Here is a 57,671-nt window from a genome sequence, read left to right on the forward strand (position 1 = left end):
TGATAAACAGATTATCTCTCATCGTGAGTTAACATCAGAAGAACCATACAATGAAACATTGCTTAATGGCCTATCGCTTGAACAAGCACTCACAGATAAAGGGAGTTGGGTTTACAGCTCCTTGTCTGATCAAGAAATGTTTTCTTATTCCGTATATATTCCCGGTTGGAATTGGACTTTGGTCGGGTTCGTTCCTGAAAAGGAATTAAGTGATGAAAGCTTAGGAATGTTAAAAATTAACGCCATATTGGCATTGCTAGGCGTGGTGATTATTTCCGTTTTACTCTTTAATGTAATTAATCGTGCAATTAAGCCTTTAAAGAACCTACAGAGGCAAATAGCTAAATTAGGCCAAGGGGATCTTTCACAAACTTTCGTTCAATGCCCTCAAGACAGTCACAATGAAGTTGACCACATTACGATAAGTGTGACCCAAACGGCTGCAAATTTAGCTGGATTAATTGAGTCCTTAAAACAGTCTGTCATCAGCTTAGAAAACCAAGCAATTCTTAGCCAGCAAACATCGAAATTGAACGGTACTGAAGCAAAGTCACTGTTAAACCAAACAGAACAAATTGCGACAGCTATCGAAGAAATGTCTTCATCTATTAAAGATGTCGCACAGAATTCGAGTCAAGTTGCCCAGCAGGCGCAAGAAATTGATAGCGCATCAAATCAAGGACATACACAGTTAACTCAGGCGGTTACAGAACTACAATCCTTGCGTGAACAACTTATTCAAAGTCAAAAAAATATTGAAAGTGTCAACAATGAAAGTCAAGCAATCAGTCAGGTTACAGAAGTCATTAATGGCATTGCAGATCAAACTAATTTACTCGCCTTAAATGCCGCGATTGAAGCAGCTAGAGCGGGAGACCAAGGTCGTGGTTTTGCTGTTGTTGCTGATGAAGTTCGCTCATTAGCACAAAGAACACAACGTTCAATTAGTGAGATAGGTGCGACTATTAACAAATTACAACAGCAAGTAGAACACACAGCCACACAGATGATCCAGTGTCAGCAACTGGGAGAGTCCTCAGCGGTACAAGCTGATACAGTTAATAATCAACTCACGCTGATTAATCATAATATCGGCGAAATGGCTATATTTTCGTCTAGTATAGCCAGTGCCACCAAACAGCAAAGTACAGTGGCAGATGAAGTGTCACGCAGCTTACATACTATTTCTACACTTGCACAAAATAGTGATGAACGGGCAACAAAAGCGGTGAGTGATTCAGAGCAATTAACTAAACTTGCGCACAGTATTAAACAACAAATAGGTGTATTTAACGTGGTTTAACTGAGTGATATTTTAGCAGACCAGTACTCCATCTATTGAGTGCTGGTTAATTATCCTAATCGCTAAATTGAGCGACAATAATTGTCACAACGAAGGTTTGAGACTTGGGTAAAACAAATTTATGCTTAATGTTATTTCACGACAGTAGCTTACGACAAAAAACAAAAATACCCCATTAAGCTGCCAACATATGAGTAAGGATGATGGCAGCTTATTAAACGAACCTAATTATCTAGATTTCAGCTTATGTGGCTAAGCTAGGCAAGATAATTGGCAACAGACCTCTAATCGAGTCGATGTCCTGCTTTACAATATCTTTGTCTATTTCCAGCGTAACAACTTTAGCAACGTTACTGCTCATTTCTTTGCGTAAGTTACCAAGAAAATGAGGAGCAGCCACAACAATCAACTGGCTAAATTTGTGTGCATTATATTCAGCCTCAAGGTATCGACAGATCTCCCGAGCAAATTCGACAGCCTCATTCTTTTTAGGCTCAGTTTTCCCCCCAACAGAATGGTGACTATTGATGGCACCTCCAGCCTGACGGCCTGGTAGATCTGAGGTTAGTTTCTGTTCATGTTGCCGTGCTTCGGGATGGATCATGCTCTTAATCTCAATTAACGTAGATTTTGCTGTTTCTGCGTAAAATAGACGTGCATATGCGCTATCCGCGACTAAAATCCAACTGCTCATTATATGTCTCCCGTTAAGTGCATTATTAACAAATTGCCATGTTTAAAAAACAGACAACTAAGGTTAATTAATTATAGACAATATTTCTGTTAACACTTCGGAATTGAGCTGTATTTTCTTGTATCTTTAAATAAAAATCTTACTTAGCAGCGGCGTGTTTATTACATATTGGGGGACTTTTTAAAAGGCGGCAATTGAACATAAAATTGGCTTTGTTAACAGCCACTAAGTAACGAGATAATGAGTGCTAGTTTGAGTCATAAGTTAAAACCGGTCGGTTTTAGTTTTGTAAACAAGATGAATCGCCAATAAAAAACCGCTTTATTACTAAAGCGGTTTTTTCATATCAAACGATATAACGTTTATAGTTCGTTGTTACGATCCATATTTTCAGTATTCTCAAGCCATAACGCGTTGATGATACCGAATGAACACGCTAACAATACCCCTAAAATCCACGCAAAATACCACATAGACGTTGCTCCTTAATTTAGTAAAGTGAGCTTTTGTTGTTTTCAACAAACTCACGATTTAAGCGGCCGTACATCTTGTAGTAAGTCCAAATGGTGTAACTTAATACTGTGGGTACGAAGATAATAGCGGCAACTGTCATCACTTTAAGTGACATTTGACTGGCTGTAGCATCCCACATTGTTAAGCTGACATTAGGTTCTAATGATGAAGGCATAACAAATGGGAACATTGCTGCTCCACAGGTCAAAATGACACAAGCAACCGCTAGCGAACTGAAAAAGAACGCAAATCCACTACGATTTAATCGACTGGCAAAAATCACTAATATTGGCATTAATAACCCTAATACCGGGAATAGCATGGTAAGAGGATATTTATCATAGTTAGTTAACCAAGCGCCCGCTTCAACCGCTACAGTCTTAGTGGTTGGATTTGACGGACCAGCAAGGTCAAGGGCTGAGGTAATAACATAACCATCAATACCGTTTACAAGCCAAACACCAGCTGCACCAAATAGAACCACTAATAAACCACCACAAACTTGCGATACTTTAGCACTTCTAACCCGCAGCTCTCCGTCGGTCTTCATTTGTAACCATGTAGAACCTTGCATTATCACCATAGTGACACTCACAAGACCGGCTAATAAACCAAACGGATTCAATAAACCCAACAGACCGCCATGATAAGTAGCACGTAGATATTCATCAAAGTTAAATGGTACGCCTTGAAGCAGGTTACCAAATGCCACACCAATGATTAACGGTGGTACAAAACTGCCGACAAATAATGCTCTATCCCATGACTTACGCCATCTTGGATCTTCAATTTTAGAGCGATAATCAAAACCGACTGGACGTAAAAACAATGCAAATAGCACTAGCATCATTGCCACATAAAAGCCTGAAAACGATACCGCGTAGACCATAGGCCAAGCAGCAAATAATGCGCCACCAGCCGTCACTAGCCATACTTGGTTACCGTCCCAATGTGGTGCGATAGTGTTAATCATAATACGGCGTTCAGTATCATCTTTACCAATAACGGGTAACAATATACCTACGCCCATATCAAAGCCATCTGTCACGGTGAAACCAATAAACAGCACGCCGATTAACGCCCACCAAATAAATCTTAATACTTCATAATCAAACATAATCAGGTCCTCAGATTAAGCATCTTGGTTTTCGAAATGATAACGACCGGTCTTTAAGCTGCTTGGACCAAGACGAGCAAACTTATACATCAAGTAAGCTTCTATCACCAACAGGATGGTATAGAACACCGTAATCGAAATAATACTGAACCAAAGATCCGCCGTCGTTAAACTAGACGCCGACATGAATGTTGGCAGCACTTCAGAAATGGTCCAAGGTTGGCGACCAAACTCTGACACAAACCAACCAGCTTCAATGGCTACCCATGGAAGTGGCAAACTGTAAAGAGCAGCACGAAGTACCCACTTTTTCTCGGCGATTTGATGACGAGTGCTTTGCCAGAAGGCCGCAGCAAACACCAATAGCATTATCACCCCAGAACCAACCATTAAGCGGAAACTCCAGAACATAGGCGCCACAGTAGGAATTGAGTCATAAGACGCTGCAATAATTTGCTCTTCAGTCGCATCAACCACTTTGTCGGTATAACGCTTAAGCAAGAAACCATAACCTAGGTCGATTTTGGTCGCTTCAAATTGCTCTCTAACTTCAACCGATTTATCACCAGCACGTAATTTTTCAAGTAGAGCATACGCAACCATACCGTTACGAATTCGTACTTCGTGATCTTTAATAAGATCCTTAATACCGGTCACTTCTCCATCTAAAGAACGAGTGGCAATAATGCCCATCGCATATGGGATCTTAACGGCGTAATCCGTGTGCATAGTTTCTTGGTTAGGGAAACCAAATGCCGTAAAGGCTGCTGGTGCTGGCTCTGTGTGCCATTCAGCTTCAATTGCCGCTAATTTAACACGTTGCACTTCACCTACTTCATAACCTGATTCATCGCCTAACACGATGACCGATAAAATAGATGCCATACCAAAGCTTGCGGCAATAGCGAATGAGCGACGAGCAAAAGGTAAATCTCGGCCTTTCAATATGTAGTATGAGCTAATAGCTAATACAAACATCGCACCAGCTACATAACCAGAGGCGACGGTATGAACAAACTTAACTTGCGCAACGGGGTTAAATACCACTTCGGCAAAATTGGTCATTTCCATACGCATGGTTTCATAGTTAAACACAGAACCCACCGGGTTTTGCATCCAACCATTGGCGATCAAAATCCATAAAGCTGACATATTAGAGCCAAGGGCAACGAGCCATGTGACGGCTAAATGTTGGCGCTTACTGAAGCGATCCCAACCAAAAAAGAACATCCCGACTAACGTAGACTCAAGGAAGAATGCCATTAAGCCTTCAATCGCCAGGGGCGCACCAAAAATGTCACCTACGTAATGAGAATAGTAGGACCAGTTAGTACCAAACTGGAACTCCATCGCTAAACCCGTTGTCACGCCTAAGGCAAAGTTTATCCCAAACAACTTACCCCAAAATTTAGTCATGTCTTTATAAACTTGCTTATTGGTCATCACATACAGTGATTCCATAATCGCAAGAATAAAGGCTAAACCTAGGGTGAGTGGAACAAATAAAAAATGATACATGGCTGTCAGCGCAAATTGAAAACGCGATAGCTCAACGACCTCTTCGATAATCATTGGCGACTCCTTACTTCAGTACAACCAAATACGACACAGCAACATACCGTTGCCATAATGATGATGTTATACCTGAAAACGGTCATATTGAAGCAGTGGACAACTCACCAAAGAGTGAAAAATGATAAATTAACCTGTTTGCCTATGTTTTCAAGCCCAATCCTAAACGCCCTATATCTTACGGCATATTCACTTTGTAGATCATATTTTTTAGTCAATTATGTGACCAGCATTAGATTTGGTGCATGGAGAATGTTTTATTACAGATAATCAGCCCATTAGCGTAAAGCATGTCGATTATTTCAGCAGATATTAGCTGTCAGGTTGATCACAATCATAAATGAACTTGCGATATTCAGAGTGATAACATTTGAACACGAATTTGCAACCCTCTTGAGGTATTGACAAAAAACGCATAATTGCTAGGCATAAACAGCAAGCTGGCCTAATTTTAGATAAAAAGCTCAACTCACACAGATTGTTAATATAAAGTAGCAAAATACACAAAAAATTAATATTAGATAAATATTTCTATAATTTACATTTAAAGTAAAAAGAAATAAATTGTTATTTTTCAATGCCATACAAAATCATAACTATTAATTATCTTAAAACAAAACATTCAATCATTAAATAAACTAATGTCAAACATCATTTTTCCTCGTTTGAATGCACATTAGTTCAATTGTATAATTTGCGCACAGTTAAGAACACGAACACGAGTTGTGCAATCAGTCGTTGTCTTAATTCCAGTGACCTAACCTAGAGAGAATGTGCTATGACTCAATTATTCGAACATGTTGCCAACCTATACATACGTGTTTTTACTGAAATGTTTACTGCTAAAGAAGTGAAATAAGCGAGCACACTTTTTTATTTATACCGTGTTTAGTGGATGTTTTTGTTAGCGCAGAGATCATATTAAGCGGTAATCGTTATTATCCAATGATAACGAATCAGAAAACCCCATAGAGTAAATCTATGGGGTTTTTCTTTTTCACCACAACATAAAGTCAGTTGCGGTAAACAAATTGAAACCAATAAAAAAGGCGACTCAACGGAGTCGCCTTTCGCTTTAGTTACATTAAGTAATTTAACTAAATCAAGTGATTTTGCTAAACTAAGTGCATGATTTGCTATTAACCAATCTTCACTCGTGCATTACGGAACATACGCATCCATGGGCTATCTTCACCCCAATTATCTGGATGCCATGAATTAGCAACAGTTCTAAATACTCGTTCAGGATGCGGCATCATAATGGTTACGCGACCATCAGTGGTACAAATACCCGTTAAGCCATTAGCAGAACCATTTGGGTTTTCTGGGTACTGGGTCGCAATTTGACCATGACCATCAACATAGCGCAGTGCAATAGTGCCTGATGCTTCTGCATTTGCTAACGCTTGAGCATTGGCAAATTCAACTAAGCCTTCACCATGCGATACTGCGATAGGCATACGAGAACCGACCATGCCTTCAAAAAATACCGATGGATTTTGTTGCACTTCAACCAAACTGAATCGAGCTTCAAAACGCTCAGAACGGTTACGCACAAAACGTGGCCAATGCTCACTTCCTGGAATAATTTCTTTCAGGTTAGATAACATCTGACAACCATTACACACGCCAAGGGCGATGCTTGAATCACGTTCGAAGAAACGGCTAAACTCGTCGCGAGCACGATCATTAAACAAAATCGATTTAGCCCAACCTTCACCAGCGCCTAACACGTCACCGTAAGAGAAGCCGCCACATGCCACTAGGCCTTGGAATTCTTCTAAACTAATTCGACCAGATAAAATGTCCGACATGTGCACGTCGCGACTTTCAAAACCGGCACGGTCAAAAGCGGCTGCCATTTCAACATGAGAGTTAACGCCTTGCTCACGTAAAATAGCCATTTTAGGTGCGACACCTTTAAGGATATAAGGTGCGGCGACATCTTCACTTGGATTAAAGCCTAATTTAACCGTTAAACCTGGCGCATCAGCTTGTTGTTTAAGCTCATATTCTTCACGCGCACATTCCGGATTGTCACGTAGCGCTTGCATGCGATAGGTTGTTTCTGACCATAAGGTACGCAGTGCAGTACGGCTGTCAGCAAATATGACTCGCTCGCCGTCATTAATGCTAATTTTGTCTGCCGTTTGCAAACCACCGATGTGATGACACGTTACGCCTTTAGCTTCAAATTGCGCGGCAATGGCTTTAGCATCAATAGCACTGACTTGAATTACAGCACCAATTTCTTCGTTAAATAAACGTTCTAAATCAGTACCACTCAAGCTGGCTAAATCAATTGTTAACCCGGTATTACCAGCAAAAGCCATTTCCACGAGAGTGGTAAATAAACCGCCATCACTACGATCGTGATAAGCCATAACCGCTTGATCGGCTACGAGTTGCTGCATCACTTCAAAAAAGCCAGCTAAGTTAGCGGTTTTATCCAATGTTGGTGCAATGTCACCTAACTCACTGTAAACCTGCGCTAAACAAGAACCGCCTAAACGGTTTTGGCCATTGCTTAGGTCCAGCATTAATAAAGCACTGTCACCTTTATCACTGCGAAGCTGTGGCGTTACCGTTTTACGAATGTCTTGTACTACACCAAAGGCAGTGATGACTAACGACATAGGCGATGTGACGGTTTTCTGAGTGCCGTTATCTTCCCATGCGGTTTTCATCGACATGGAGTCTTTGCCAACAGGAATTGTTATACCAAGTTCAGGACAAAGGTCTTCACCAATCGCTTTAACGGCTTGGTATAAACCGGCATCTTCACCAGGATGACCCGCTGGAGACATCCAGTTAGCAGAAAGCTTAATACGCTTGAACGAGCCAATGTCAGTACCAGCAATGTTCATAATCGATTCGGCAACCGCCATGCGGGCTGAGGCGTCAAAGTCGAGTAAAGCTAACGGAGTACGCTCACCCATCGACATCGCTTCACCGCAGTAACTGTCATAACTTGAGGCGGTTACCGCGCAGTCGGCAACTGGAACCTGCCATGGACCCACCATTTGATCGCGATTCACTAAACCAGTAACGGAGCGATCACCAATGGTGATAAGGAAGGTTTTGTCTGCCACTGTTGGCAAGGTTAAAATGCGCTTAACAGCATCTTTTAGCTCAATTTTAGTTTGATCTAACGCTGGCGATACTGCTTTGGCAGTTACCACATCACGGCTCATCTTAGGCGCTTTACCCAATAAAACTTCAAGCGGTAAATCAATCGGCTTGTTGTTAAAATGGCTGTCGGCAAGCGTTAAATGCATCTCTGCTGTCGCTTCACCAACCACGGAAAATGGCGCGCGTTCACGGGCACAAATATCAGCAAACTGTTGCAAGTTCTCTGGTGCAACCGATAATACATAACGTTCTTGTGATTCATTACACCAAATTTCAAGCGGGCTCATGCCTGGCTCGTCAGAGGGAACATTACGTAAATTGAATACCCCGCCGCGATCAGCATCATTCACTAACTCAGGGAATGCATTAGATAATCCGCCTGCGCCCACATCGTGAATAAATTGAATTGGGTTGGTGTCACCTAATTGCCAACAGCGATCGATAACTTCCTGACAACGACGTTCCATTTCTGGGTTTTCACGTTGTACAGAAGCAAAATCTAAATCTTCGCTAGATTGACCAGATGCCATTGAAGATGCAGCACCACCGCCTAAGCCAATGTTCATTGCCGGTCCGCCAAGCACAATGAGCTTAGCACCAATGGTAATTTCGCCTTTTTGAACATGATCTTCACGGATATTGCCTAAGCCACCAGCAATCATAATCGGCTTATGATAGCCGCGTACTTCAACACCATTATGGCTAGACACTAATTGCTCGTAGGTGCGGAAATAACCGGTAATGGCAGGACGACCAAATTCGTTGTTAAATGCTGCGCCGCCAAGTGGGCCTTCGAGCATAATTTCTAACGGTGTGACAATACGATCTGGCTTACCGTAATCCCCTTCCCATGGTTGTACAAAACCAGGAATTTTTAAGTTAGAAACAGTAAAGCCAGACAAACCCGCTTTAGGTTTAGAACCTCGGCCAGTAGCACCCTCATCGCGAATTTCACCACCTGAGCCAGTAGCCGCACCAGGATATGGACTAATTGCAGTAGGATGATTGTGCGTTTCGACTTTCATCAATATATGCATTGGCTCGGTGTGATAGTTGTAAATACCATCGGGATCAGGGAAAAAACGTCCCGCAACAGAACCTGTCATCACCGCAGCATTATCTTTGTAAGCTGATAACACGTAATCAGGTGTCACTTCAAAGGTGTTTTTAATCATTTTGAACAATGACTTTGGCTGTACTTCACCATCGATTGTCCAATCTGCATTGAAAATTTTGTGGCGACAATGTTCCGAGTTTGCTTGAGCAAACATCATTAATTCGATGTCGTTAGGGTTACGCTTTAAACGAACAAAATTTTCAATTAAATAGTCAATTTCATCATCGGCAAGGGCCAAGCCTAGCTTAATGTTGGCCACTTCTAATGCGCGGCGGCCTTCAGCAAGAATATTCACACTGCTAAATTTTGCCGGTTCTGTACGAGCAAATAATACTTCAGCAGCTTCAAACGCTGGCAGCATCACTTCGACCATACGGTCATGTAATAACCCTTGCAGTAGTTTTTGTTGTTCTGCGGTTAATACTGACGCTTCAACATAATAAGCAATACCACGTTCAAGACGGCTAACTTTGCCTAAACCACAGTTATGAGCAATGTCGGTTGCTTTAGAAGACCAAGGAGAAATAGTGCCAGGACGAGGAGTAACAAACAGTAAAGTGCCTTGTGGAGCATGAGACTCAATAGCTGGGCCATAAGTAAGAATAGTTTCTAACTGTAGACGTTCATTATCATCTAGTGGTTCACTCAAACTGGCTAAATGTACATATTCAGCATAAATTTGAGAAACAGGAAGCGCTGCGTTTTCGCAAGCCTCCATGAGTTTTTGAACTCTAAATGCAGATAGTGCTGGGGCTCCGCGAATGATTTCCATCACGTCTATTCACCTTTATAATATAGGAGGATCAGAATTGGCGCTATTATAGGGAATTGCACACTACAAATCACCTTCAAGCACCGGTGAAAACAGTGTTTCCTGATAGGGAAAATATCCCACTCAAGTAATGCTAAAGTGAATAACATGATCACTTTACCTTTTAACAAAAAACAACCATAAAATGCTGCTTACTTGCTCAACTATAGGCGTTTAGGAAAACTCCTGATAAAGTAAGCCAAAAATAAGCTAACTCCCCTACATATTTAAAGGCTATTCAACCGGTATTTCATTCGTTTTTACACATCACTCTGGTGACATTAACGAAACAACTTAAGATAACCAATTAATAAATATGATCAAAACCTTATTCATAATATTACTTTGCGGGATTCTCTCTGCCTGTCAACCTGTTGATATTCAAGATGTTGATATTGCCGCTCCTGCACCTAAGCGTACCGTATTAAAGGTAGGGACCTTATATGGCCCACAGATTTATCTGAATTCAGAACAGGGTGAAAGCGGATTCGATTTTGAAATGGCGCAGCGCTTTGCTGACTATTTAGCCGTCCCTTTAGAGATGATCCCGTATACCAATCGCAAGCAATTATTTGCGGCATTAAAAGAAAACAAGATTGATATTATTGCGGCCGGTATCGCTAAAACCCCCAACCGCAGTCAACAATTCAAGCTCGGACCAACATTATATAAAGTCAACCAAGTACTGGTATATAAGGAAGGCACTCCGGAACCCAAAGACATTAGCACTCTGTCGGGTGAGATTACCGTCATGGCTAACTCATCTTCGGTCAATACCTTAACCAAATTACAAAAAGACTATCCTGAGTTGATGTGGAATCAAGTCAACGACAAAGACAATGAAGAACTGTTTGCACTAATAGCCAACGGTGAACTGAACTACACCATTTCAGATTCAAATAGTTTATTGATCAATCAACGTTTTTTACCCGAACTGCGCGCGGGAATGATTTTAGAAGAAAAAGTCGAAGTGGTGTGGCTATTACCGCCTAATAACAGCGATCGTTTAATGAGTAAGTTGTTGGCTTTTTGGCATAAAGAAAGGCGTGCGGGTACGCTGGAGCATTTAAACGAGAAGTATTTTGGCCACGTAAAACGTTTTGATTACGTTGATACTCGCGCCTTTATCCGCGCAATTGATAATATTCTTCCCGAATATCGCAGTTTTTTCGAGGAGTATTCTGGAGAGTTAGATTGGCGTAAATTAGCGGCCGCCAGTTATCAAGAATCACACTGGAATCCGAGTGCTCGCTCACCTACCGGGGTGAGAGGTATGATGATGCTAACCCAGCCTACAGCAGCTTACGTCGGTGTAGATGATCGTCTAGATGCAGAACAAAGCATACGTGGTGGCGCATTTTATTTAAAAGACATGATGGAGAGACTGCCAGACACCATTTCTGAAGCTCAACGGATCTGGTTCGCACTGGCGTCTTATAATATCGGTTTAGGCCATGTTGAAGATGCGCGCCGATTAACAGAATCAATGGGAATGGATCCAAGCGCATGGCGTGATGTCAAAAAAGTATTACCTTTGCTGCAACAATCTAAATATTATAAACAAACTCGCTATGGTTATGCTCGTGGTAGTGAAGCTGTCCATTATGTTGACAGTATTCGTCGTTACTACGACACCTTAGTTTGGATCGATAATCAAACCAAAACAATGGAGATTATCGAAGAGAAAGAACAAGTTGAAGTGATTGCAGAAGAAGTGCCAGCCAAAAGTCACGTATCGGCGCAATAATTATTATGCGTGAGAGTTTATCGTCATAAAGCTGACCGATAATCGTCACGAATATAAGGTACTATGGTGCTGAATTTATCGTTAGAAAGCATTCTGCTAAAGTATGTTGTTTATCAGTAACCTCGGTGAGGTTAGCCAATATTAAGGGATCACGGTATGAGAAGAAGAGCTATAAGCAATACCATGTCACGTCGTCGTGTCATGCTTAAAGTACATAAAAGCCGCATTCAAAATCGTCAACGAGCTCATTTTTTATTGGTTCAAACTGAAAATTAATCTTTCGTTAACCACATAAAAACAAGTCACTCAATCAGTCTATTTTTTAGCTAACTGTTTGAGTGCTTTTTTTTCTGCTCTACGTCGCTGAAAAAATGCACTTAATTGCGCGCCGCATTCTGCTGCCAACACACCTGAACTGACTTCAAGCTGATGATTAAATACAGGATGTTGCAATAAATTAATCACACTACCCGCCGCGCCAGTTTTTAAATCATCCGCACCATACACAACCCGCGCAATACGGCTGTGCACCATGGCACCCGCGCACATAGTGCAGGGCTCTAACGTGACATATAAGGTTGTGTCGAGCATACGATAATTCTCTAACACCTTGCCTGCTTGACGAATACATTCCATCTCGGCGTGAGCGGTTGGGTCGTGATTTACAATACTTAAATTACAACCACTGGCAATTAACACATCGTCTTTAACCAATACGGCACCCACAGGCACTTCGCCTTTTAGCTCGGCTTGCTCGGCAAGTTGCATCGCTAAACGCATCCACTTTTCATCAATGGCGCGCTGAAGCTGATTCGATTTATCATTGTGCGCATTAGAAAGTGGGCAAGTATCGGTGGAAACGTGTGTTTTTGGGGTCTCTGTCACTCTATAAAACCTAGGTAATTGTCATACATGGCTATTCTAGCAAATAAAAAAGACGCCGCAGCGTCTTTTTTAAATCAAACTAGGTGTCACGCTACAGCGTTATTCCCATTCAATTGTTGCAGGCGGCTTACCTGAAATATCATAAACCACACGAGAAATACCATCGACTTCATTGATAATACGGTTAGAAACGCGGCCTAAGAAATCATACGGCAAATGTGCCCAATGTGCGGTCATAAAGTCGATAGTTTCTACCGCACGTAGCGATACAACCCAATCATACTTACGACCATCACCCATCACACCTACCGAACGAACGGGTAAGAAAACGGTAAAGGCTTGGCTCACTTTATTATACAAATCAGCTTTGTGTAGCTCTTCAATAAAGATAGCGTCTGCACTGCGCAGTAAATCACAATATTCTTTTTTCACTTCGCCAAGTACACGAACACCTAAACCTGGTCCTGGGAACGGATGACGATAAAGCATGTTGTAAGGCAGGCCTAACTCTAAACCAATTTTACGCACTTCATCTTTAAATAACTCACGTAATGGTTCAACTAAACCCATCTTCATATCGGCAGGTAAACCGCCAACATTGTGGTGCGACTTAATCACATGTGCTTTACCGGTTGCACTGCCCGCTGATTCAATCACATCAGGATAAATAGTGCCTTGGGCTAGCCATTTAGCATTCGCGCATTTTTTTGATTCTTCATCAAAAATTTCGACAAAAACACGACCAATGATTTTACGCTTCGCTTCAGGTTCTGCTTCGCCAGCCATTGCATCTAAGAAACGGTTTTCAGCATCAACGTGAACAATATTGAGTCCAAAATGATCGCCAAACATTTCTAATACTTGCTCGGCTTCGTTCAAACGCAGTAAACCGTTATCAACAAATACACACGTTAGTTTATCGCCAATCGCCCGATGTAATAGCATCGCCACAACCGATGAATCTACCCCGCCAGATAACCCCAGAATAACTTCGTCATCACCAATTTGCTTTTTTAAACGCTCAATAGCATCTTCAATAATTGATGATGGCTTCCAATTGGCTTTACAGCCACAAATGTCTAACGCGAAATGCTCTAGCATACGCTGACCTTGGCGAGTGTGAGTCACTTCAGGGTGGAACTGTACGCCGTAAAAACCTTTCTCTTCATTGGCCATAGCGGCAAACGGACAAGTTGCCGTTTTCGCTACCGTCACAAAACCTTCAGGGATAGCAGACACTTTATCACCGTGGCTCATCCACACATCGAGCAAAGGTTTGCCTTCTGCGCTTACTGCATCTTCAATGCTTTTAAACAAAGCAGATGTGGTTTGTAATTCAATTTGTGCGTAACCAAACTCACCTTCACCCACGCCTTGAATCACTTTGCCACCAAGTTGTTCTGACATGGTTTGCATGCCGTAACAAATACCCAATACCGGTACACCAGCAGTAAACACATACTCTGGGGCACGTGGTGAATTGTCTGCGGTGACACTTTCAGGGCCACCAGCCAAAATAATACCATTTGGGGCAAACTCACGAATTTGCGCTTCGCTCACATCCCACGCCCATAACTCACAATACACACCAATTTCACGGATACGACGCGCAATAAGTTGAGTGTACTGAGAACCAAAATCGAGGATTAGAATCTTATGATCGTGAATATTACTCATGAATAACCTTTACATATTAATTAAGTGTAATAACTCGCATCCAATTGATGCGGGCAAATTAACGCTAATAAAACAAGGGCGACATAACGTCGCCCTTACAGTAATTATGAACGATAGTTTGGTGCTTCTTTGGTAATGGTCACGTCATGAACGTGTGACTCGCCCATACCTGCTGAAGTCACTCTTACAAACTGTGCTTTTTCATTTAACTCTTTAATCGTGGCACAACCGGTTAAGCCCATGCATGAACGCAAGCCGCCCATGTGTTGGTGAATGATCTCTTTCAACTTACCTTTGTACGGCACGCGACCTTCAACACCTTCAGGTACTAATTTGTCTGCTGCGTTGTCACTTTGGAAGTAACGGTCAGATGAACCTTGAGTTTGGCCCATAGCACCCAGAGATCCCATACCACGGTATGATTTATAAGCACGACCTTGGTAAAGTTCAGTTTCACCTGGCGCTTCTTCAGTACCAGCAAACATAGAACCCGCCATGATGCATGATGCACCTGCAGCTAATGCTTTAGCTAAGTCGCCAGAAAAACGAATACCGCCATCAGCAATAACAGGAATGCCTAACGCGAGTACGGCTTCAGCAGCATCAGATACCGCAGTAATTTGCGGCACACCAACACCCGTTACAATACGAGTAGTACAAATTGAACCAGGGCCGATACCGACTTTAACGGCGTTAACGCCCGCTTCAACCAGCGCAAGTGCGCCAGATGCGGTGGCAACGTTGCCGCCAACAATTTGTAAATCAGGGTATTTGGCTCTAGTGTCACGAATGCGCTGTAATACGCCTTCAGAGTGACCATGTGATGAGTCAATCAATAACACGTCAACACCGGCTTTTACGAGCGCGTCAACACGTTCTTCATTGCCAGGACCAGCACCGACGGCTGCGCCAACACGTAAACGACCTAATTCGTCTTTACATGCGTTTGGTTTGCGTTCAGCTTTTTCGAAATCTTTAACGGTGACTAAGCCTTTAAGTTTAAAGTTTTTATCAACCACTAAGACTTTTTCAATACGATGAGAATGCATTAGTTTTTGCACTTCATCTAACTTAGTACCTTCAGTTACTGTGACTAGACGATCTTTTGGGGTCATCATGTCGGCAACGGTTTTGCTCCAATCAGTCACAAAACGCACATCACGGCCTGTAATAATACCCACAAGTTCGTGTGCATCATTCACTACAGGGTAACCAGCAAAACCATTATGTTCAGTTAATAAACGTAAATCAGTTAAGCTTGTGGTAGGCGTAACAGTAACGGGGTCTTGAACAATACCGGCTTCATAACTTTTAACTTTACGGACTTCTTCAGCTTGTTGCTCAATACTCATGTTTTTATGAATGAATCCTAAACCACCTTCTTGCGCCATCGCGATCGCAAGACGAGATTCAGTCACAGTGTCCATGGCAGCTGACACAAGTGGAATATTTAATTCGATTTTAGTCGTTAAACGAGTTTTAAGAACTGCGGTATTAGGGAGTACGGTCGAGTGGGCAGGAACCAACAACACATCATCAAAGGTTAGTGCATCTTTCAGTAAACGTAGCATGGCAACATCTCCCTAGTAAGTAGGATTTGAGGTGAAATATTGCGGCGAGATTATACCTTGCATATTGCAGTTGGTAAATGGAAAATAGATTTTTATTAACGTTAGAATGAGAACTCTCATGAGTGCCACAAAAAACAATGTTTATAGTGTTTCGCAATTAAATAGCGAAGTGAGGCATATTCTTGAAGGACAAATTGGCAAAATTTGGCTAAATGGTGAAATATCAAACTTTTCGGCTCCAAGTTCAGGGCATTGGTATCTCACGTTAAAAGACGCTCATTCACAAGTTCGCTGTGCCATGTTTAAGGGCCGTAATCAATCTGTGCGCTTTAAACCCGTCAATGGTCAACAAGTGTTGATTAAAGGCGCCATCAGTGTTTACGAGCCTCGTGGCGATTATCAGCTGCTACTAGAGTCAATGCTGCCAGCAGGTGACGGACTACTCGCACAGGAATTTGAAGCGTTAAAACTAAAATTGGCCGCTGAAGGCTTATTTGCACTAGAAACCAAACGCCCTATTCCAACCAATATCCAACGAATTGGTGTCATCACATCGGCAACGGGGGCAGCGTTGCGAGATATCTTGCATGTATTGGCACGCCGAGATCCATCAATCGAAGTAGTTGTGTACCCAACTCAAGTTCAAGGTGCTACAGCCAGTCAATTAATCTGCCAAGCAATTGTCACCGCCAATCAACGCATGGAAGTTGATGTGCTGTTGCTTACCCGTGGTGGCGGTTCGTTAGAAGATTTATGGTGCTTCAACAGCGAACATTTAGCCCATGCGATTTACAACAGTGCACTGCCTGTTGTTAGCGCAGTTGGCCATGAAATAGATACCACTATCAGTGATTATGTAGCCGATGTACGCGCCCCAACGCCGTCAGCCGGTGCAGAATTATTATCAAAAGACAAAGGCAATAAAGCAGAAAAGTTGGCGCTATTATTATCGCGTTTGCAGCAAGGGATGAAGCATTACCAATTGCAGCAATATGGACGATTAACTCAGTTATCTCATCAGCTTCAACGCCATGAGCCGCAACATAAACTGCAGCAATTTGAACAGCGATTTGACGAAATTCAAATGCGCTTAGAAAATGCCTTACAGCATAAACTCAGTCGCTTAACCTTACGCCACCAGCAATTACATAATCGTTTGCAACAACGTTCACCAATTAATACTCTAACCTTAGAAAAACAGCGGCTTGGGTATTTAATTGAACGCTTTAACGACGCCAGTAAAGACTATTTTAAACAGGCTGAATCACGAGTTTCACAAGCCGCCCATAAACTTGACACTGTCAGCCCACTGGCAACCTTAAGCCGGGGTTATTCAATCACAAGTACCAATGAGCATGTTATCGAAAATGCCAATCAATTAAGCAATGGTGATGTTATTCATACTCGGTTAAAGCAAGGAAGTGTCACCTCCACCGTGACAGATGTTTCAACTAAATAACAAGCATGGTTTCGATGATAGAAATGTGGCAAAAGGACGTAACGTGAAACAGATAGATTATCGATTATGTATGCTTGTTATTTAGATCACTTACCATCCATATACCAATTATCTGTGCCAAATACATGTAGTCATCTAGATTATTGTTCACTAACTCCGTTATCGGTTAAGCAAAAAAAGCCATCTTTCGATGGCTTTTTTATTTAAAGGTCAACAAGCATCGCTTGTTAACCACACTCACGGCTAAAACTACTTACCCATTGGTGTTAATACAATTTCTACACGACGGTTTTGCGAACGACCTTGTTCGGTAGAGTTGCTGGCAATTGGGCTTGACTCGCCCATACCAGTAGAAGACACACGTGAACCGCTGACTTTCTGGCTCGTCATATACTGCGCAACTTCACTCGCTCGAACTTGTGACAAACGCAGGTTATAAGAATCAGAACCTGAACTGTCGGTATAACCAATCACATTTAAACGAGTGTCATCATATTCTTTGGCAACTAATACAACGCTGTTTAATACTGATTTAGCGCGTGAGCTTAGTACAGTTTGATCAACCGCAAAGGTCACTTCATTAGGCATGTTCAATACAATATTGTCACCGTTGCGCGTCACACTCACGCCAGTTGATTTTAACTGTTTACGCAATTCTGCTTCCTGCACATCCATGTAATAACCAATACCACCACCAAGAGCCGCACCAGATGCTGCACCAATTAATGCACCTTTACCGCGATCGCTTTTGCTTGATGAAAGCACACCAATGGCAGCGCCAGAAAGGCCACCGATAATAGCGCCATTTGTCGCTTTAGCATTTTCTGATTCGCCCGTATAAGGATTAGGTAACTGGCAACCTGACAACAACAGTGCCGAACCAATTAATGAACTGCATAACAACGATGCATTTAACTTTACTAACATACATACTCCTAACTACTTATCCCAGATGGATAAGTAAAAACTGACAAAATCAAAAATAACCATTCTAACGTAGATCTAAGGTGCATAAGCATTAATCTTACGTTATTTTTTATTAATCAAACGTCTACGAAACCCAATAACACTGGCCAGTAAGCCTATACTTAACCAAGATAAGGCCCCGCCTGAATGTTCAGTTTCAATATAAATCTCTTCCACATAAACCGCATCACGGTCGCTACTTTCAAGTGGCAGCGCGTACAAGGCATTGGACTCATCACTACTTATTGTCGCGACCGGATCGGCATAACCTAGCTCATATAGATCGATCAATACATCATAATGATCGGCTTGATAACCACTGGCTAACGTTGTTAGCACTTCGTAATCATCATTGCTAGAGTCTGCGTGGAGGGTGAATACGTCGGTTGAGTAATAATGGATCCACGGTCCACCGTCTTGACTTAAATATAATTCGGCAAATACATCAGCCTGAATGTCGCCCGCGCTGCTGGTAATATCTGCATCAAAGGTCACACTAAAGGTTTGATAAAAACCATCATAATCATAATCATCAAATAAACTTGAATCGGCACCATAGAAGGAAAAATCGTAATACACGACCTGGTTTTGCTGCGCCAACGCTCGTTGCTGCTGGTTTTCCGTCGTTGCGGCAGCTTTTTGATTTTTTGCCATCACTTGTTCACGAGTGACTTTTTTATTCAGTGTTGCAACGTTACTTTGCAACTTAGCTTGCTCATGTAAAGCGCTCACCCTAGCCTGCTTGTCAGCTTCAGTTTCTGGCGTTTGCGGATTAATGACTCTTGCTTGGCTATATGTACCAAAAGCTTGTTCAGAGATCCGTTCGGCGCCTTGTACTGTTGGCGAACTTAACCAGAGTGCACTGGCAACACATAAACTTACGCCCCATTTTAACTGGGTATTAATAGTCGATAGATTGGCTGTCTTGGCAGTAGTATGTTTCATGTTAGTTCCTCACAGTCTTGATATTGAGGCCATTTAACCCTAATCAAAATGAACGTAAGCTGAACATAGCAACAAGGCTGACTTCCGTTAGCGCTACCCGTTAGTGACGCTGCTATAAATCAATACCGCAAAAACTGACCATAGGCGTAAGTCATTCAGTTAATGTTCATCTGCTACCCCTTATACTGCCAACTCAAATCATCGACACATTTGTATTTACCGATATCTTCCGGGCGTTTATGTTTCGCTTACGGCTATTTACCCAATATGATTAAGTAGATGTTTCTATATAGAAAGGGATCTTTTACACTGGCAATAATGAGGTTATTAGGGAACACAATATGCAGCGAATGCTCAACGTAAATGCCACCATGTTAGGCCTGATGTTAGCGCTACTGTCACTAACGTGCTCAGTGCCGTCCTATGCCGCTGCATTACATTCATCTGCTGGTGCTCAGTTATCCCCTGGCCCAAATAATAATCGTCAAAACAATAATCAGCAGAACAGCAATCTGGTAGTTAATAGCGCCCAGCAAGCAGTACAAATGGCTCAGCGGAGTTATTCGGGTAAAGTATTAAAAGTGCAGTCAGCTAACGTCAATGGACATCCTGGTTATCGGATTAAATTACTCACCAATGATGGTGTTATTTTTTATGTGTTAGTCGATGCCACCAATGGCTCGGTTAAAAGGAACTAGCCCATGAGATTATTACTGGTCGAAGACGATTTAGCCCTACAAGCAAACATAAAACAGCACCTTATTGATGCGCAATATACAGTTGATGTTGCCAGCGATGGTGAAGAAGGCTTATTTCAAGCTCAAGAATATCAATACGATGTCGCCATTATCGACGTGGGTTTACCTAAGCTTGATGGTTTGTCATTAATCAGTAAACTACGTGGACAAGACATTAGCTACCCGATCATTATTTTAACCGCTCGAGACAGTTGGCAAGATAAAGTGGTTGGTTTAGATGCTGGCGCTGATGATTACTTAAGTAAGCCGTTTCAGCTAGAAGAACTTGTCGCGCGAATTAATGCATTAATTCGCCGCTCCGCAGGTAAAGCCAGTCCAGTGATTCAAAATGGTCCCTTTAGTATCAATACCCGTAGTTTAGAAATTAAAAAGAGCCTGCAAATAATTAACCTTAGTGGTTCTGAGTACAAACTATTTGAATACCTGATGCTGCACCCTGGGTCGGTACATTCAAAAAGCAGTTTAATTGAACATATTTATGACCAGGATTTTGATTTAGATTCCAACGTAATTGAAGTATTTATCCGTCGGTTACGTAAAAAACTCGACCCCGACAATCAATATCAATTAATTGAAACACTGCGTGGTCAAGGTTATCGACTACGACAGTTAGCCCCAGATGCGTAAACTACTCAGCTCGCTTAAAGTCCGCATTGTGGTCAGTGCGTTATTACTGATTTTGGTGTTATTGCCTATTATCGGTATAACCGTTAATAATGCCTTCGAAACCCAAATAAATGTTGCTGCAAAAAACCAGTTGAAAGCCTATGTTTACTCTGTTTTAGCCATGGCTGAAGTAGAAGATAACCAATTACAAATGCCGTCTCATTTACTTGAAAACCAATTCAATGTGATTGGTTCAGGTCTTTATGCATTAATCACCACTAAAGATAACCAACTACTGTGGACTTCAAACTCATTTCTCGGCCTCAACACGCCGATTAACTTACCCAAACCCGCAACCGGTAGAAGTACCTTCGACTCGATATTGATTAATGACAAACCGCAGTTGATATACAGTTTTAGCGTGAGTTTTGCCACCAGCGAACAGCCTTTTACCATGACGCTGCACATTATAAAAAACCAACAAGAATACCTACAACAAATCCAAAAGTTTTCTAACACCTTATGGACTTGGTTGTTGGTGTTAACTGCTTTATTGGTTATCGTACAGCTCAGCTGGTTGTTATGGACACTAAAACCATTAGGTCAATTTAGCCAAGAACTCAGTGCTGTAGAACAAGGCACATCAAAGCAACTCAGTACTCGCTACCCTGTGGAATTGCAAAAAGTAGCGCAACAGTTAAACACCTTATTGCAAACTGAACAAAGTCAGCGCAAACGCTACCGCAATGCTTTAGCCGATTTAGCCCACAGTTTAAAAACACCTTTAGCGGTAATCCAAACTCAAGCGGATCTAAGTGAAGCCTCGATGGAACAAATTAATCGTATAAACCAAATTATTGCTTACCAACTAAAGCGGGCACAAAGCGCAGCGGGTAGTGCTTGGCATTTAGGGGTGAATGTTGACAGTATTGCCGTTAAATTAGTCAGAACCTTAAGTAAGATATACCAACATCAAAACCTCACCATTGAGTATCACCCCAACAAACAAGCGCGCTTTAAAGGCGATGAAGCAGACTTAACAGAAATGCTTGGCAATGTGCTCGACAATGCTTGTAAGGCTGCTAAAACAAAGGTGATATTAACCCTTACGCAGCAAGGAAATCAGCTGTGCATAACAATTGAAGATGATGGTGAAGGTATCCCTAAAGATAAACAGCAGCATATTTTTGAACGGGGGATCCGTGCAGACACTTACACTCAAGGTCACGGGATAGGACTGGCAATAGTCAGAGATCTTGTCGACAGTTATCACGGTAAACTTACCGTTGATCAATCGGCATCATTGGGTGGCGCCAAATTTGAGTTTTTTTTCCAACAGTAAACGCCTACCTCAGGTTGTCGTTATATATTATTTGTTTAATTTATCTAGCTTACTCCTCTCGTTTATTTCTCTCGCATAGTTCTAGCGTATTAATTTCAGTTATTAGCTTTCAGCTTATGTTCATCTTCGGCTCGTTATGATGAACATAACAGTCATCAATGACGCTGGAGATAACATGAAAAAAGCCATTCACGTACCCGCTCAGGCATTACTCGCCTTAGCCTTGGTCTGTATGCCATTAACAAATGTACAAGCGGCGCAACCAACTAATTCATACACTTATAATGCAGCAGATGATGTGGTGAGTGATGCTGAGTTGGCACAAATGCTCGCGCCAATAGCGCTATATCCAGACAGTTTATTAACCCACATATTAATAGCGTCAACGTATCCATTAGAAATTGTCCAAGCAAAACGCTGGTTAGCAAACCAAGGTAACCGCGACACCAACAAAATTATGACCGAGGTAGAGTCGCAAGACTGGGACCCAAGCGTGAAAGCATTGGTAGCATTTCCCAATGTATTAGAGCGTTTAAATGATGATTTAGCGTGGACTCAAAGCGTAGGCGATGCATTTTTGCAAGACGAAGGTCGCATGCTAGACACTATTCAATCGTTAAGGCAACAAGCTGACGAAGCCAACAACTTAGCCGACCTTGAGCAAGTTAAAGTGTCACGAGTCGAGCGCCGGATTATTATTGAATCAGTTCGCCCAGAAATTGTTTACGTGCCTTACTACGACAGCCGTATCGTTTATGGCAATTGGCGCTGGAATCGTTATCCCCCCGTTTATTGGCATGCACCTGCTTACGTACATTATCGCCCTAACCACAGCGCGATATACTGGGACAGCGGAGTACGCATTAGCTTTAATTTCTTTTTTAGTGGTTTTCATTGGCATGACCGCCGCGTGATTGCGGTGCCAGTACATCAAAACTACCGTTACTACACACCACGGAAAATTAGTTACAGCCATGGAGCCCAACATTGGCAACATAAACCTAAGCATCGCAAGGGTGTGGCTTACCACAGCCAAGTGATCAGCAAACGTTATAACGGCCATTATGAAAAGCGTAACAAGCAAGTAAGCTATTCACGTGAACCTAAACGCCAGCACGCCAATGAACCTCGTCATTACTCAACCAAGGTCAATGAGCAGCGTAAAGAAGTAAGCCATGGCAACAAGCATGACAAGCGTAGCGAAAAATCGACAGTAAGAAGCGTAGGCCGTAATGAGCCGATAGAGCACAGAAGTAACCAGCTAAAACGCGATCTAAGCCAACAACGTCAACCTGTAGCACAGGTAAAGTCGTTTGAGCGTAAAGGCGAGCCGATGAAGTCAAATTACAGTCGCCAGCGCGATGTGGCCCAAACTAGGCCTAAATATGAGGCAAAACCGGTGGCAAATATAACAAGCAAGCCGCGCACTCAAGAATTACAACAAGCACAGCGTAACACTCGAGTTGAAAAGTTGCGTGAGTCGCACGTTAACGCGATGCGCAATCCACAACAGCAAGTGAAACAAATTCGTAGGAGTGAACCGCAAAAGCAGCAAGTTCGCGAAACAACTCGATCGACTCCTCAGCAAGTTTCGCGCTCAATGAGTCAGCAACGTGATAATTCATCATCACGCCGTACAAGCCAATCAAGAGACGCAGGGCCTTCAAGAGACAAACAGTCAAGAGAAAAGCCTTCAAGAGAAAGACAGTAAACAGTCAAAAAAATCAGCGAGCTAAAGCACTAAACAACACGAGTAGACCTTGCCTCTCGTGTTGTTTTTTTTATATATAAAATCAATAAAGTTATCAGTTCGCACACTAAATCTGAGCATGAGGTAAGACGATACAAACATTTAAGCCATGAGGTTCTACTTTGCTAAAAGTCAATTCACCATGATGTAAACTGATAATATGCTGGCAAATCGACAAGCCTAAACCGGCACCGTGTGAAGCGTTTTCATCAACTCGATAAAAGCGATTTTTGGCTAAGCTAATTTCTTCATCAGACATTCCCTTGCCTTGATCAAGTACACAAATCATCGTCTGCTGCTCGTCCTGAATAACCGTAATGGTAATTAATGATTCTATAGGGCTATATTTGCAGGCATTTTCGATAATATTTTTCAGTACCAATTCAATGTAAAACGGATCGGCATTGATGGTCATATCTTTAGGAACAACGATATACCACTCGTAATCGGCAATGATGTGTACAAGCTGATTTATCACATTCTCAATAACATCTTGCAGCTTACAATCGGTTTTATTTAACGCCTCAATGGCATCAACGCGTGATAATAACAACAGCTGCTCTACAGTATGGCTAATGCGGTTTACGCCCTCGCCTATGGCTTCTATATACGGCAAAGTTGTCTGCTGGATCTCTGGTGTTTGGCTAGACAATACATCGCTTAAGCCGTCGCTGTGTAACTTAATAATCGCTAATGGCGTTTTAAGTTCATGGGCTGCATCGGCACTAAAGCGACGTTCACGGATCATCGTCTCGCTAATGCGCAGCAAATAGCTATTAAGGGCTTTTTGTGTTGACGCTAACTCTGTCGGTAAAGTGAAATTGATAGGGGTTAGGTCTTGGGCTGAGCGGTTAGCTAGGTGACGTTCTAATAATTTAACTGGTTTAAATAAGAAGTAAGTCAGCACTAACATAAAAAATACCATAATGGGGGTAATCATTAATGGCGAGCGCCAGGTGTTGCTGATGATTAATGAGACTAATTCTTGCCGAACATCATCACGTTGCGCAGTCACAATCCATACTTGATGCGGCGATGAGAAAAAGCTGTATACATGCCATAACTCATCATCGATTCGATGAATATCATAACCTTGAGTGAAATTGGTTAATTGTTGTTCGCCAGTGCTATCAGAGTACGCGAGTAACTGTCCCGAGCTGGACAGTAATTGAAATGATAATTTATGCTCATAAGACAAAGTGACAGGATTCGATTGTTCTGCAAAGGTTTCTATCTTTGAATCCGCAACATGAAACAAGATCGGCTGAGAGATAAGTTGAGTCAATTGGTCTTCGGTCAATTGATCTACATAGAATTGTTCCAGCATTTTGGCAGTTTGAACCATCTGCGCATCAAACAATTCTTCGACTTCATGCATAGCATCGCGGGTACTGAGTATGCTCGAAAAAGTTACCGTGAGAACAATCCCTACCAGCATAATCAAACTTAATAATAATCGTAATGAAAACATAATATCCTTATTGTATTAAGTGTAATTAACCCGCAGCTTGGCTGCCCACCATTAATTTCATCTAACCTATTTAACGGCTAAAAAGACTATACCGTTTCAGTTAATATATAGCCTATACCACGCACGGTTTTGATCAATTCAGTGGCGGTTTTTTTACGTAAATGATGAATATGCACTTCAATAGAGTTGCTGCCAACTTCATCCCAGCCATAAGTTAACTGTTCAAGTTGATTACGGGTTAACACGCGGCCTGCTGATTGAGCAAATTCGAGTAATAATTGATATTCACGACGTGAAAGCGACACTAACTCATCGCGAAAATGAACTTCACAGCGGGCAAAATCAATGTTGAGTGCACCGTAACTGAATTGGTTATTATCTAGGCCATGCTGACGTCGAATAATCGCTTTAAGCCTAGCGATTAATTCCCTCACATCAAAAGGCTTACTTAAATAATCATCTGCACCAATATCTAAACACATTAAGCGAGTGTCAAAATCTGTATTTGCGGTCAACACAATTATAGGTAACGAGATACCATTTTTACGCCACTGTTTTAATAAGTCAGCACCATTGCCATCGGGTAAACTTAAATCGAGAATAATGGCGCTAAAATCTTCATTTTCTAAAGCGATTTGAGCTTGATTATATGACGCTAAATGATCGACCTGAATACCTGATTTAGCTAAGCTCATCACTATGCCTTGCGCTAACAGCTTATTATCTTCTACTAATAACACTCGCATTCAGTACCCTTATTCATTAACGAAATACCTTAAAATCGACACCTTGTTGCTGTAAAAAATCTTCAGCATCAGCTCCTTTTAGCATCGACATTGTGGCCAACATTCCAGCCATAACACAATTGGGCGCCAGCACAGTGACAGATAATGGCGCTTGTTCTACAGGGTATCCCGTTTGAGGATTAATAATATGCCCATAACGTTTACCGTCTACCTCAATATAACGCCGAGTCGTGCCACTAGTGGCTAACGCCCCTTGGCGAATGGTTAACAGAGCTGCAGCGTTATCAAGCTTATTCGGGTTTTCAATCCCAACCTGCCAACCGTCACTTTTGGTGATAGGGCAAGCAATGTCGCCCCCAAAGTTGATTAATACCGATTGATTTGGCCAACGATTCGCTAATATTTGTGCAGTGCGATCCACCGCATATTCCTTACCGATACCGCCAAAGTCGACACTCATGTCTGCAGGCATGCAAACGGTCTTATCAGTCAGTGCAATGCGATCAAAACCCACCTTAAGCAAAGCGGCATCAATATCAGTTTGTAACGGCACTCGATGGTTACCATCAAAGCGCCATAACGCCATTAAAGGACAGGCACTGATATCAAAAGCTGATTCACTTAATTGAAAACACTGTTGAGCAAACTGTAATAAATGAGCTGTTTCGGCATCGACCGAGGTTGCTTTACCTTGGGCATGATTTAACTGCCACACCACGTTACCTTCAATAAAACGGCTAAATTTATGTTCTATACGCTTTGCTTCGTCGTAAGCAATAGTCAGCATTTGCCTCGCAGTATGCTCATCATCAATCGCCATTAATAATTCACATGGGCTAGCCATAGCGTTAAATGAACCTAAAAAGCCCCAAGGACGAGGCTGTAAGCTCATCACTTTTGGGGCTTTTGACATTGTTTTGAGTGATTCAAGCAAATTAAATGACTCTGTTTATTGATGATACGTTCATCTTAAAACGAATAACTCACTTGAGCTACTATCGCCTTCACCGCTGGGAATAAATCGTAGTTTTGTAGCTGACCAGGTATCTCTGTGCCATTATTTTCAGGATTTTGCTGGTAATATTCAATACGATAACTTAGTTCATGGCCACCCGATAAACGCTGACCAAATTTAAGCCCTATGGTGTAAGCCGTCATATCACCAATGCGATAATCTGCGCTGGCATACTCAGGTATTGCATCGCCACTCATTAAGAATGGTTGATAAAACTCAGCGGCTTGCTGCTGGTAATAACGCAAGTGTAATTGTCCGTACATACTTGGGCTAAAATAGTAGCGATAATGGGTCTCTAAAGTATGCGATTGAATTTCCCAATCATCAGTGCTGTAACGATATGAAAAATCAACTACACCTGAATCCAGCGCGCCTTTAGTAAGTAAAAACACACTGTGCTTAAGGCGTGAATCTGGACGATTTTCGTAACGGTAAGCTTGTGTTTGACCGTTAACATCGACCTCACTAAGGATCTTGTACGGGTCAGTCATGTAGCCTGACACACTTGATAAACCATAGTTAGCTTGCATCAACCAATTACGATTAATAATCTGAGTCACGCCAAACATAATATCGCTTGTTTGTTTAGTATCATCGTCCGCTAAACGAGTTTGATCGAAGGCTGCTTGATAATCGGCATCGTTGGCATAATTACCACGAAATACCATTTCTGACATTGCCACTGGGCGGCCGCCAACAGGATCTACTACATCATTGGTAAAAGCACCCGACAATGACAACGTTGTGTTATTTTTATTAAAACTACGCTCAAGACCACCATTAATACCCATTGAAAGATAATCAAACTCTTTCGAACCATACACGCCAATATTACCAGTCCAATCTTGATTAAGCACTTCTTGCCAATTAGCGCTTAGCTGAACACGAGTATCATGAAAGGTATCGTCCAGCGGGGTATCACCAGTAGCAACAGTGTATTGGCCATCACCCGATGGACGCGTGAAAGTCTGACTGTCACTTTGGGCCACTGCACCAGAAGCTGATGCACCAGTTAAACTGTCGACCACAATTTTAAGGTCCAATAACGAACTATCACCAAAGGCTTTTTGTACATTACCAATCGCTTCTGCGGCTTGAACACGGTCTTGCTCACCATAATACATAATGGCAGCATCGACCTTCCAATCATCAGTGGCAGGAATAGGTTCTGCAGCACTGGCCTGTTGGCTCAACAAACTACAGCTTGCCAATGCCAACGCACTGGCAATACTTTGCTTAGATGTTAGTTGCATCCACAACCTCCGCCCGCTAATGAGCGACCACCACTGGTGCCTTCTTTGCTAAAGTAAATATGATCATCTAACGCGAGATCGAGTTTTTCACTGTTCAAAGCCATATCAGCACGGGCTAATTGATCTTTTCCCCAAGGTTGCACACCTAAGCTCGAACAGCCAACCAAACTACTGACAATGGCTAATGCCACGGCAGCTTTGGCAAATGGTTGATAAAATGCTTTTGTCATCAATTTACTCCTGTAACAACATTTGGATTTCTTGCTCGTAGGCGGGAATGTTTTCAGTAAAAAAACCCATGTGAGTTTGCACTAATTCACCTTTACGATTGAACAAAAAGCTACTTGGCATACCCTGTAAGTCAAAGGCTTGAGCAATATCACCTTCAGGATCAAAACGAAGATTAAATGTTGCTGGCAGCTTGCTCAAAAACTCATGGGCTAAGGCGGTATCAACATCAAGATTAATCGCTACAACCTCTAAACCTTGCTGTTGATATTTAGCCTGAATTGCATTCATCCACGGAAATGATTTACGGCACGGAGCACACCAAGATGCCCAAAAATCAACATAAACCACTTTGCCAGCAAACTGTTGCAGACTGACACTTGCGCCTTGTTGATCTAACACATGATGTTCTAATGAGGGAGCGGCTTGAGCTTGGGCATTAACACCTAACCCAATAGCCAAACTCAACGCGATAAACTTAATGTTACGAAAATGACAAAATAACCCAATTGACATCATATTTTCACCTAATGAACCGATAGCAAACAACATAGGCCACCAATCTTAAGATTTACTTAAGCATTGTAAAGATATCGTAAAGACCATTTATGCCATTCAAAAAAATGAAACTAACATTAGCCGCCAATCATTTTCGACACGATGCCTTTATCGTTGCCTGACTCCGCCACTAAAATCCCTGCTAAATGTAAACTAATAAAAGGGATGAAATACCACAATGCCAACTTATGAATCGTTTCAGCCTGCTGTTCTATTGCTTCAGGACCAAACTTGAGTAACAAACCTGTTATTACCGATAACGCTACGCCGGCATAAAAGACCCAATACACCCATGCCTGAAACTTTTGCTTTGTGGTAGCTTGGCGTGAAAAAGGTGACGGATAATGCAGACCAAATTTAGCCATATAAACAAACCGAGCGAATACAAATACCCCAACCGCATAGCCAAAATAAATATGCCACTGGAACATAACGCCACGAATACCTTTGGCAATGCTCACCGCTTGTTTATCGGTAATAATGACATCTATTTTCGCTAAGCCTTGATGAATTATGGCGGCCATATGGTTTTTCTCCATCCACCCAAGCCTTAGTAATACAGTTAATAACATCACCATCATAGTCAATGCCAATCCCCAATGAATAAGACGATGGAGTCGTGGATAAGTAGTCTGTGTTTGCATAAAAACCTCGGTAGGATTGCGATGATGGGGGCCATTATCACGCCGGAATCTTAACAATCACTTATGGATAACAAAAATCGGAAAATAATCTAAAACATGACACTATGGCAATAAAATAACTTTGAACGGACTCACACATGACTCATTTACTACACAAAACTCGACAAACAGCATTATTCCTTGCAGGTATAGGCACGTCATTAGGCGGGCTTTATACCTTATTCCCACAATGGGCTGTCGAAAACCTTAACCAGTTAGCTTATCACTCCAGTGACACGATATTTATTCAGCATTGGGGATTTATGGTGCTAATGGTAGGGGGAGTTTTTTTATTGCGATGGTGCGTTCAACTTGGATAAAACCGCTGTTTTGTATTGCGCTAATTGAAAAGCTATTTTTTGTTAGCTTGGTATTGAGCAATGCCAATCAAGCTTTTGTCGATGGGTTTTGGTTATCAATGGTAATGGACTGTATCATTTGTGCTTATATCGCCGCATATTTATGGTTCTGCCGAACCACTGGTGATTAACTTTTTAAGTTAGACAAACTTAATTTAGTCGACACTATCTGGCGGTGCCGCAACATCGCATTTTTTACAATTAAGGATCATTCCTAATTGTTGTTGCCGACCTTCGATTGTCGTCACCCAAAGGCGAACAGTCCAAGGCGGACTATGGCGTACATGCTGAAAGTGACCACAGCCTAATTCTGCAACCCAATGCTGTTCTTCATCCAAATGATAACCGATAATTTTTTGCTGCATCCTAGTTCACCCAATCTTAAATGTCTTAGATCACCATAGAATGAAAATTTTCTGCTGAAACAATAATACCAATAGCAATTCAAATAACACGAGCACGGTTTACACCTACAAAAAAGCCTGAACAAGTCAGGCTTTTTGAGCGATAAATAACGTAGTTCAATACTAAGTTATTCCAATACTAAGTTATTCCAATACTATATTACTTAGTACGATCGCGAATGTGGCTCATTGCACGCTTACGACGACGCTCTTGACCTACGGTCAATTTCTCGGTTCTACCTTCAAACGGGTTAGCACCTTCATGGAAACGTAACTGAATTGGCGTACCAACTACTTTTAATGAACGACGGAAGTAGTTCATCATGTAGCGCTTGTACGAATCAGGTAGCTTCTTAACTTGGTTACCATGAATAACTACGATTGGTGGGTTATAACCGCCAGCGTGAGCATATTTAAGCTTCACACGACGACCATTCACCAATGGTGGTTGATGATCATCTTGCGACATTTGCATAACACGAGTAAGCATTGATGTGCTTACACGACGTGTAGCACTGTCGTAGGCTTCTTCAATTGACTCATATAAATGGCCAACGCCAGTGCCATGTAATGCCGAAATAAAGTGAATACGGGCGAAATCGATAAAGCCTAAACGGCGATCAAGTTCGCTTTTAACACGGTCTTTGACTTTTTGATCAATACCGTCCCACTTGTTTATCGCAATAACCAATGCACGACCTGCGTTTAAGGTAAAACCTAATAAACCAAGATCTTGTTCTGCAATCCCTTCGCGTGCATCGATAACCAACAATACTACGTTAGCATCTTCAACCGCTTTCAAGGTTTTAATTACCGAGAATTTCTCAATAACTTCATTTACTTTACTGCGACGACGAACACCAGCAGTATCAATTAATACGTACTCTCTACCTTCGCGTGACATTGGAATGTAAATACTGTCACGAGTGGTGCCTGGCTCGTCATAAACAACAACACGTTCTTCGCCGAGGATACGGTTAATCAGTGTTGATTTACCCACGTTAGGCTTACCAATAATAGCGAGCTTAATCGGTAAGTTTTGCAGGCGTTCTTGTTCGGCTTCAGCTTCTTCTTCAGTGTATTCACGTTCAACTTGCTCGCCTTCTTCGTCGAGTTCGCGAACAATACCCATAGCTTCGGCATAAGGCGTTAGTGCGTAGTCAATCATGTTGGTCACACCACGGCCTTGCGCGGCAGCCATTTGATAGACTTCACCTAAACCTAGAGACCAAAATTCACCACAAGCAGAATCGGCATCAATACCGTCAACTTTGTTGGCAACCACAAAAGTGACTTTATCGCGGCTACGTAAATGCTGAGCAATCGCTAAATCGGCAGCCGTCATACCAGCACGAGCATCGGTCATAAATAATACGACATCAGCTTCTTCAATCGCGGCCAATGACTGTTCAGCCATTTTGGTTTCGATCCCCTCTTCGCTGCCATCAATACCGCCAGTATCAACAACGATAAACTCGTAGCCAGCTAAAAAAGCACGGCCGTATTTACGGTCACGTGTTAAACCTGGGAAATCAGCGACTAACGCATCACGAGTACGAGTAAGACGGTTAAATAATGTCGATTTGCCGACATTCGGTCGCCCTACAAGGGCCACAACAGGGATCATGATTTTGCCTCTAAAAAACTTTTCAATAAAAAGCCCCCGGAACGCTTCCAGGGGCTCTAGTAAGGACATTATACCTTAATTAACGCAAAAATAGTGCTATGACTTATTCCGCATTAGTTTCAGTATCTTCCTCTACATTTATTTGTTCTTCTTTGTTCAACATAACAATAGCGACTTTGCCACTACGACCTTGAACATAGATTTTGTCACCCACAACTAAAGGTTGGGCATATAATCCATTACTATCAACTTGAACTCGGCCAACTATATCACCGCTATTACGGTCAATAAAATGTAAGTAACCTTCAAAGTCGCCGACAACAATATAGTTATCAATTACTGCTGGTGCTGTTAACTCACGGTTTTTAAGGACTGAAGTGCTCCATAACTCTAAACCATTACGGCGATCGACTGAGTAAATTCGGCTATGATCATCGACCAAATACAGACTAATACCTGCAGCAGCTAAATCATTAAAGCTTGAATATTTACGCGACCAAACAACACGACCACTACGAAGTTCCATAGACACTAAGTTACCATTGTAACTAGCAACATACAGATTTTCGCCCAGTACTAATGGCGTCATATCAATATCAGCCATCCGGGTGAACTCATTTGCGCCGGTTGGACTAAAGACGGGTTGTTCCCAAGCAGCCTGACCATTACTTTTAACGACAACAGCCACCTTACCGTCTGCTGTACCTAAAAAGAAACCGCCCGCTTCATATGCTGCAGAACCAGTACCACGTAAAGTCAGGTTTGGCAGTTGCATTTCATAGGTCCATAACTTTTTACCGTTATCGATATTAAATGCTTCAAATGCGCCTTTACTGGTATTTACCGCAACAACATCTTCTGCCACTGTCGGCGCCGATAATAACTCGCCATTTGCTTGCGCAGACCACACAACGTCACCGGTTGCTTCGTCAAGCGCAACCAATAAACCCGTTTCGCCACCAACAAAGACTTTATTACGTGCAGCTGTAACACCTGCTGCTAAACGAAGCCCCTTGGTTTTAGTTTCAAGCTTCTCTTCAAAGACGTCATTGAAGTCTTGCTTCCAAAGCTCATCACCGGTTGTTTCATCAAAAGCAACCACAATACCGCTGCGATCGGCGACAAACACCTTGCCGTAACGAACGGTAGGACGAAGTTGCGAGTAATAATCGCCTACACCGTCACCGACACTGGTATCCCAAGTGACCTCAGGAAAAACGGTTGCTTGTATATCAACTAATTCACTCACAGGCTCTTCTTCAACATCACTTGAAGAACAAGCAGACATAAGAGCAACACTTAACCCAACGGCAAGTAGATTTTTACACCACGACTTCATCGGCTAAATTCCTTATGCCTTGTTTAGATTGTCTAATTTCATGGTCAACGCTGGACTGGCTAACGCACCACCATTATCCACTGCTGCTTGATAAGCTGATTTGGCTTTATCCAAATCACCTTGACGCACTAAAAAGTCGCCTTTTAATTCTTCACGTTGTGAAGCAAATGCTTTATCAGTCACTTGTTCTAACGTCGCTAACGCCATACCTAAATTGTTTTGCTCAGCTTGGATACGCGCTAAACGGATCATCGCTACCATGCCTAAACCAGAACCAGGTTGCGCAGCAATCACTTTAGTAAATGATGCTTCTGCTTTGGCTAAATCACCCGCTTCAACAGCTGATTTTGCAACCATTAATTCTAGTAGCGCTTGATAACCTTGCTGATCATGTTCTGATGTAAAGTTTTCAGCCTGAACCAATAACGCAGCAGGATTAGCCGACTGTGTCACGATGGACTGGAATGACTCTGAAGCTTCTTCAGCCGCAGTCACTTTCATGTCAGAATAAGTATTCCAACCATATAGACCACCAAGGCCTACTACGGCACCAACGACAATCGAGGTACCATAATCTTTCCAGAACTGCTTGATAGCATCTACTTGTTGTTCTTCTGTGCTATAAATTTCCACTTGCACTTCCCCTTTAAAATCTGTTCTTAAATCAGTTCTGCAATTTTAGCTACGAGTTCACTACGCGTAACCAATTGTTGTTCATTGTTTGTTCTTAACGGCTTAATGGCAACTTGATTGTTGGCTATTTCGTTTTCACCAATAATCAACGCAAATTGGGCACCGCTTTTATCAGCGCGTTTCATTTGCTTTTTAAAGTTACCACCACCGCAATGGCTCATGACTTTAAGCGTTGGCAACTGTTGACGCAACTCTTGAGCTACTTTAATGGCTTCAACGACACAATTTTCACCCATTGCAGTGACATAAACGTCCACTTCAGGGGCAATATCACTTGTTAACTCAAGCGTTTCAAGCAAAAGCACAATACGCTCAAGTCCCATAGCAAAGCCAACCGCAGGTGTGTCTTTACCACCAAGTTGGCCGACTAAACCATCGTAGCGTCCACCTGCTAATACTGTACCTTGAGAGCCCAAACTAGTGGTAACCCATTCAAATACAGTGCGGTTATAATAATCTAAACCACGGACTAAACGCGGATTGATGGTGTATTGGATGCCAACAGCGTCTAAGAGTTCACACAAAGTTGAAAAATGTGTCTTAGAGTCTTCACCAAGGTAATCCATCAATGCTGGTGCATCGCCTAAAATGGCTTGCACTTGCGGATCTTTACTGTCTAACACTCGCAATGGATTTGAATACATGCGACGTTGACTATCTTCATCCAACTTATCTTTGTGCTGCTCTAGAAATGCGATTAAGGCATCACGGTAAGCAGCGCGCTCTGTGGGGTCGCCGAGCGTATTAAGCTCTAGTGCAACGTGTTCTTTAATGCCGAGTAAATCCCATAAACGGGCAGATAACATTAATACTTCAGCATCAATGTCGGCGCTGCCAATACCATACACTTCAACACCAAACTGGTGGAATTGACGGTAACGACCTTTTTGCGGACGCTCATGACGAAACATGGGACCCATATACCATAAACGTTGTTCTTGGTTATACAGCAGACCATGTTCGTTACCAGCACGAACGGTTGAAGCCGTACCTTCTGGGCGTAAGGTTAAACTGTCACTGTTACGGTCTTCAAAAGTGTACATTTCCTTTTCAACAATATCGGTCACTTCACCAATAGAGCGCTTGAAAAGATCAGTACTTTCTACGATGGGAGTGCGAATTTCGCTATAACCAAATGCACTAACTGATGAACGCAATACTGCTTCGACTTTTTGCCATAAAGGACTTTGCGTAGGCAGAATATCGTTCATTCCGCGAATTGCTTGGATTTGCTTTGCCACTGTTAACGTGTCCAATTCTTGAATTAGCTTGCGCTAATAAAATGTAAATATACCCTCAACATCGACAATACTTAGATTGCCATGCACAGGATTAATGATTATTCAGTTTTGTCGGTGATAGCGATGCGGTTGGCCATCATGCTCGCTTTAGCACGGATCTTGGCTTCTAAACCATCGATGATTTTATTGTTATCAAAGCGCTCTTTTTGACGCACTCCGTCATCATAATAACCGCTCTTAGCATGGCCGCCAGTCAAGCCAATATCAGACACTAACGCTTCGCCTGGACCATTGACTACGCAACCAATAATTGACACATCCATTGCAGTGGTAATGTCTTCAAGACGACGTTCAAGTTCATTGACGGTACTAATCACATCAAACTCTTGGCGCGAACAAGAAGGACAAGCAATAAAGTTAATGCCACGGCTACGAATACGTAGCGACTTTAAAATATCAAAACCAACTTTAATTTCTTCAACCGGATCAGCCGCTAACGAAATACGTAAAGTATCACCAATGCCTTCAGCTAATAACATGCCTAAACCGACAGCTGATTTAACTGAACCTGCACGCATGCCGCCGGCTTCGGTAATACCAAGATGTAACGGTTGACGAATTTGTTTAGCCAGCAGACGGTATGATGCGACAGCAAGGAAAACATCTGACGCTTTAACGCTGACTTTAAATTGATCAAAGTTCAAACGGTCCAAAATATCCACATGACGCATCGCTGATTCAAATAATGCTTCAGGCGTTGGTTCACGATATTTGTCCATTAAGTCTTTTTCAAGCGAGCCACCATTCACTCCGATACGGATGGGAATGTTTTTATCGCGCGCGCACTCAACCACACTACGAATGCGTTCTTCATTACCAATATTACCTGGGTTAATACGCAGGCAATCTGCACCGTATTCAGCGACTTTAAGCGCGATACGATAATCGAAATGAATATCGGCCACTAATGGCACATTGACAGACTGTTTGATAATTTTAAACGCTTCAGCATCATCCATGGTCGGCACTGAAACACGTACAATATCAGCGCCCACTTTTTCTAATGCTCGAATTTGAGCTACGGTGGCGGCAACATCGGTAGTTTTAGTATTCGTCATCGATTGGACAGCAATCGGCGCACCATCACCAATAGGCACATTGCCTACATAAATTCGGGTAGATGGTCTGCGAATAATTGGGGATTCGTTATACATGCAAATATGCTCTACTGCTGTTGCTAAAGCATTATGACGCTTTAGGCAGGGTTAATCTTGCAACTCGACCGTTGGCAAACTCAGCTAAACTGACGTTATTGCCATCGAGGCTGATGCTGGCTACTTGAGGCGCACCCAAAATCACTTTAAAAGGTTTTATTCCGCGAACTTCAATTCGTTGTGCCGCATTTTTCACGCCATCAACCATCACTTTGCCATTAGCATCGGTTACGTTAACCCAGCAGTCACCGGTGAGCTCAATGGTTAACACGCTCTCGGCACCTGCTAAACTAGTTTCTGCTGTTGATGAAGATACAATATTAGTACTTTCAACAACACTGCTAGCAGGTAATGACTGTGAAGCAGTCGCTGCATCTTGGGCCGTTTGAATCAGTTTGTCCTCGGCTTCTATTGCTGCCTGATTAGCCACATCTGTTGCACTAACATTGCCTTCGTTATCTAAACCATTACCACTGGATTGTACAGAGCCACTTCTAATGATCTGTTGCGGTTCAGGCATATTGCTTTCAGCTGCAATTTCTTCAACAGTAGGCTGTGATAAATCAATATTGGTTAGTAACGATGATTTTTGTACCCACCACAGCACTAACATGGCAATCAATACAGCAACAATAAGGTAGGTCACTAAATTAAGACGACTATTACGAGCTTGATGAGTCGTCTTACGTGAAAAACTTTGCATTGCAGGCGCAACAATTTCAGGCAACTGATGGCTTAAACATTGTTGAATTTGGTTAATATCGGCATTCACAACACGGGCATAATTTTTAATATAACCTCTAACGTATGTGGTAGAGGCAATATTAACAAATATGTCGTTTTCAAGATCATTGATAATCTTGGGACGTAAATGCAATTGGGTTGCTACGGTCTCAAGTGAAAGTCCCTTTGCTTCGCGAGCCGCTTTTAAAATGGCGCCAGCAGTAACAACATCCTTTAACAATGGCGCTTTTTCTGCGTCTTGTTCTACTTCGAATTCTTTAGTCATTAATTCAAGTTAGCTCTATAATTTTTGGCTTGTGGAGATGCAGGAAACTTCGCAATGAGTAAAATGCCAAATCGTTTTACGGCCTCTATATCATTTGCCGCCCGCTCAATCTTAATCCCTAAGGCTAAACTTTCTGCTGATTCGCTAGCAACTCGATGGTATCTTGCGAGTTGTTCGCGCGCATTGCCGTAGTCAGCATCTTCCATGGCTAACTCGGTTAACTCTAATAACGTTACTTTACGTCTTTGATCATACTTTAACGCCATATTAAAATACTGTCGCGCTTTTTCTTTATCACCGGCTTTACGGCTGCATACGCCTAAGTTTTCATAACTCGATGCGGTACGGGTATATTTAGGTGTTTCAATCGCCGCAAGAAACATTTTCTCAGACTCAGCAAAATTATTTTGCTGACATAAAAACACCCCAAAATTATTCCGTGCATCACCAGTAACATCACTCAAGCTAATGGCTTTTTTATATGACTCTTCTGTTCGCTCTATATCACCAACAGTTTGATAATAATAAGCCATTGCCATATGAACTTCACTGATATTCGGCGCATATTCAACAGCTTTATTTAAATTATACTTGGCTTGTTCGCTATTACCACGATTTAGATAAGTTAACCCAAGTTGCATTCGTTCTCTAGCGGCCCCCTGCTTATCAAACCGACGCTCTGCTACAGGGGTATCAGTACCGCTGTAAGTGCGCTCAGTCACACAAGCAGTGACAGATAAAGCCACTAATGTAATTAGACCAACCTTTTGCATTCCGTGCTTCATTTATAAGCCTATTATCTATGCAAACAACGAGTTATTCCATTGTGACTGAAATCTGATTCTGTTGCATTTGTTTTTTTGCTAAACGCTTTGTTCTATCACGAATATCACCGGCTAATTGGCCACAAGCAGCATCAATATCATCACCACGGGTTTTACGAACAATCACCGTTAGGCCATGTTCCATCAACACTTTAGAAAAACGATCTATGCGTGAGTTAGATGAACGACCGTAAGGAGAACCAGGATACGGGTTAAACGGGATTAAGTTAATCTTACATGGAGTATCTTTCATTAGTATCGCGAGTTCATGCGCTTGGTCTGTGCTGTCATTAATATGATCAAGCATGACATATTCAACCGTCACGCGGCCGCGATTTGCATTAGACTTTTCTAAATAGCGACGAATGCCCGCTAAAAATTCTTGTAATGGATATTTTTTATTAACTGGAACCAACACATCGCGCAGTTCATCATTAGGTGCATGAATACTTACCGCTAATGCGACGTCAATGGCGTCACCTAATTTATCAAGTGCAGGTACTACACCAGAAGTTGATAACGTCACTCGACGTTTAGATAAACTAAAACCAAAATCATCTAGCATAATATCCATCGCAGGGATCACGTTAGCAAGGTTAAGCAAAGGCTCACCCATACCCATCATCACTACGTTAGAAATTGGTCGATCGCCAGTATCTTTGTGGAAACCTAAAAATTGCGATACACGCCAAACTTGGCCAATAATTTCAGATACAGTTAAGTTACGATTAAAACCTTGTTGGCCCGTTGAGCAGAAAGTACATTCTAAAGCACAGCCGACTTGTGATGACACACACAAGGTCGCACGGTCTTCTTCAGGAATGTATACGGTTTCAACTTCTTGGCCTTGGCCAACATTGATAGCAAATTTAATAGTGCCATCATTCGACTTTTGAAAACTCGCAATTTCAGGCGCAACAATTTCACACTTAGCTGCAAGCTTGGTACGCAACACTTTGTTTATGTTGTTCATTTCTTCAAAGTCAGTAACACCAAAGTGATAAACCCACTTCATTAACTGATCGGCACGAAACGGTTTTTCGCCCATTTCACTGAACAACGCCCGTAGTCCTTTACGATCAAGATCTAATAAATTGATTTTCTTTACACTCATTCGCCTAACCTCAAAACACCAAAACCTGTAACAGGGCGGCGAATTATACAGTTAGCATCACGTTTTAGCCAGTATATCTGCATCTAGTGATATGTTAGTATTACTGTAGGCTATATGGCCTTCTACGAGGAAGTTTTTACCCACACTATGTTAACCCTTTTATTGATTGTTTCTTTTGCTATTTTGATTTCCTTTTTGTGTAGTATTTTTGAAGCCGTTCTCTTATCTGTTACTCCAAGTTATATCGCAACCCTGAAAGAAACTAACCCCTTTATTGCTGCGCAACTCGATAAGCAAAAGCAAAATATTGACTCTCCTTTAGTGTCTATCCTAACGCTAAATACCATCTCACATACCATGGGGGCTTCTGTTGCAGGCGCACAGGCGGCTATTGTGTTTGGTAGTCATATGCTCGGAGTATTCTCTGCGGTTCTGACTTTTTTAATTTTGTTCCTCTCAGAAATCATTCCTAAAACATTAGGGGCTAATCATTGGCGTAAATTGGCGCCATCGGTATCGGTTTGCTTATTCTGGATGGAAAAAATAACTATGCCTTTAATTTGGATGTCTCAAAAGGTTACCAATCTCTTAGGCAAAGGTAATAACGGTCAATACATTCGTCAAGAACTCAGCGCAATGAGTAAAATGGGTAAAGACAGTGGTGAGCTAAGTGAGCAAGAATCACAGATTTTAACCCAAATGTTATCGATGAAAGACATGCACGTCAGCGACATAATGACCCCCCGCACTGTGATATTTAAATTATCGACTCACATCACTCATGCGCAATTTACCGACCAATATTTGTCGAGTCCGTTTACTCGTTTTCCGATTTACCAAGGTGACCGAGACAATGTGATTGGTTATGTTAATCGTAATGACATTATTCTTCAGTCTCGCCAAACACCAGATACCGAAATTGGTACTCATTTAAAAACGCTACTTGCTGCCCCCTCCTCAGTAAGAGTATTGCCACTGTTTCAATTAATGATAAAACGTAATGCTAAAATGGCATTAGTGGTTGATGAATATGGCTCAAGTGAAGGGATAGTGACAATTGAAGACATCATCGAAACCTTAATTGGTTTAGAAATCGTTGATTCAAAGGATTTAGCTCCCAATATGCAAGCTCTGGCACGTAAGCTGTGGCAACGACGTATCAAGAATAAAGGTTTGGTTATATACGATGATAATTAACTTGGTTAATTAAGCCACTTGTATACGAATACATAATCAAAAAAATCAATTGTTAACACTCTTTTTATCGCATTTTTTAATACAAACTGTATTGGCTATATTCAGCTAATTTGTACCATCACTTTCGTAATTTGAGCTGCAATATAAAGATCACAAAAACGCGCAGCGATAACATGTTTACCTAAATTAGTATAAGATAGCGACATTAAATTGAGGGAAAAAATGTCACATATTTATCGTTTATCTATAGCTCATATTAATGACACTCATTCTAACTTCGAACCTAGTCCAGTCCAATTTAGCCTGACAGCCCAGCAACACACTTATACACTTGAGGGCCATTCAGGTGGCTATGCGCGTTTAGGTTACCAAATAGAACAGGCAAGGCAGCAAGCCGCGGCCGAACTAACTCCATTTCTATTTTTACATGGCGGCGATAGCTTTCAGGGCACTTTATATTTCAGGGAGTTTCAAGGTGCGGCTAATGCACACCTCCTTAACTTACTCAAACCTGATGCTATGGTATTGGGTAATCACGAAATCGATGCAGGTAACAGCCCTGTACAAGCCTTTTTGAACCGTATCGATTTTCCGGTATTAGCCGGCAATATGGATTTAAGCGCAGAAGATAGACATAAAACAGGTCGATTATACGGCCACCCAATGTTGTACGACTTTGATGACAGCACCAGAACAGCAAAAGTACTGATAAAGCCATTTCACGATACCCAGATGGCTATTATTGGTATTACCTTAGACCAAATGTATTTAATAGCTAGGCCGGACCCCGATACTCATTTTGTTAATGCTATCGACACCACCCGTAAAACAGTTCAAAAACTGAAACAACAAGGTATTAACCATATTATTGTACTAAGCCACCTAGGTTTAGACCAAGACCAAGAACTTGCTGCCAGTGTCGACGGCATAAGCCTAATTGTCGGCGGACATTCTCATACACTTCAAGGTAGTATGAGTAACATTGGCTTAAGCGATATTCCTTACGCCGAAACGATAAACTCAACGCCTATTTTGCATGCCGGAAAATATGCAGAAACACTGGGTCTTGCCCAAATCAATTTTGATTCAAATGGCAAAGTAACCGAGCTTATCGGTAATAATTATTTTATGCTTGATGACAATATTCAAGTCAGCACCAAAGACGGACAGCCTGCCGATAGCGCTATTGCAGCTGATTTAATCGAGCAGTTGTTCACCCATCCAAGTATTAAAGACGCTCAGCATGATGATGCTATTCATCAGGTCATTCATAGCCAATACCGCCCATCATTAGATGCGCTAGAAAACCAAATACTGGCTCATATACCTCGAAACTTTGTTCACACTAGGTTACCCAGCAAACAGCTCCCTCATGGCAGCGAAATAGCCCCTTGGGTGAGTCGTAGCATGTATAAAGCGGCTAAATACATTGAGCCAAATATCGATTTTGCACTGCATAATGCTGGGGGGGTGAGGCAATCGCTCAATAAAGGTCAGTTATCACTTGCTGATGTTGTTGGCCGCATTCTGCCATTCGAATTACCCCTAACGCTGTATCAAATTATGGGTAAACACATTATTGAAGCATTAGAATCGTCCATCAATAGCGCGACCAATAATGGCATTGTTGGTACCGGAGCGGGCAGTTTCCCCTATCCTTATGGATTGCGCTACTTCTATGATGGTAAGCGAATTAAAGGCCAGCGGATCACCCAGATTGATATCTACAAGCAGGATCAATGGCAAACTCTTGAATCCAATAAATTGTATATTGGTGTATCAAGTGCTTATACCGCTGCGGGTAAGGAAGGATATGATGCACTATTGCATGCTCACTGGCAGCAACCGATGAGCAATCAAACACTCCCTGAAGCTTTTATCGATTTTGTTAGCCAGCATGGACATCTCATTACGGGACAACTATTTGCAAATGTACATTATATTAGCCACCGCGACTAAACGATGGCTTCATGTATCTAGATGACAATACCCAACAGAGAATACCTAACAGCTGATAGAAGACAATAATTCGCGGTAGATCACAGACCAGAATGAGTAGAAATGGTTAAATGATACAAACGTTGAATTAATATCCTCATTAACTATCATTTTTTGGGCAAAATAGGAATACATACATGAAAGCTAAATTAATTGCATTTGCTGCCGCTGCCACTTTGGCTATGGGTGTTTCTTCTGTATGGGCGCAAGGTGCTTTGCATCAAGGTGAAGTACTCGACACCATGAATGGCGGCGGTTATACCTATGTTCAACTTAAAGAAGCTGATAAAACATATTGGGCTGCGGGTCCGCAAACTGAAGTGACTAAAGGCGATAAAGTAGAAGTGTCTGAACAAATGTGGATGAGCGACTTTAAAAGCTCAAGCCTAAACAGAACATTTGATAAAATCATGTTTGTTGGCAATATTAATAAAAAATAGTACGTTTTATCGTAAAAAGCTTACATAATTGACCAATCTTATCGATTGGTCTTTTTTATGAAAAACTCAATAAATCAACCTCATCAAATCGTTGATTTTTCTGCATCATATGCAACTCAAATAAGTGAGTTATACCATACTGCGGTACAAGGTATTATTCATCCAAGATACCCAAGCATAAAACTCAACGCATGGTCATCAGCACCGCGCTCTACTAAATTTTGGCAACTACGATACAAACGAAATAAAGCCTGGTTAGCACTTGATAACCAACAGGTCATCGGCTTCATTAGTCTAGAAACTCATTTTAAGCACCAAGGTTATATTGACTGCTTATACGTTCACCCCGACTATCAGCAGCAAGGCATCGCCAGCGCACTCTATAAACACTTACAACATTGGGCTCTTCAGCAACAATATCCTTACCTCAGTGTTGATGCATCATACTTATCTAAACCGTTGTTTGAAGCTATGGGGTTTGTTTTGCAACAGACAAGCTACCAACAAAAATGTGGCCAAACGTTTACCGGCTTTTACATGAAAAAACGGTTAATAGACTAGATACTAGGGCGGATTTCGTTATCGCTTGTCACCGCTTGTTACCAGCTTCATAGCTTACTACCTAGCTTCACCGCTTTAACAGAGGTTGTAGCATTTCTTCCAATCCATTGAGCTTCACTTCATACATTAATGCTAATTGCTCACCAAGTTTGCCTTCAGGAAAACCTTTAGAGTGAAACCAAACTAAATAAGGTTCAGGTAACTGCAGTAATTTACGACCAGCATATTTACCAAATGGCATGGTTTGATTAATCGCTTCTAACAATTGCTGCTCATTCATCATTTATGGCTCCACGCCTTTGTGTCTTTATTAGGTTAATGTAATACCAATTTGATTAGCTATTTTATCAGTTCAAAGCCTTTTTCAAAACCGCTTTAGGATTCGAAAAATGAACTGATAATACGCACGTTTGACATAACAGGGCGTCAAAAAGTACAGCTAAGTGGAATGCATAATGAGTTGGTACTGCGTTAATTGATGCGAATTTAATTAATCAGAGGTTAACTAATCAGAGGTTAACTACTGATTAATCAACCCATTCAGAGTAACTCAGGCTGAATTAATTACTGTTTATTTTTAAATCCACAAAATACCCAGTTCGAACGCGATTGCAACTGACTATTTAGGACAATAATCAGACCACTGGTTTGCGTAAAATAACCGATTGAATCAGATTTAAGCTTAAAACAACTCATTTTGCGGCATCCTTTACTATACCAATTAGCTATATAGAAGTTGGCTTATAGCCATTTAATGCATATAGAACATGTATTCAGTTTTATCTCTATTGAAAACAATCCCTAAAACAACAATGTTCTTTGCACATAACAGCTGCAAGTCATTATTAAATGTAATCTTTCACTAACATTGACGGATGCTAACTTCTGTTGTCAATTTTCTGCCTTAATGTTCAAAACAGTCAAATAACCGCCTCGAAGACATTAATAAAAAACTGTCAAAAATCAGCTAATTGACTAAATCTATATCCATTATTACAGTGTGATATCAATTACATTTAACGGTGTAAGATAGTTATATTGAGAGGGTAACGTCCATGATCATATTAGTTGGTGGTGAAAAAGGGGGTAGTGGTAAAAGCTGCCTTGCGCAAAATATTGCAGTCTTCCTGACCAATGAAGTTCAAGCTAGCGTGATTATGGTCGACTGCGATCCGCAAAGAACCACGTCAGACTGGATCCAAGCTCGGAACAACAACCCCAAATTACCAGCCATAAACTGCGTGCAGCTGTATGGAAAAATCCGTAATGATTTACTCAGCTTAGAGCAGCATTATGATTATGTTGTTGTCGATTGTGGTGGCCAAGATAATCTAGCGCTTAGAGCAACCATGTCAGTGGCATCCTATGTGTTAATGCCATTGCGCCCAAAACGCAGAGATTTAAAAACCGTCAGCCATATGGACGATATCGTTTCCACTTGTTTAATGATAAACCCGAAAATGAAAGCATCATTTGTGATCACTCAATGCCCAAGTTTACCTAACCAGGCAAGCAGAATTACTGAAGCAAAAGATGTCTGTCGTACTTATGACATTAATGTATTAGATGCCGTTAACTACTGTCGTAATATTTACGACGACAGTGAAGAATCAGGCTTATCTGTATTTGAGTTAGAACCCCAAGGTAAAGCGGCTGATGAAATGCGCAGTATTGCCTGTGAATTACTCGATATTACTGATGCAAAGCAACTTATTGAACAGCGCAATACTGCATCGAACGTGACCACGATGAGAGGAAATTATGGGACTAGCCGATCTCAAGAAAAACGCTTCGTTATGTAAAAGCACCAATAACATTGCAGTATCAATTGATGACTTTATTGCAGCGGCCGATTTATACGCTGCAGGTCAAGATCGTCCTCAACATGAGGAAAAGCAAACGTTAATGACAAGCGATGCAGATAAGCAAAACAATATAATCGATTTTTTACAGCGTAAATATCCACAGCATGTAAAGCCAATAAAATCGGTCAATAAAAGTAAACAGCAACCTTATAGACGTTGTACCTATACCTTAAGTGAAACGGCAATAAGCCAGCTTACATTATTAAGTCAGCAGGGAGGAATAGCAAAATCAAAACTTATCAGGCAGTTGATTTCACAATATTTTAGTCTATCTCCACAACAACAAAAACGGTTAGATGTTAGCTTTACAGACCAATAGTTAACTTTGCAGACTGATAGTGAATTGAACATAATTTTTACCAAACACAACGACAACCACTTTATCCCCGCCCTTTCACTGGCAGTAAATATAAGACTAATATTTGCTAGCCAGTGCTTTTATTTATCCAAAACTCCAACCTACACGCTAGGCAAACTACGTTTTCACTTATCACTCTCATTGCTATTTAGTTTTTCCTAAAGCTTGAATTTACTCACAAACTGCCCCATTAAATACTCATGGAATGAAAAAGCCAGCGAATGAAATAAACAAGTCATATTAAACATTGCAAGCTCAGATAATACATAAGCTTAAAATATCAATCTTGGCGCCCTCTTCGACTACCAGGACACTTCTATGATCGCGATTGTAATATTGCTCGTTATATCAATAACAGCTGTGGCATGGATTGTCAGTAGCCAATGGCGTCTCAACCGTCAACGTAACATTATCACCAGCAAACCATTCCCCACTCAATGGCGTCATATATTAAAAAAGCGTTTTCCTTATTTCAAAGCCATGCCGACGGATTTGCAACTTCAACTCAAAAAGCATATTCAGATATTCATTAATGAGAAACAATTTGTCGGTTGTGACGGGTTCGAAATCAACGACGAAGTAAAAGTAACAATTGCAGCCCAAGCTTGTTTGTTATTACTCAATCGTAAAACTAACTATTACCCAAAACTGAAACAAATTTTAGTCTATCCAAGCGCGTTTATCGTTAAGAAAAACCGCACGGATCTCGCGGGAGTACAATCAAGCCAACGTAATGTGTTGCTGGGAGAATCTTGGGAATATGGTAAAGTCGTATTGTCATGGAACAGCACTATAGAAGGCGCAGCCGACCCGTTTGATGGTAGCAATGTTGTGATACACGAATTCGCTCACCAGCTTGATCAAGAAGATGGAACGGCTAATGGTGCACCACCACTGCGCGATATTACTTCGTATCGCTCATGGTCTAGCACATTAGGGCAAGAATTTAAGCAACTTCAGTATTGCGCTCAACAACATATCCCGTCATTATTTAACTATTACGGCGCGACCAATCCGGCGGAGTTTTTTGCTGTGATAAGTGAAACGTTTTTTGAACGACCCGTGGAGTTTTACCAACAGCATCAACAATTGTATAAAGAATTAAGCCAGTTTTATCAGCTAGACCCAATAAATTGGCATTAGAAAAGTATTAAAACGCATAATAATAATTTACTAAATAAACAGGAATACTATGCAATCAATCATTCACCGACTCGGTTTTATCGCCGTGTTAATGACGACAGTGGCTGCCTTCGATTTACATGCAACTGAAGCCGAAGAATCAACACTTGAACAGAGCCAAACTGAGCCAAAAAACAAACAAGTTAGTCAGCAAGTGAGCTCCGAAAGCGAAGCGATTATAAAAGACATTAGTCAAAAAAATGAGTTAATTGATAGCCAAGGCTTATCAGAAAAAGACAGCCAAGAAGTCAGCGCTTTGTTAAATCTATTACATGAAAGTGCAGCTGCTGCTGACTGGACCACTTATTTTAGCCTTTATCATCCACAAGCGGTGTTTATTGGTACCGATGATTCAGAGCGTTGGAATATGGTTGAGTTTGAACATTATGCCAAACCCACTAAAGGCTGGCGTTACGATTTAAAGTCGCGTCACTTATTACAAATTGACGATACGATTGTATTTGACGAGCAGCTCTATAGCCCAGCATATGGCGTAAGCCGGGGTACAGGTGCGTTGGTACAAACCTCTGAAGGATGGAAAATAGCGCAATACCATTTGAGTTTTCCAATTCCAAACGATAAAGCCAAACGAATTACCAGCTTAATCATGCAATAGCAGTTAAACAATATGGTGGCCATTGTCGAGTATGATGACCACCATAATAGTGAATAGTTAGCTATTCTCTAGACCGATTGTATTGAATGGGAAATATTCAATACCCATCCTATGTCATCGACACCCCAAAACACACATTAGCGAGCTCACTAAAGTGAGTGAAACTGTCGAAATCCTCTTGCTCAAAACGACGTCCAGTACCCTGCCTATCGGCATAAAATAATCCCAACACTTTCTGTCCAACAAAGAGCGGCGCTAATAAAAAGCCATTTTGAGAAAAGCGTTCAACGAGTACATCATCAATTTGAACTTTGCATTCTTTGGTGGTGGGTGCATTTACCCACACACTCTTTTTTTGCCCAATACATTGAGTAAAAACGGATCGAGGGTCGTCTAGTTCAATCACAAAGGCTTGTTTTAATAATTCAGCGCCATCACCCATCATCACCCTTGGTTGTAATAATTTACGACTTGGGGATAGTAACAATACACCACACCTATCTAAACCAACGCCGGTTAACATTCCTTCCAATGTGGTGTGCATTATTTGATTAAAATCAGTTTTAACCACGGCATAATGGGTTAATTGTCTCAATTTACTTAACTGATAACCTTGATTGGTTTGCCTTATCTCAGAGAGCTCAATAGGAGCGTCGACATGCTCTAATACGTCTGCGGTATTAGGTAAATAAGACACTATGGCTTTGGCACCATATTCAATGGCTAATTTATGGGTTATTTCGCTGCAATCAATAAACTTTTCAGTAAATTCATCCACACTGATGTCTAACATTTCTGCGGCTTGAGATAGGCGTTTGTGCAGCTCTTCAGCGTTAACTTTAGGCTGTGACACGATTTCTGATAACTTATCGGCTAAAAAAATACAACGGATCTCAGGCATGCGCTCGTCTGGCTGTGCTAAAGACTTAATCAGTACTTCACCTAAGCCCCAGCTTCTGGCAATGCTTTGGGTCAGCTGGGTAAAAGAGGTACCTAGTTCAGTTCGAATTAATGAGTTTTGTTCAATTTTATCGTCAGTCGCTAACAACTTTTTATCAAGCTGTTCGGTTAATTCACCGCCCATGCTCCAAAAAGCACTTTCACCTATTCGATACAATAACGAGGCAATAAACACCTCTTCACGTAGCGATTCTCCACGGTCGCTCATCATCATTCTAGCGAGCATCGCCGCCTGAAAAGATTGCGCCATCAGTTTTAATAAACGTTGATAGACACTTTCGCTCAGGTGCTTATTTTCAAGTAAACTGGTGAGTAGTTTTGCGGTAATGCATATGTTGCGAATTGTATCAAAACCTAATACAACCGCTGCACGGCTTACGGTCGAAACAGGATTAATACCTTTATTGTAAGTGGCGCTGTTTGCCACTCGCAAAATACGCGAGGTGAGTGCATTGTCGTGCATGACACTTCGACCTAACAAAGATAACGAAGACACATCGTCTTTTGCCAACTTTTCTAAATCACGCACTGTTGAACATAATGCAGGCATTTCTTGATCACTAATCCGCTTGGTCCAGTAATCAGCCCCTTTTTGTTGAGTCATCGCCTTCAAAAATTAACCTAAATATAACAAACATTGTTTTTAGTATACTCAATTTCATCACGGTGTCTTGTAGATATTGCTATTCGCTTAAGCTAGCTCACGTATCAAAGTAAAACAATAATACTCATATCCCTGCGCCCACTGATTAGTGAATTAATCACACTGATGCTAGCACAACGAATAAATGACATGTTATATCGCTATTAGATCACTTTATTCAGGAATTGCAATTTTTGAGCAAGTGTCGTTCGAGATAAGCGGGGTTCATTTGGGTGCAAAAGTGACATCTACATAAACGATAAATATTGGGCAAAAAAAACGGCTCACAAGAGCCGCAATCACAATAATGTGGTTGGAAAAAACTTACGGGTAGGAAGTATCCAAACAATCAGGTTCAACAACTAAGCATTGACTTATAAACCATTATATTTGGATAAAAATCCCGTACGACCTGTAGGTGAGCCGTACGGGGTTACAACAGTCACAAAGTGACCAAACTTGTAAAACGGTTGGGACTAACGATTAAAACTGTTCTTCTTCAGTAGAGCCCGTTAGCGCTGTTACTGACGATTTACCGCCTTGAATACACGTAGTCACTTGGTCAAAGTAACCTGTACCCACTTCTTGCTGGTGCGATACGAAGGTATAACCTTTCTTAGCCGCAGCAAATTCAAGCTCTTGTACTTTTTCAACATAATGCTTCATGCCTTCACCACGTGCGTAGTCATAGGCTAAATCGAACATGTTGTACCACATGTTATGAATGCCCGCTAACGTGATGAACTGGTACTTGTAGCCCATGTTAGACAACTCTTGCTGGAACTTAGCAATCGTAACGTCATCCAAGTTCTTCTTCCAGTTGAACGAAGGTGAACAGTTATAAGCAAGTAGTTGGTCTGGATACTGTGCATGAATGGCATCAGCAAATTTCTTCGCTTCTTCAAGACAAGGTTTAGCTGTTTCACACCAAATTAAATCAGCATAAGGAGCATAAGCAAGACCACGTGAAATAGCTTGGTCTAAACCAGCTCTAACGCGGTAGAAACCTTCGTTAGTACGTTCACCAGTAACAAACTCACGGTCATATTCATCACAATCTGAAGTCATCAAATCAGCAGCATTAGCATCTGTACGTGCAATAACCAAGGTATCAACACCACTGACATCTGCCGCTAAACGTGCAGCAACTAACTTTTGCACCGCTTCTTGAGTTGGTACGAGGACTTTACCGCCCATGTGACCACACTTCTTAACAGACGCTAATTGGTCTTCAAAGTGAACACCTGCAGCACCAGCATCAATCATCGACTTCATTAGTTCAAATGCATTCAATACACCACCAAAACCGGCTTCTGCATCAGCAACGATAGGTAGGAAATAGTCAGTGTAATTGTCATCACCTGGATTTACTTCTTTGCCCCATTGAATCTGGTCAGCACGGCGAAATGAGTTATTAATACGGCTCACAACTGCAGGTACTGAGTTTGCTGGGTAAAGTGATTGGTCTGGATACATAGTGCCCGCTAAGTTAGCGTCAGCAGCAACTTGCCAGCCTGATAAGTAAATCGCTTCTATTCCCGCTTTTGCTTGTTGTACAGCTTGACCACCAGTAAGTGCGCCCAGTGAGTTTACGTAGCCTTTTTTAGCGCCGCCGTTAACCAGTTCCCACAATTTTGCAGCACCCATTTTAGCAATGGTATTTTCTGGCACAACAGAGCCACGTAATGCGACAACTTCTTCAGCAGTAAAAGGACGCTTAACCGATTTCCAACGTGGATTTTCATCCCAATTTTTCTTAATTGAATCAACCTGTTGCTGACGAGTTGGTTGTGTAGTCATAGTGTCGCCCCTTCCTGTATGAGGGTAGCAAAGTGAATCATTCAACTTTGCCTAATTCAGTAGTGTTGTAATTAATATCGTTATCCGACATTACGCCGTTAACAGTTCATATCCTGGTAATGTTAAGAAATCGACTAGCTCATCAGAGGTAGTAATTTGTTCAAATAATTCTGCCGCTTTGGCGAACTCACCTGCATTAAAACGCTCCGCGCCAAGTTCCTTTTTCACGTTGGCCATTTCCTCTTTCAACATGTCTTTAAACAATGCTTTAGTGACCAATTTGCCGTTGGATAAACTTTTGCCATGCTGGATCCATTGCCAAATAGAAGTGCGCGATATTTCTGCTGTGGCGGCATCTTCCATCAAACCGTAAATCGGTACGCAACCATTTCCCTGGATCCACGCTTCGATGTACTGCAAAGCAATTCGAATATTCAACCGCATGCCCGCTTCAGTTCGCTCGCCTTGACAAGGCTCAAGTAATTCACTGGCTAAAATGGGTGCATCGACATCACGCGTAATGTGTAATTGATTGGTTCTATCGCCACCGATGTAATCATTGAAAATTTTCATCGCTGTGTCGGCTAAACCCGGATGAGCAACCCAAGTACCATCATGACCATTGCGAGCTTCTAACTCCTTATCGCCACGTACTTTTTGTAATACCAGTTCGTTAGTTGCTTCATCTTTGGCAGGAATAAATGCTGCCATTCCGCCCATGGCTAATGCGCCACGTTTATGGCAAGTTTTAATTAATAAGCGTGAATAGGCACTTAAAAATTTAGTATCCATAGTTACCGCTTGACGGTCGGGTAGCACACGATCAGGATAGTTCTTTAAGGTTTTGATGTAGCTGAAGATATAATCCCAACGGCCACAATTCAGCGCGACAATGTTTGAACGAAGTTCATAAAGAATCTCCTCCATTTCAAATACCGCAGGTAATGTTTCAATTAAACAAGTACATTTAATGGTGCCAGGCTGTAAGCAAAAACGTTCTTCTACAAAGGCAAAAATTTTCGCCCACCAACGCGCTTCTATATGGCTTTCTAACTTAGGAATATAAAAGTAAGGTCCAGATTTTTTAGCTAAAAGTTGACGATAATTATGGTAAAAGTACATAGCAAAATCGACTAAACCGCCAGGAATGGGTTTGCCTTTGTATTCAATGTGCTTTTCAATAAGATGCAAACCACGTACACGAGCAATTAACACTGCAGGATCCGGATTTAACGAATAATGCTTACCTGTTTCAGGGACAGTTAGTTCAATATCACCGCGCACGGCATCACGAAGGTTAATTTGTCCTTCGACAATTTTTTGCCAACTCGGTGCTAATGAATCCTCAAAGTCGGCCATAAACACTTTTACATTAGCGTTTAAAGCATTGATGATCATCTTACGATCAACAGGGCCGGTAATTTCAACACGTCTATCAGTGAGATCGTCAGGCATTCCACGGATAGTCCAATCACCATCACGAATTGCACGAGTTTCAGGTAAAAAATCAAGTAACTCACCATTATCAATACGGGCTTGTTTTTGCTTACGCTTAGCTAATAGCTCGGGTACTTCATCAACAAATTTTGCACATAACGAATCAAGGAAAGCCACGGCGCCAAGGTTAAAAACTTCTTCTTGGCCATTAACAGTAGGCCCAATAAACGTGAGATCAGTTTTAACCGAATCATCAGCATTTGCTGTGGACTTACTGTATTGAGCAACTAACTGTTCTGCCGTCATAATAATGGCTCCCTAAATGCTGTCTGTTTTGATATTGATTGTCATGCTTCACTGTGTAGTGATGTTATCTACTGTCTATTTATCCCGCCTGTCTGTACCAAATCATCGCTGTACTTATTAGCGTTCAAATAAACCATTTCTAATAACATTTAACTGAAGCTGACTGTTTACCAAAAACTTTCAAATGTCTATTTCGTACTAAAAACTAACCAAAAACGTTTGTAATTGCAACAGTCTGCTCCTTACCAAAACGACTCGAAAAACAGTGCCTCCGATCACATAAAATGGTCTTACCAACACGAATTAATCACTACAAACCTCTGTTACCTATAACGTTTATATAATAGAGCTTATACTTTAAAGTTGCCATGTGAAATTCATCTTACCAATTGACCAGCAAATGATAATGGTAAAAAAGGTTGTAATATAATAACCAACTGTAAATATTTATTTACCAATCTTTAGTCTATACTATTTAATTAAACAATTTTGCAACGTTTCTAGCTTACCTATACGTAATAACATTTTACTAATTAAAAACAAAGACTTACACAAAGCCAATTACACGTCAAATTTAAACAACTGTTTTAAACTTACCTTTACGTAAACGTAATCAAAAAAGCCATTTTAATAGCTTACAATGTGAGTTACGTCACCCGATCAACAAGCTCAAGCAGATTGGTTTGTTTTAAATAAAATGCATTTTTTTTAAAAATAATTGAAAAAACTTCATAAATGGGGCAATTAAGAACCACAATGGTGCAGCGAAGAGTAATAAATAGTGCTCAGATCTGGCGGAATATGTCGGTAATAACGAGGCTTAGTTCACTGTATGTTAATTGGCATCTGTCGATAAATCGCTAATGATTCAGCTCTAGCTCAGATAGAGTGGCAACAAGGTATCGCAAACGCTACGTAATGAATTGAATAACTAATGTTGCAACTGATGAATAAATGGAAATGCCGTTAGCATTTGTGGCGGAGGATTTTCCTTGAAGCAATTTGGTGCAGACACTGTAAATGCATAACCTTAGCTCAGACTATTAAAAATGACATCACACAATAAAACGAGATTAATTTCAAACCTGCACGATTCAATTTACCCGCTGTTCGACTTACAAGGAACACTTATACCAAGCCTAAGACTAATCAATACACTAAAGATTACGGTAAATAAGTGGTTTGATTAACATTCATAAACCAGAGCACAATAACATTAAACAACGAGTGTAGTGCCAACGTTTAGACGCTATCACAAGTGACAAGCTGGTTTAGCATATGTTGATTTACTCAAGGTAGACACTTCAGGGAGAGATATAAAGCTAGATGACTATCGTTATTTGATGGTGTCGTTAAAACAGATGACACAATTTCGACCATTATGCTTGGCCTTATACAGCGCTAAATCCGCACGGCGAATTAACGGGTCGAGGCTTAGGTCATCCTTATCGACACTACTCACACCACAACTCACCGTGACAGTAAAATCGTGTCCTGAGAAACGAGTGTTAATATTGGCTATTGCATTGCGGATCTGCTCGGCAAATTCAACCGCGATATCTTCAGTTTGCTTTGGCATAAAGATAGCAAACTCTTCACCGCCCATTCGGGTAAATATATGAGTCGGCTTCAACATATCACCAATCACATGTGTGACCTTTTTTAACACCCAATCACCCGTAGCATGGCCATATTGATCATTAATATTTTTAAATAAATCTAAATCCATCAACAACACAGAGAATGACTCACCAAGCATTTGAGCTTGAATAAATTCATTTTCTGCCATTTCTTGCCCGGTGCGGCGATTAAAGATACCTGTCAATCCATCTCGCTGCGCTTGCTTCATAAATTGATTACGTTGCATCCAAGCAGAGATTAATAACAACAATAAACCTACAGAAAGCCCTACTAATAATGTTGAAAACATAATTGATGAGCTTTTCTCTTTCATGAATAAATCTTTTTGTTTCATCAGTAATTCATGGTCTTGGATCAAGCTAGTATTCTCACGATTTTTTTCCACACTATCAAAGCGAGCCATTTGATAGGCATTTTCTTTTATTTTCTGTTCATCAATTAATTGCTGACCAAGTGCAGATGCCACAACTTGATACTGATATGCTTTATCAAACTGACCACGTTTACCCGCAATTAAAGACAATATTTCACTAACTCGTTTTTTTACCTGCATGTTGCTAGGCTTATTAGGTAAAGCATTAACTAACTGCGCAAACATATCAGCTTGTTGGTAATCACCCAGATGAAAATATATCGAGCTCAAATAAGACTGTATTTCGTTAATTTCAATTTGAAATTGAAACTTCTGATAACGCTCTAAAGCCTCAAGGTAAAAAGGTTCTGCTTCAGCATACAACCCCTTATCAAACAACACATTAGCTTTACCCTTGATAGACATAATCTCTATCAATGTAAAACCATGGTTTTTGCAATAAAGTTGGGTGTCTGTAAATAATGCCTCTGCCTGGTCAAAGTGGGTTAATTTCAAATGAGCCACTGAGTGATATAGCATCGAAAAACATTCGCTTTTTGGGTCTTTACCTTGATTTAGACTTAGTGCTAATTGCGCTATACGTAGCATTTCCTCATAAGCATCAAGCTGTAAATACACATTCATCAGACGAATATAAGACATTATTTTTATACTTTGATCTTGATAACTGTCGATACGAGAAAGGTTATCCTCTAAAAGAGCAAAAGCTTTTTTATAGTTACTCAATCCTATATTTGCGGTGGTTTTCAATAAATAAATATTTGTGAGTTCTTCACCGAGTGGATCGTAAGTCAGTGCTTTATCTAAAGCTTTATCTGCTTCGACAAAATGACCTAAATAAAGATTTTTTGTACCTAGCAACATATACAGACGACTATGCTGTGCTGCGGTAAGTAATGATTCAGAGGATAACGCGATATCAATCTTTTCAATGGCATAACCAATGTCAGTCTTCAAAGATTGTTCTATAGTGTCGAGTTCTTTATCATAATCGACGTTGCCAGCTATCGCCGCGCGGCTAAAAAGCAACACGATGATAATAAAAAAATACATCAATATTTGAGGCAAAAAATAATTACTCTGTCGGATTACTTATAATCATATACATGGCCATTTCTTTATCACCAGACAACTGGCTAACACGTGCTTTATCTCCTGACATCACAGCATCAATCTCTTCTTGTGTTAATCCATTTGATTTCATTACACCACGAGGATCAAGCTTATATGCTTCCAATAAAGCGGCGTCAGTTCCAAGCTTAGTAAAAAATGTATTCATGTTAGACATATCGTAACCTTCTATTCTAGATTATATTTGTAATTAACGACTTAAATTTACATCTGTGTGATTATCATTTGTAACAACTTTAACTTTACTGGGTCTGCCCGTCGACAAAAAACGTCATAACCAATTGTTTTATGACAAATCTCTACAATAAATTGCTTACTAAAATCTTTTATCAATAAAAACTTCATCACTTTCGATAAGTATTGAATCACTTATCCTCTATAGCACCCATCCGTAACTTATTGATAAAATTATAGTCGTTTTAAACATACTATTTCCTAATTAACTCATTTGTCAGCAACCATTCAAAATACTTAGCCAATATCTGATTCCACTATGCCTAATTTGGCTAACATTTCATGGTTAAGTGTCATCGGACGCGCTGGAGGAATTAACAACGTGCTAATCGTCGTTAGCGTAGCCTCTGGCAATAAAGATAACGGTATGCGCTCTATAACAGGTGATTGAAATGGCAAATTTGCTGCTTCATATATAATTACTGCATGAGTCAGCGGATACCACTGATTTAAGTGTTCAACCAAAATCTGCAATTTATCTTTAGTGCTACTAAATTGAGTTAAGGTATGTTCACCAGCAAGAGCAATCTGCCAAAGTAACAGATGCGTTGTAGGATCCGGAATATGGTGATAAAGCATGAACTGCGTTGCTTCAAAACTTTGGTGGCCACTATGACCTGGGTCAATGCCTAAATCAGCCCACAAACAAGCTTCAGCTGAAATACCCGGCAACATGCTAGCGTCAAAACCTTCACTGCGGGCTTGTTTAATGGACCAATGCGCCACGCAGGCAAATACCCCAGGATGACCATATAAGGCACATACAACTAATTTACCTAGGCGAACTTCATCTAAGATAGCATCAACCATTTCTGCATAAGTATCACGACGATTTTTTACCTCATCGTGTTGAGCATAATAAGGTTGAAGTGAGCGAACATCACAATTAAGCGACATTAACCAACGTTCTGAAAAACCATCGGGCACTAACGAAAATACCACATCAGCATGCTCTATATAACTCAAACTTAATGCACCTATTTGCCCTGCTAGTTGTAATCCCGTTCCAACACAAACAAGGTTGCCTTTTTTTGCTCTGGTTAATGTTGCTATTGGTGATTGTTGTCTCGTCATCATGGTTTCTTATTTTGAAATAATTATAATGCAAAATAAAAGCATAAAATAAAACTATCAGTGACTTATGTATTAATAGCGATTGACATTATTAAACGTTATCTAGGGCATC

49 protein-coding genes (1 of these 49 cut by a window edge) are annotated in these 57,671 nt (G+C 41.2%); 16 read left to right on the forward strand and 33 right to left on the reverse strand.

The window, feature by feature from the left end:
• Positions 1–1,303, forward strand: the 3' portion of a protein-coding gene (locus EGC86_RS07150) for a methyl-accepting chemotaxis protein (RefSeq protein ID WP_011636620.1). Its footprint begins 704 nt before the window's first position; 1,303 of the gene's 2,007 nt are visible here — the last part of the coding sequence; its start codon lies off the left edge, out of view; it ends in the stop codon at positions 1,301–1,303.
• 244 nt (positions 1,304–1,547) lie between these two features.
• On the opposite strand, the gene EGC86_RS07155 is transcribed toward EGC86_RS07150, so the two are convergent.
• The 5 genes from EGC86_RS07155 to purL all read right to left on the reverse strand — a co-directional run bounded on the left by EGC86_RS07155 (position 1,548) and on the right by purL (position 10,220).
• Positions 1,548–1,997 carry a host attachment protein gene (locus EGC86_RS07155; protein WP_011636619.1) on the reverse strand — a complete coding sequence of 150 codons (450 nt, stop codon included), beginning with the start codon at positions 1,995–1,997 and terminating at the stop codon, positions 1,548–1,550.
• A gap of 362 nt (positions 1,998–2,359) precedes the next feature.
• Complete coding sequence (gene cydX / locus EGC86_RS07160) at positions 2,360–2,470, reverse strand: cytochrome bd-I oxidase subunit CydX (RefSeq protein WP_011636618.1); 111 nt, start codon at positions 2,468–2,470, stop codon at positions 2,360–2,362.
• Between the two features lie 17 nt (positions 2,471–2,487).
• Positions 2,488–3,627, reverse strand: coding sequence for a cytochrome d ubiquinol oxidase subunit II (gene cydB / locus EGC86_RS07165; RefSeq protein WP_123777087.1), 1,140 nt, complete (start codon positions 3,625–3,627; stop codon positions 2,488–2,490).
• Between the two features lie 15 nt (positions 3,628–3,642).
• Complete coding sequence (locus EGC86_RS07170; protein ID WP_011636616.1) at positions 3,643–5,199, reverse strand: cytochrome ubiquinol oxidase subunit I; 1,557 nt, start codon at positions 5,197–5,199, stop codon at positions 3,643–3,645.
• Positions 5,200–6,338: 1,139 nt separating this feature from the next.
• Positions 6,339–10,220 (reverse strand): phosphoribosylformylglycinamidine synthase, encoded by a 3,882-nt coding sequence (purL, locus tag EGC86_RS07175; protein WP_123777088.1) that lies wholly within the window; start codon positions 10,218–10,220, stop codon positions 6,339–6,341.
• 355 nt (positions 10,221–10,575) lie between these two features.
• Between purL and mltF the strand changes: the two genes are divergently transcribed.
• Positions 10,576–12,006: a membrane-bound lytic murein transglycosylase MltF gene (gene mltF / locus EGC86_RS07180; protein WP_011636614.1), complete on the forward strand. Its 1,431-nt coding sequence runs from the start codon at positions 10,576–10,578 to the stop codon at positions 12,004–12,006.
• Positions 12,007–12,321: 315 nt separating this feature from the next.
• Here mltF and tadA read toward each other — a convergent pair whose 3' ends face one another.
• The 3 genes from tadA to guaB form a co-directional block, all read right to left on the reverse strand.
• Positions 12,322–12,801: a tRNA adenosine(34) deaminase TadA gene (gene tadA / locus EGC86_RS07185; protein WP_165871042.1), complete on the reverse strand. Its 480-nt coding sequence runs from the start codon at positions 12,799–12,801 to the stop codon at positions 12,322–12,324.
• A gap of 189 nt (positions 12,802–12,990) precedes the next feature.
• Positions 12,991–14,568 carry a glutamine-hydrolyzing GMP synthase gene (gene guaA / locus EGC86_RS07190; protein ID WP_123777090.1) on the reverse strand — a complete coding sequence of 526 codons (1,578 nt, stop codon included), beginning with the start codon at positions 14,566–14,568 and terminating at the stop codon, positions 12,991–12,993.
• Positions 14,569–14,672: 104 nt separating this feature from the next.
• Positions 14,673–16,139: an IMP dehydrogenase gene (gene guaB, locus EGC86_RS07195; protein ID WP_011636611.1), complete on the reverse strand. Its 1,467-nt coding sequence runs from the start codon at positions 16,137–16,139 to the stop codon at positions 14,673–14,675.
• Positions 16,140–16,257: 118 nt separating this feature from the next.
• Here guaB and xseA point away from each other — a divergent pair, with 118 nt between their 5' ends.
• A complete protein-coding gene (gene xseA / locus EGC86_RS07200) occupies positions 16,258–17,598 on the forward strand; it encodes an exodeoxyribonuclease VII large subunit (protein ID WP_123777091.1) in 1,341 nt (446 codons plus the stop codon).
• A gap of 249 nt (positions 17,599–17,847) precedes the next feature.
• On the opposite strand, the gene EGC86_RS07205 is transcribed toward xseA, so the two are convergent.
• Together EGC86_RS07205 and EGC86_RS07210 are read right to left on the reverse strand one after the other, a co-directional pair.
• Complete coding sequence (locus EGC86_RS07205; protein WP_011636609.1) at positions 17,848–18,525, reverse strand: YiaD family glycine zipper/OmpA-like lipoprotein; 678 nt, start codon at positions 18,523–18,525, stop codon at positions 17,848–17,850.
• 102 nt (positions 18,526–18,627) lie between these two features.
• Complete coding sequence (locus tag EGC86_RS07210; protein ID WP_123777092.1) at positions 18,628–19,509, reverse strand: choice-of-anchor H family protein; 882 nt, start codon at positions 19,507–19,509, stop codon at positions 18,628–18,630.
• A 341-nt stretch (positions 19,510–19,850) separates the two neighbouring features.
• Between EGC86_RS07210 and EGC86_RS07215 the strand changes: the two genes are divergently transcribed.
• The 4 genes from EGC86_RS07215 to EGC86_RS07230 all read left to right on the forward strand — a co-directional run bounded on the left by EGC86_RS07215 (position 19,851) and on the right by EGC86_RS07230 (position 23,926).
• Positions 19,851–20,207 carry a PepSY domain-containing protein gene (locus EGC86_RS07215; protein ID WP_011636607.1) on the forward strand — a complete coding sequence of 119 codons (357 nt, stop codon included), beginning with the start codon at positions 19,851–19,853 and terminating at the stop codon, positions 20,205–20,207.
• Positions 20,208–20,210: 3 nt separating this feature from the next.
• Positions 20,211–20,894, forward strand: a complete 684-nt coding sequence (locus EGC86_RS07220) for a response regulator transcription factor (RefSeq protein ID WP_123777093.1) — start codon at positions 20,211–20,213, stop codon at positions 20,892–20,894.
• Positions 20,887–22,215: an ATP-binding protein gene (locus EGC86_RS07225; RefSeq protein WP_011636605.1), complete on the forward strand. Its 1,329-nt coding sequence runs from the start codon at positions 20,887–20,889 to the stop codon at positions 22,213–22,215. The genes EGC86_RS07220 and EGC86_RS07225 overlap by 8 nt, the downstream gene beginning before the upstream one ends.
• 175 nt (positions 22,216–22,390) lie before the next feature.
• Positions 22,391–23,926 (forward strand): DUF3300 domain-containing protein, encoded by a 1,536-nt coding sequence (locus EGC86_RS07230; RefSeq protein WP_165872359.1) that lies wholly within the window; start codon positions 22,391–22,393, stop codon positions 23,924–23,926.
• Between the two features lie 106 nt (positions 23,927–24,032).
• Here the strand turns inward: EGC86_RS07230 and EGC86_RS07235 are convergent, their stop codons facing one another.
• The 7 genes from EGC86_RS07235 to EGC86_RS07265 all read right to left on the reverse strand — a co-directional run bounded on the left by EGC86_RS07235 (position 24,033) and on the right by EGC86_RS07265 (position 29,880).
• A complete protein-coding gene (locus tag EGC86_RS07235; RefSeq protein WP_123777095.1) occupies positions 24,033–25,436 on the reverse strand; it encodes an ATP-binding protein in 1,404 nt (467 codons plus the stop codon).
• Positions 25,437–25,522: 86 nt separating this feature from the next.
• A complete protein-coding gene (locus tag EGC86_RS07240; protein WP_011636602.1) occupies positions 25,523–26,182 on the reverse strand; it encodes a response regulator in 660 nt (219 codons plus the stop codon).
• A 16-nt stretch (positions 26,183–26,198) separates the two neighbouring features.
• A complete protein-coding gene (locus EGC86_RS07245; protein ID WP_123777096.1) occupies positions 26,199–27,095 on the reverse strand; it encodes an FAD:protein FMN transferase in 897 nt (298 codons plus the stop codon).
• Positions 27,096–27,151: 56 nt separating this feature from the next.
• The gene (locus EGC86_RS07250) at positions 27,152–28,450 is read right to left on the reverse strand and encodes a DUF3570 domain-containing protein (RefSeq protein ID WP_123777097.1); all 1,299 of its coding nucleotides are present in this window, start codon (positions 28,448–28,450) and stop codon (positions 27,152–27,154) included.
• Complete coding sequence (locus EGC86_RS07255; RefSeq protein WP_165872360.1) at positions 28,441–28,680, reverse strand: DUF4266 domain-containing protein; 240 nt, start codon at positions 28,678–28,680, stop codon at positions 28,441–28,443. The genes EGC86_RS07250 and EGC86_RS07255 overlap by 10 nt, the downstream gene beginning before the upstream one ends.
• 4 nt (positions 28,681–28,684) lie before the next feature.
• On the reverse strand, positions 28,685–29,161 hold the full coding sequence (locus tag EGC86_RS07260) for a TlpA family protein disulfide reductase (protein WP_165872388.1): 477 nt from the start codon (positions 29,159–29,161) through the stop codon (positions 28,685–28,687).
• A 152-nt stretch (positions 29,162–29,313) separates the two neighbouring features.
• Complete coding sequence (locus EGC86_RS07265) at positions 29,314–29,880, reverse strand: cytochrome b/b6 domain-containing protein (protein ID WP_011636597.1); 567 nt, start codon at positions 29,878–29,880, stop codon at positions 29,314–29,316.
• A 137-nt stretch (positions 29,881–30,017) separates the two neighbouring features.
• Between EGC86_RS07265 and EGC86_RS07270 the strand changes: the two genes are divergently transcribed.
• A complete protein-coding gene (locus EGC86_RS07270; protein WP_123777099.1) occupies positions 30,018–30,239 on the forward strand; it encodes a hypothetical protein in 222 nt (73 codons plus the stop codon).
• Between the two features lie 194 nt (positions 30,240–30,433).
• Here EGC86_RS07270 and EGC86_RS07275 read toward each other — a convergent pair whose 3' ends face one another.
• The 9 genes from EGC86_RS07275 to rlmN form a co-directional block, all read right to left on the reverse strand.
• Entirely contained in the window at positions 30,434–30,643 is a 210-nt protein-coding gene (locus EGC86_RS07275) for a DUF3565 domain-containing protein (protein WP_123777100.1), read from the reverse strand.
• 199 nt (positions 30,644–30,842) lie between these two features.
• Positions 30,843–32,309: a ribosome biogenesis GTPase Der gene (gene der, locus EGC86_RS07280; RefSeq protein WP_011636594.1), complete on the reverse strand. Its 1,467-nt coding sequence runs from the start codon at positions 32,307–32,309 to the stop codon at positions 30,843–30,845.
• Positions 32,310–32,412: 103 nt separating this feature from the next.
• Positions 32,413–33,648: an outer membrane protein assembly factor BamB gene (bamB, locus tag EGC86_RS07285; protein WP_123777101.1), complete on the reverse strand. Its 1,236-nt coding sequence runs from the start codon at positions 33,646–33,648 to the stop codon at positions 32,413–32,415.
• A gap of 12 nt (positions 33,649–33,660) precedes the next feature.
• Positions 33,661–34,281: a tetratricopeptide repeat protein gene (locus tag EGC86_RS07290; protein WP_011636592.1), complete on the reverse strand. Its 621-nt coding sequence runs from the start codon at positions 34,279–34,281 to the stop codon at positions 33,661–33,663.
• Between the two features lie 26 nt (positions 34,282–34,307).
• Positions 34,308–35,582, reverse strand: coding sequence for a histidine--tRNA ligase (gene hisS, locus EGC86_RS07295; RefSeq protein WP_123777102.1), 1,275 nt, complete (start codon positions 35,580–35,582; stop codon positions 34,308–34,310).
• 98 nt (positions 35,583–35,680) lie between these two features.
• Positions 35,681–36,796 (reverse strand): flavodoxin-dependent (E)-4-hydroxy-3-methylbut-2-enyl-diphosphate synthase, encoded by a 1,116-nt coding sequence (ispG, locus tag EGC86_RS07300; protein ID WP_011636590.1) that lies wholly within the window; start codon positions 36,794–36,796, stop codon positions 35,681–35,683.
• A gap of 31 nt (positions 36,797–36,827) precedes the next feature.
• Entirely contained in the window at positions 36,828–37,805 is a 978-nt protein-coding gene (locus tag EGC86_RS07305; protein ID WP_123777103.1) for a RodZ domain-containing protein, read from the reverse strand.
• Entirely contained in the window at positions 37,805–38,590 is a 786-nt protein-coding gene (gene pilW, locus EGC86_RS07310; RefSeq protein WP_011636588.1) for a type IV pilus biogenesis/stability protein PilW, read from the reverse strand. The genes EGC86_RS07305 and pilW overlap by 1 nt, the downstream gene beginning before the upstream one ends.
• Before the next feature lie 31 nt (positions 38,591–38,621).
• Entirely contained in the window at positions 38,622–39,743 is a 1,122-nt protein-coding gene (rlmN, locus tag EGC86_RS07315) for a dual-specificity RNA methyltransferase RlmN (RefSeq protein ID WP_011636587.1), read from the reverse strand.
• Positions 39,744–39,890: 147 nt separating this feature from the next.
• Here rlmN and EGC86_RS07320 point away from each other — a divergent pair, with 147 nt between their 5' ends.
• The 4 genes from EGC86_RS07320 to EGC86_RS07335 all read left to right on the forward strand — a co-directional run bounded on the left by EGC86_RS07320 (position 39,891) and on the right by EGC86_RS07335 (position 43,939).
• On the forward strand, positions 39,891–40,940 hold the full coding sequence (locus EGC86_RS07320; protein WP_165872389.1) for a CNNM domain-containing protein: 1,050 nt from the start codon (positions 39,891–39,893) through the stop codon (positions 40,938–40,940).
• 222 nt (positions 40,941–41,162) lie between these two features.
• On the forward strand, positions 41,163–42,899 hold the full coding sequence (locus EGC86_RS07325) for a bifunctional metallophosphatase/5'-nucleotidase (protein ID WP_123777105.1): 1,737 nt from the start codon (positions 41,163–41,165) through the stop codon (positions 42,897–42,899).
• A 176-nt stretch (positions 42,900–43,075) separates the two neighbouring features.
• Positions 43,076–43,378 (forward strand): hypothetical protein, encoded by a 303-nt coding sequence (locus tag EGC86_RS07330; protein WP_011636584.1) that lies wholly within the window; start codon positions 43,076–43,078, stop codon positions 43,376–43,378.
• Between the two features lie 57 nt (positions 43,379–43,435).
• Complete coding sequence (locus tag EGC86_RS07335; RefSeq protein ID WP_102037236.1) at positions 43,436–43,939, forward strand: GNAT family N-acetyltransferase; 504 nt, start codon at positions 43,436–43,438, stop codon at positions 43,937–43,939.
• Positions 43,940–44,006: 67 nt separating this feature from the next.
• Here the strand turns inward: EGC86_RS07335 and EGC86_RS07340 are convergent, their stop codons facing one another.
• A complete protein-coding gene (locus tag EGC86_RS07340) occupies positions 44,007–44,219 on the reverse strand; it encodes a DUF3820 family protein (RefSeq protein WP_041413444.1) in 213 nt (70 codons plus the stop codon).
• A 775-nt stretch (positions 44,220–44,994) separates the two neighbouring features.
• Between EGC86_RS07340 and EGC86_RS07345 the strand changes: the two genes are divergently transcribed.
• The 4 genes from EGC86_RS07345 (at position 44,995) to EGC86_RS07360 (ending at position 47,960) form a co-directional block, all read left to right on the forward strand.
• Positions 44,995–45,741 carry an AAA family ATPase gene (locus EGC86_RS07345; protein WP_123777106.1) on the forward strand — a complete coding sequence of 249 codons (747 nt, stop codon included), beginning with the start codon at positions 44,995–44,997 and terminating at the stop codon, positions 45,739–45,741.
• Entirely contained in the window at positions 45,701–46,123 is a 423-nt protein-coding gene (locus tag EGC86_RS07350; RefSeq protein ID WP_123777107.1) for a hypothetical protein, read from the forward strand. The genes EGC86_RS07345 and EGC86_RS07350 overlap by 41 nt, the downstream gene beginning before the upstream one ends.
• 357 nt (positions 46,124–46,480) lie before the next feature.
• Positions 46,481–47,305: a M90 family metallopeptidase gene (locus EGC86_RS07355; protein WP_123777108.1), complete on the forward strand. Its 825-nt coding sequence runs from the start codon at positions 46,481–46,483 to the stop codon at positions 47,303–47,305.
• 49 nt (positions 47,306–47,354) lie between these two features.
• Positions 47,355–47,960, forward strand: a complete 606-nt coding sequence (locus tag EGC86_RS07360) for a nuclear transport factor 2 family protein (RefSeq protein WP_123777109.1) — start codon at positions 47,355–47,357, stop codon at positions 47,958–47,960.
• A 109-nt stretch (positions 47,961–48,069) separates the two neighbouring features.
• Here the strand turns inward: EGC86_RS07360 and EGC86_RS07365 are convergent, their stop codons facing one another.
• The 6 genes from EGC86_RS07365 to EGC86_RS07390 form a co-directional block, all read right to left on the reverse strand.
• On the reverse strand, positions 48,070–49,524 hold the full coding sequence (locus EGC86_RS07365; protein ID WP_123777369.1) for an HDOD domain-containing protein: 1,455 nt from the start codon (positions 49,522–49,524) through the stop codon (positions 48,070–48,072).
• Positions 49,525–50,046: 522 nt separating this feature from the next.
• Positions 50,047–51,363 (reverse strand): isocitrate lyase, encoded by a 1,317-nt coding sequence (gene aceA, locus EGC86_RS07370; protein WP_123777110.1) that lies wholly within the window; start codon positions 51,361–51,363, stop codon positions 50,047–50,049.
• Between the two features lie 90 nt (positions 51,364–51,453).
• A complete protein-coding gene (aceB, locus tag EGC86_RS07375) occupies positions 51,454–53,106 on the reverse strand; it encodes a malate synthase A (protein ID WP_123777111.1) in 1,653 nt (550 codons plus the stop codon).
• 1,336 nt (positions 53,107–54,442) lie between these two features.
• A complete protein-coding gene (locus EGC86_RS07380) occupies positions 54,443–56,188 on the reverse strand; it encodes a GGDEF domain-containing protein (RefSeq protein ID WP_123777112.1) in 1,746 nt (581 codons plus the stop codon).
• Between the two features lie 7 nt (positions 56,189–56,195).
• Positions 56,196–56,408, reverse strand: coding sequence for a hypothetical protein (locus EGC86_RS07385; protein ID WP_011636573.1), 213 nt, complete (start codon positions 56,406–56,408; stop codon positions 56,196–56,198).
• Between the two features lie 314 nt (positions 56,409–56,722).
• Positions 56,723–57,562, reverse strand: a complete 840-nt coding sequence (locus EGC86_RS07390) for an SAM-dependent methyltransferase (protein WP_123777113.1) — start codon at positions 57,560–57,562, stop codon at positions 56,723–56,725.
• Positions 57,563–57,671 lie beyond the last annotated feature (109 nt).

Origin of the sequence: Shewanella frigidimarina, from assembly GCF_003797125.1 — a bacterium.
Lineage (GTDB): Bacteria > Pseudomonadota > Gammaproteobacteria > Enterobacterales > Shewanellaceae > Shewanella > Shewanella frigidimarina.

Coding starts and splice junctions, on each gene's coding strand:
- EGC86_RS07155 (WP_011636619.1), bottom strand. CDS start 1,997: ATGAGCAGTTGGATTTTAGTCGCGGATAGCGCATATGCACGTCTATTT.
- cydX (WP_011636618.1), bottom strand. CDS start 2,470: ATGTGGTATTTTGCGTGGATTTTAGGGGTATTGTTAGCGTGTTCATTC.
- cydB (WP_123777087.1), bottom strand. CDS start 3,627: ATGTTTGATTATGAAGTATTAAGATTTATTTGGTGGGCGTTAATCGGC.
- EGC86_RS07170 (WP_011636616.1), bottom strand. CDS start 5,199: ATGATTATCGAAGAGGTCGTTGAGCTATCGCGTTTTCAATTTGCGCTG.
- purL (WP_123777088.1), bottom strand. CDS start 10,220: ATGGAAATCATTCGCGGAGCCCCAGCACTATCTGCATTTAGAGTTCAA.
- mltF (WP_011636614.1), top strand. CDS start 10,576: ATGATCAAAACCTTATTCATAATATTACTTTGCGGGATTCTCTCTGCC.
- guaA (WP_123777090.1), bottom strand. CDS start 14,568: ATGAGTAATATTCACGATCATAAGATTCTAATCCTCGATTTTGGTTCT.
- guaB (WP_011636611.1), bottom strand. CDS start 16,139: ATGCTACGTTTACTGAAAGATGCACTAACCTTTGATGATGTGTTGTTG.
- xseA (WP_123777091.1), top strand. CDS start 16,258: ATGAGTGCCACAAAAAACAATGTTTATAGTGTTTCGCAATTAAATAGC.
- EGC86_RS07205 (WP_011636609.1), bottom strand. CDS start 18,525: ATGTTAGTAAAGTTAAATGCATCGTTGTTATGCAGTTCATTAATTGGT.
- EGC86_RS07210 (WP_123777092.1), bottom strand. CDS start 19,509: ATGAAACATACTACTGCCAAGACAGCCAATCTATCGACTATTAATACC.
- EGC86_RS07215 (WP_011636607.1), top strand. CDS start 19,851: ATGCAGCGAATGCTCAACGTAAATGCCACCATGTTAGGCCTGATGTTA.
- EGC86_RS07220 (WP_123777093.1), top strand. CDS start 20,211: ATGAGATTATTACTGGTCGAAGACGATTTAGCCCTACAAGCAAACATA.
- EGC86_RS07225 (WP_011636605.1), top strand. CDS start 20,887: ATGCGTAAACTACTCAGCTCGCTTAAAGTCCGCATTGTGGTCAGTGCG.
- EGC86_RS07230 (WP_165872359.1), top strand. CDS start 22,391: ATGAAAAAAGCCATTCACGTACCCGCTCAGGCATTACTCGCCTTAGCC.
- EGC86_RS07235 (WP_123777095.1), bottom strand. CDS start 25,436: ATGTTTTCATTACGATTATTATTAAGTTTGATTATGCTGGTAGGGATT.
- EGC86_RS07240 (WP_011636602.1), bottom strand. CDS start 26,182: ATGCGAGTGTTATTAGTAGAAGATAATAAGCTGTTAGCGCAAGGCATA.
- EGC86_RS07245 (WP_123777096.1), bottom strand. CDS start 27,095: ATGTCAAAAGCCCCAAAAGTGATGAGCTTACAGCCTCGTCCTTGGGGC.
- EGC86_RS07250 (WP_123777097.1), bottom strand. CDS start 28,450: ATGCAACTAACATCTAAGCAAAGTATTGCCAGTGCGTTGGCATTGGCA.
- EGC86_RS07255 (WP_165872360.1), bottom strand. CDS start 28,680: ATGACAAAAGCATTTTATCAACCATTTGCCAAAGCTGCCGTGGCATTA.
- EGC86_RS07265 (WP_011636597.1), bottom strand. CDS start 29,880: ATGCAAACACAGACTACTTATCCACGACTCCATCGTCTTATTCATTGG.
- EGC86_RS07270 (WP_123777099.1), top strand. CDS start 30,018: ATGACTCATTTACTACACAAAACTCGACAAACAGCATTATTCCTTGCA.
- EGC86_RS07275 (WP_123777100.1), bottom strand. CDS start 30,643: ATGCAGCAAAAAATTATCGGTTATCATTTGGATGAAGAACAGCATTGG.
- der (WP_011636594.1), bottom strand. CDS start 32,309: ATGATCCCTGTTGTGGCCCTTGTAGGGCGACCGAATGTCGGCAAATCG.
- bamB (WP_123777101.1), bottom strand. CDS start 33,648: ATGAAGTCGTGGTGTAAAAATCTACTTGCCGTTGGGTTAAGTGTTGCT.
- ispG (WP_011636590.1), bottom strand. CDS start 36,796: ATGTATAACGAATCCCCAATTATTCGCAGACCATCTACCCGAATTTAT.
- EGC86_RS07305 (WP_123777103.1), bottom strand. CDS start 37,805: ATGACTAAAGAATTCGAAGTAGAACAAGACGCAGAAAAAGCGCCATTG.
- pilW (WP_011636588.1), bottom strand. CDS start 38,590: ATGAAGCACGGAATGCAAAAGGTTGGTCTAATTACATTAGTGGCTTTA.
- rlmN (WP_011636587.1), bottom strand. CDS start 39,743: ATGAGTGTAAAGAAAATCAATTTATTAGATCTTGATCGTAAAGGACTA.
- EGC86_RS07320 (WP_165872389.1), top strand. CDS start 39,891: ATGTTAACCCTTTTATTGATTGTTTCTTTTGCTATTTTGATTTCCTTT.
- EGC86_RS07325 (WP_123777105.1), top strand. CDS start 41,163: ATGTCACATATTTATCGTTTATCTATAGCTCATATTAATGACACTCAT.
- EGC86_RS07330 (WP_011636584.1), top strand. CDS start 43,076: ATGAAAGCTAAATTAATTGCATTTGCTGCCGCTGCCACTTTGGCTATG.
- EGC86_RS07335 (WP_102037236.1), top strand. CDS start 43,436: ATGAAAAACTCAATAAATCAACCTCATCAAATCGTTGATTTTTCTGCA.
- EGC86_RS07340 (WP_041413444.1), bottom strand. CDS start 44,219: ATGAATGAGCAGCAATTGTTAGAAGCGATTAATCAAACCATGCCATTT.
- EGC86_RS07345 (WP_123777106.1), top strand. CDS start 44,995: ATGATCATATTAGTTGGTGGTGAAAAAGGGGGTAGTGGTAAAAGCTGC.
- EGC86_RS07350 (WP_123777107.1), top strand. CDS start 45,701: ATGGGACTAGCCGATCTCAAGAAAAACGCTTCGTTATGTAAAAGCACC.
- EGC86_RS07355 (WP_123777108.1), top strand. CDS start 46,481: ATGATCGCGATTGTAATATTGCTCGTTATATCAATAACAGCTGTGGCA.
- EGC86_RS07360 (WP_123777109.1), top strand. CDS start 47,355: ATGCAATCAATCATTCACCGACTCGGTTTTATCGCCGTGTTAATGACG.
- EGC86_RS07365 (WP_123777369.1), bottom strand. CDS start 49,524: ATGACTCAACAAAAAGGGGCTGATTACTGGACCAAGCGGATTAGTGAT.
- aceA (WP_123777110.1), bottom strand. CDS start 51,363: ATGACTACACAACCAACTCGTCAGCAACAGGTTGATTCAATTAAGAAA.
- aceB (WP_123777111.1), bottom strand. CDS start 53,106: ATGACGGCAGAACAGTTAGTTGCTCAATACAGTAAGTCCACAGCAAAT.
- EGC86_RS07385 (WP_011636573.1), bottom strand. CDS start 56,408: ATGTCTAACATGAATACATTTTTTACTAAGCTTGGAACTGACGCCGCT.
- EGC86_RS07390 (WP_123777113.1), bottom strand. CDS start 57,562: ATGATGACGAGACAACAATCACCAATAGCAACATTAACCAGAGCAAAA.